The organism is Methanomicrobia archaeon (assembly GCA_016930255.1).
GTDB lineage: Archaea > Halobacteriota > Syntropharchaeia > Alkanophagales > Methanospirareceae > JACGMN01.
The window spans coordinates 1-42,510 of the sequence record JAFGHB010000083.1; the positions used below are offsets into that span (position 1 = coordinate 1).

Annotated in this window: 40 protein-coding genes; 20 read left to right on the forward strand and 20 right to left on the reverse strand. The window is 49.4% G+C overall.

The features are described 5' to 3' along the window. Positions 1–648 precede the first annotated feature (648 nt). From JW878_10790 to JW878_10805, 4 genes are all read left to right on the forward strand, one after another. Positions 649–1,980, forward strand: a complete 1,332-nt coding sequence (locus JW878_10790; GenBank protein MBN1763537.1) for a tetraacyldisaccharide 4'-kinase — start codon at positions 649–651, stop codon at positions 1,978–1,980. Then, entirely contained in the window at positions 1,981–2,910 is a 930-nt protein-coding gene (gene arcC, locus JW878_10795; GenBank protein ID MBN1763538.1) for a carbamate kinase, read from the forward strand. Between the two features lie 165 nt (positions 2,911–3,075). Next, positions 3,076–3,567 carry a hypothetical protein gene (locus JW878_10800; protein MBN1763539.1) on the forward strand — a complete coding sequence of 164 codons (492 nt, stop codon included), beginning with the start codon at positions 3,076–3,078 and terminating at the stop codon, positions 3,565–3,567. A 12-nt stretch (positions 3,568–3,579) separates the two neighbouring features. Further along, positions 3,580–4,407, forward strand: a complete 828-nt coding sequence (locus tag JW878_10805; protein ID MBN1763540.1) for a hypothetical protein — start codon at positions 3,580–3,582, stop codon at positions 4,405–4,407. 385 nt (positions 4,408–4,792) lie between these two features. Here JW878_10805 and JW878_10810 read toward each other — a convergent pair whose 3' ends face one another. The 3 genes from JW878_10810 to JW878_10820 form a co-directional block, all read right to left on the reverse strand. Next, positions 4,793–4,990 carry a hypothetical protein gene (locus JW878_10810; protein MBN1763541.1) on the reverse strand — a complete coding sequence of 66 codons (198 nt, stop codon included), beginning with the start codon at positions 4,988–4,990 and terminating at the stop codon, positions 4,793–4,795. Positions 4,991–5,192: 202 nt separating this feature from the next. Further along, positions 5,193–6,557, reverse strand: coding sequence for an aminotransferase class III-fold pyridoxal phosphate-dependent enzyme (locus tag JW878_10815; GenBank protein ID MBN1763542.1), 1,365 nt, complete (start codon positions 6,555–6,557; stop codon positions 5,193–5,195). 25 nt (positions 6,558–6,582) lie between these two features. Then, a complete protein-coding gene (locus tag JW878_10820) occupies positions 6,583–8,052 on the reverse strand; it encodes an aldehyde dehydrogenase family protein (protein ID MBN1763543.1) in 1,470 nt (489 codons plus the stop codon). A 445-nt stretch (positions 8,053–8,497) separates the two neighbouring features. On the opposite strand from JW878_10820, the gene JW878_10825 reads away from it, so the two are divergent. Further along, on the forward strand, positions 8,498–8,701 hold the full coding sequence (locus tag JW878_10825; GenBank protein ID MBN1763544.1) for a hypothetical protein: 204 nt from the start codon (positions 8,498–8,500) through the stop codon (positions 8,699–8,701). On the opposite strand, the gene JW878_10830 is transcribed toward JW878_10825, so the two are convergent. The 7 genes from JW878_10830 to JW878_10860 all read right to left on the reverse strand — a co-directional run bounded on the left by JW878_10830 (position 8,702) and on the right by JW878_10860 (position 17,302). Continuing rightward, positions 8,702–8,989: a type II toxin-antitoxin system RelE/ParE family toxin gene (locus tag JW878_10830; GenBank protein ID MBN1763545.1), complete on the reverse strand. Its 288-nt coding sequence runs from the start codon at positions 8,987–8,989 to the stop codon at positions 8,702–8,704. Between the two features lie 153 nt (positions 8,990–9,142). Next, complete coding sequence (locus JW878_10835) at positions 9,143–10,828, reverse strand: AMP-binding protein (protein ID MBN1763546.1); 1,686 nt, start codon at positions 10,826–10,828, stop codon at positions 9,143–9,145. 219 nt (positions 10,829–11,047) lie between these two features. After that, the gene (trmY, locus tag JW878_10840) at positions 11,048–11,641 is read right to left on the reverse strand and encodes a tRNA (pseudouridine(54)-N(1))-methyltransferase TrmY (protein ID MBN1763547.1); all 594 of its coding nucleotides are present in this window, start codon (positions 11,639–11,641) and stop codon (positions 11,048–11,050) included. A gap of 49 nt (positions 11,642–11,690) precedes the next feature. Then, positions 11,691–12,974, reverse strand: a complete 1,284-nt coding sequence (locus tag JW878_10845) for an amidohydrolase (GenBank protein ID MBN1763548.1) — start codon at positions 12,972–12,974, stop codon at positions 11,691–11,693. Between the two features lie 13 nt (positions 12,975–12,987). Continuing rightward, positions 12,988–13,755, reverse strand: a complete 768-nt coding sequence (locus JW878_10850) for a DUF92 domain-containing protein (protein ID MBN1763549.1) — start codon at positions 13,753–13,755, stop codon at positions 12,988–12,990. A 40-nt stretch (positions 13,756–13,795) separates the two neighbouring features. After that, entirely contained in the window at positions 13,796–15,739 is a 1,944-nt protein-coding gene (lonB, locus tag JW878_10855) for an ATP-dependent protease LonB (protein MBN1763550.1), read from the reverse strand. A gap of 135 nt (positions 15,740–15,874) precedes the next feature. Then, a complete protein-coding gene (locus JW878_10860; protein MBN1763551.1) occupies positions 15,875–17,302 on the reverse strand; it encodes an aspartate kinase in 1,428 nt (475 codons plus the stop codon). Positions 17,303–17,466: 164 nt separating this feature from the next. Here JW878_10860 and JW878_10865 point away from each other — a divergent pair, with 164 nt between their 5' ends. The 3 genes from JW878_10865 to JW878_10875 all read left to right on the forward strand — a co-directional run bounded on the left by JW878_10865 (position 17,467) and on the right by JW878_10875 (position 20,048). Continuing rightward, positions 17,467–19,119, forward strand: a complete 1,653-nt coding sequence (locus JW878_10865) for a TCP-1/cpn60 chaperonin family protein (protein MBN1763552.1) — start codon at positions 17,467–17,469, stop codon at positions 19,117–19,119. A 268-nt stretch (positions 19,120–19,387) separates the two neighbouring features. Continuing rightward, positions 19,388–19,546, forward strand: coding sequence for a chemotaxis protein CheC (locus JW878_10870; GenBank protein ID MBN1763553.1), 159 nt, complete (start codon positions 19,388–19,390; stop codon positions 19,544–19,546). A gap of 25 nt (positions 19,547–19,571) precedes the next feature. Beyond that, complete coding sequence (locus JW878_10875; GenBank protein ID MBN1763554.1) at positions 19,572–20,048, forward strand: chemotaxis protein CheC; 477 nt, start codon at positions 19,572–19,574, stop codon at positions 20,046–20,048. 207 nt (positions 20,049–20,255) lie between these two features. On the opposite strand, the gene JW878_10880 is transcribed toward JW878_10875, so the two are convergent. Then, positions 20,256–22,022, reverse strand: a complete 1,767-nt coding sequence (locus JW878_10880) for a TCP-1/cpn60 chaperonin family protein (GenBank protein MBN1763555.1) — start codon at positions 22,020–22,022, stop codon at positions 20,256–20,258. Positions 22,023–22,230: 208 nt separating this feature from the next. Continuing rightward, complete coding sequence (locus JW878_10885; protein MBN1763556.1) at positions 22,231–24,087, reverse strand: chloride channel protein; 1,857 nt, start codon at positions 24,085–24,087, stop codon at positions 22,231–22,233. 76 nt (positions 24,088–24,163) lie between these two features. Between JW878_10885 and JW878_10890 the strand changes: the two genes are divergently transcribed. The 3 genes from JW878_10890 to JW878_10900 all read left to right on the forward strand — a co-directional run bounded on the left by JW878_10890 (position 24,164) and on the right by JW878_10900 (position 26,181). Then, complete coding sequence (locus tag JW878_10890) at positions 24,164–25,069, forward strand: TIGR00269 family protein (protein ID MBN1763557.1); 906 nt, start codon at positions 24,164–24,166, stop codon at positions 25,067–25,069. Positions 25,070–25,130: 61 nt separating this feature from the next. Next, positions 25,131–25,508 carry a sporulation protein gene (locus JW878_10895; protein ID MBN1763558.1) on the forward strand — a complete coding sequence of 126 codons (378 nt, stop codon included), beginning with the start codon at positions 25,131–25,133 and terminating at the stop codon, positions 25,506–25,508. Between the two features lie 61 nt (positions 25,509–25,569). Further along, complete coding sequence (locus JW878_10900; protein ID MBN1763559.1) at positions 25,570–26,181, forward strand: hypothetical protein; 612 nt, start codon at positions 25,570–25,572, stop codon at positions 26,179–26,181. A gap of 17 nt (positions 26,182–26,198) precedes the next feature. Here JW878_10900 and JW878_10905 read toward each other — a convergent pair whose 3' ends face one another. Continuing rightward, positions 26,199–28,340, reverse strand: coding sequence for a hypothetical protein (locus JW878_10905; protein MBN1763560.1), 2,142 nt, complete (start codon positions 28,338–28,340; stop codon positions 26,199–26,201). Positions 28,341–28,555: 215 nt separating this feature from the next. Here JW878_10905 and JW878_10910 point away from each other — a divergent pair, with 215 nt between their 5' ends. Both JW878_10910 and JW878_10915 read left to right on the forward strand, forming a co-directional pair. Then, positions 28,556–29,671: a Coenzyme F420 hydrogenase/dehydrogenase, beta subunit C-terminal domain gene (locus tag JW878_10910; GenBank protein MBN1763561.1), complete on the forward strand. Its 1,116-nt coding sequence runs from the start codon at positions 28,556–28,558 to the stop codon at positions 29,669–29,671. A 29-nt stretch (positions 29,672–29,700) separates the two neighbouring features. Then, the gene (locus JW878_10915; protein MBN1763562.1) at positions 29,701–30,516 is read left to right on the forward strand and encodes an inositol-1-monophosphatase; all 816 of its coding nucleotides are present in this window, start codon (positions 29,701–29,703) and stop codon (positions 30,514–30,516) included. A gap of 9 nt (positions 30,517–30,525) precedes the next feature. Here JW878_10915 and JW878_10920 read toward each other — a convergent pair whose 3' ends face one another. Next, the gene (locus JW878_10920) at positions 30,526–30,759 is read right to left on the reverse strand and encodes a type II toxin-antitoxin system HicA family toxin (GenBank protein MBN1763563.1); all 234 of its coding nucleotides are present in this window, start codon (positions 30,757–30,759) and stop codon (positions 30,526–30,528) included. 80 nt (positions 30,760–30,839) lie between these two features. Further along, entirely contained in the window at positions 30,840–31,061 is a 222-nt protein-coding gene (locus tag JW878_10925) for a type II toxin-antitoxin system HicB family antitoxin (protein ID MBN1763564.1), read from the reverse strand. A 126-nt stretch (positions 31,062–31,187) separates the two neighbouring features. Here JW878_10925 and JW878_10930 point away from each other — a divergent pair, with 126 nt between their 5' ends. Then, positions 31,188–32,960, forward strand: a complete 1,773-nt coding sequence (locus JW878_10930) for a ribosome biogenesis/translation initiation ATPase RLI (protein ID MBN1763565.1) — start codon at positions 31,188–31,190, stop codon at positions 32,958–32,960. Positions 32,961–32,981: 21 nt separating this feature from the next. Here the strand turns inward: JW878_10930 and JW878_10935 are convergent, their stop codons facing one another. Together JW878_10935 and JW878_10940 are read right to left on the reverse strand one after the other, a co-directional pair. Further along, on the reverse strand, positions 32,982–33,167 hold the full coding sequence (locus tag JW878_10935; GenBank protein ID MBN1763566.1) for a hypothetical protein: 186 nt from the start codon (positions 33,165–33,167) through the stop codon (positions 32,982–32,984). A gap of 37 nt (positions 33,168–33,204) precedes the next feature. After that, on the reverse strand, positions 33,205–34,107 hold the full coding sequence (locus JW878_10940; GenBank protein ID MBN1763567.1) for a DNA-3-methyladenine glycosylase 2 family protein: 903 nt from the start codon (positions 34,105–34,107) through the stop codon (positions 33,205–33,207). Positions 34,108–34,262: 155 nt separating this feature from the next. Between JW878_10940 and JW878_10945 the strand changes: the two genes are divergently transcribed. From JW878_10945 to JW878_10955, 3 genes are read left to right on the forward strand one after another with little or no spacing between them, the layout of a single operon-like run. Then, positions 34,263–34,511: a hypothetical protein gene (locus JW878_10945; GenBank protein MBN1763568.1), complete on the forward strand. Its 249-nt coding sequence runs from the start codon at positions 34,263–34,265 to the stop codon at positions 34,509–34,511. Positions 34,512–34,565: 54 nt separating this feature from the next. Further along, positions 34,566–35,252, forward strand: coding sequence for a hypothetical protein (locus JW878_10950; protein ID MBN1763569.1), 687 nt, complete (start codon positions 34,566–34,568; stop codon positions 35,250–35,252). Positions 35,253–35,255: 3 nt separating this feature from the next. After that, on the forward strand, positions 35,256–35,510 hold the full coding sequence (locus JW878_10955; protein MBN1763570.1) for a hypothetical protein: 255 nt from the start codon (positions 35,256–35,258) through the stop codon (positions 35,508–35,510). Between the two features lie 1,612 nt (positions 35,511–37,122). Here JW878_10955 and JW878_10960 read toward each other — a convergent pair. Beyond that, a complete protein-coding gene (locus JW878_10960) occupies positions 37,123–37,590 on the reverse strand; it encodes a DEAD/DEAH box helicase (GenBank protein ID MBN1763571.1) in 468 nt (155 codons plus the stop codon). A gap of 262 nt (positions 37,591–37,852) precedes the next feature. On the opposite strand from JW878_10960, the gene JW878_10965 reads away from it, so the two are divergent. The 3 genes from JW878_10965 to JW878_10975 all read left to right on the forward strand — a co-directional run bounded on the left by JW878_10965 (position 37,853) and on the right by JW878_10975 (position 39,810). Then, the gene (locus JW878_10965) at positions 37,853–38,311 is read left to right on the forward strand and encodes an iron-sulfur cluster assembly scaffold protein (protein MBN1763572.1); all 459 of its coding nucleotides are present in this window, start codon (positions 37,853–37,855) and stop codon (positions 38,309–38,311) included. A 92-nt stretch (positions 38,312–38,403) separates the two neighbouring features. After that, positions 38,404–39,123, forward strand: coding sequence for a hypothetical protein (locus JW878_10970; GenBank protein MBN1763573.1), 720 nt, complete (start codon positions 38,404–38,406; stop codon positions 39,121–39,123). Positions 39,124–39,153: 30 nt separating this feature from the next. Next, a complete protein-coding gene (locus JW878_10975) occupies positions 39,154–39,810 on the forward strand; it encodes a hypothetical protein (GenBank protein ID MBN1763574.1) in 657 nt (218 codons plus the stop codon). A gap of 148 nt (positions 39,811–39,958) precedes the next feature. On the opposite strand, the gene JW878_10980 is transcribed toward JW878_10975, so the two are convergent. Both JW878_10980 and JW878_10985 read right to left on the reverse strand, forming a co-directional pair. Next, positions 39,959–41,296, reverse strand: a complete 1,338-nt coding sequence (locus JW878_10980; protein ID MBN1763575.1) for an MATE family efflux transporter — start codon at positions 41,294–41,296, stop codon at positions 39,959–39,961. 172 nt (positions 41,297–41,468) lie between these two features. After that, positions 41,469–42,197, reverse strand: a complete 729-nt coding sequence (locus JW878_10985) for a helix-turn-helix domain-containing protein (GenBank protein MBN1763576.1) — start codon at positions 42,195–42,197, stop codon at positions 41,469–41,471. Positions 42,198–42,510 lie beyond the last annotated feature (313 nt).

Here is a 42,510-nt window from a genome sequence, read left to right on the forward strand (position 1 = left end):
CCCGGCTTAGTTTCGCACATGGCTGGATCGAGCGGTTTCTAGGCGAGGGTGTTAAGTATGAATTGTTTGGTTTTTGACTATAATTGAACGAAGAAAACTGGCTATATACAATCCACGGTAATAACAAGTATAGGCTTGGTAAGCAAATTCTTCTATTAATTTTCTGATATTATACCAATCTTGTGGGTCCTCATACAAATCAGTTATTATTACATGGGGTTCAGCAAGTGGAACAAATGCAATATCGGGTTCGTAAATATCCTTAGGATAAAATCCGCCTCTGTCTCTTTCAATTTGAATTTTTTGGGAGAATCATATTCATAATGTTCAAAGAGCCTGTCAAGCCTATCTTTTTTTTCTGGGTCCATGTTTAATATTTTCTTTCTCAAATGTTTTATAACTTTCCCTTCCTTGATTCACAAGGAGATCAAGCAATCCTTGTAAGCAAGGAAAAAATCATTCTTGTTATTTTTGTGTCAGCACCTAGCTTAGATCCTAACGTGACATAATCACACCGGCGAAGCAACGACGAAAGGCCCACGCGAATTTCACTTACGATTTGTAATCTCACCGAGCCAGAACAAAATGCTTTATTCCTTTTGCCTGCATATATAACCACGGAGGTGTTAATTAGCTATGACTGAGACCATGAACGACCCTAAAAGAATTATCATTATGGGCGCAGCCGGCAGGGATTTTCACAACTTCAACGTTTATTTTAGGGATAATCCCGCGTATCGTGTCGTCGCATTCACCGCGACCCAGATACCGGATATAGAAGGCAGAACGTATCCTGCAGAACTGGCCGGCGGCTCATACCCGGACGGTATCCCCATTTTCGCTGAAGAAGACCTGATCAGCTTGATAACAGAGCATGCGATCGATCGTGTTGTATTCGCGTACAGCGACGTACCTTATGGATATGTGATGACAAAAGGCGCGGAAGTAAATGCCGCGGGTGCGGATTTTATCATGCTGGGCCCGCATGCGACCATGCTGCGAAGCGGTGTGCCCGTGATCTCCGTCTGTGCGGTGCGTACCGGCAGTGGCAAGACCTCGGTAAGTAAACGGCTCTGCCAGCTTCTGCTCGCGCGCGAAAAGACCGTGGTCGTCGTACGGCATCCCATGCCCTACGGCAATCTTGCACAGCAAGCGGTACAACGGTTCTCATCCTATGAGGACATCGAGCGTATGGGGTGCACGATAGAGGAGCGGGAAGAGTATGAGACGCATATCGATGTGGGCTGTATCGTCTATGCCGGTGTGGACTACGAGAAGATCCTGCGGCAGGCAGAGACCGAAGCGGATATTATCATCTGGGACGGCGGCAATAACGATTTCTCGTTCTTCAAGCCTGATCTGAACATCGTGGTGGCAGACCCGCACCGTGCCGGCGATGAATTGACGTACTACCCGGGTGAGATCAACGCACGCATGGCCGATGTGGTCGTGATCAATAAGCAGGATACCGCGGAACTGGAGAAGATCGAGCAGGTACGCCGGAATATAATGAAAGTAAACCCGGATGCGAAGATTATCGATTCAGCATCGCCGATCACCGTCGAGCACCCTGAGCTTATCAAGGGCAAGCGGGTACTGGTGGTCGAGGACGGGCCCACCTTAACACATGGCGGCATGAAGTACGGTGCCGGGCTCATTGCGGCTCGTAAAGCAGGTGCAAAAGAGATCGTTGACCCACGGCCGTTTATTACCGGCACGATCACGAAAACCTTCACCGAGTATCCTGAGATCGGGCCGCTGCTGCCTGCTATGGGCTACAGTGCGGAGCAGATCAACGACCTAGAGCAGACAATCAACGCAGCCGAGTGCGATGCGGTCGTCATCGGCACGCCGATCGACCTGACGCGTGTTATTACGATCAACAAGCCCGCAACACGGGTGCGGTACGGCATTAAGGAGATTGGGGATTCGAATCTGGAAGAGGTGGTTGATGCGTTCTTAGAGCAGGTGAACGTTTGAATGGCTCTGATAGTGGCCGCGCTTGGCGGCAATGCAATCATCAAAAAGGGCGAGCAGGGCACCTTCGAGCAGCAGTTCCGCAACACCTATGAGAGTATGGGCTATATCGCGCATCTGATTAGAGCAGGGCATCAGGTGGTGCTGACCCACGGGAACGGGCCCCAGGTGGGGTTTATCATGATCCAGGTAGAAGCAGCCGCAGGGAAGGTCCCGACTGCACCGTTACATGTGGATGTTGCCCAGTCACAGGGCAGTATGGGGTATATGATCGCCCAGAGCCTCATCAACCAGTTAAAGGAGCATAGCATTGATACCTGCGTGGCTGCTGTGATGACGCAGGTTCTTGTGAATACTGATGACCCGGCCATGACGCATCCGACCAAACCGGTCGGGGCTTTTTATACCAGAGAACGGGCCACTGAGCTGGAACGCCTCGGGCATACCGTCATCGAGGACAGTGGTCGCGGCTGGCGGCGTGTCGTGCCCTCACCACGACCGATCAGGATCATCGAGACCGATATCATTAAAGAGCTCGTACAGGCAGGTACAATTGTTGTCGCGTGTGGCGGCGGCGGCGTACCGGTCGCAGAAGAGAACGGTGCGCTGAAGGGTGTGGATGCGGTGATCGATAAAGACCTGGCGTCCAGCCTGCTGGCGGTCGAGATAAAGGCCGAGGTGCTCATGTTCCTGACGACTGTGAAGCGGGTCGCGCTGAACTATAATACGCCGCAGCAGGTCGACCTGGAACGGTTGAGCCTGGCTGAAGCCCAACAGTACTTGAACGAAGGGCAGTTTCCGCCCGGGAGCATGGGGCCCAAGATCGGGGCGGCGGTCGAGTTCGTGGAAAACGGCGGTAAGAGAGCTGTGGTATGCAGGCCCGAGTATGTCGTTGAGGCGCTTGCGGGGGAGGCAGGGACGGTGATCGAGTGAAAGTAAATTTTGCGGTAAAAAGAAAAGTGAAGAGAGAGGTTTCTAAAACCTCAAAAACGTCGGAAAACACTAAAAATATAAGAATCTATGAATCATAGTTCTAATATGCCAAAGTTATCTAAAATGGTGGTTCAATCATAATGGAGATAACCATGAGGAAAAACTATGTGTATCGTATGGACCATGATGCAGGGTTTGCCAAACACCAACTTTGGGATATGTTCGCTGACCGGCTGTAAGAATAGTAAAAGTGGAAAGAAAAGGAATGTTGAAGAATTAGCAGAACCGGGAAGTTGGGTAATCGGAATAGGTGGAAAAGGAACTAATCGGCCAGACAAGCTAATATACGCAATGGAAGTTGAAAGCAACCTGTCACTTGACCAGTTCCGAGAGAAATATCCTGGCAAGAGTGAATATCTCAAAAGTCACACGCCAGGCTCCAATGTTCTGGTTTCTCGCAAGTTTTACTATTTCGGAGAAAACGCTATAGACGTTCCTAATGAGCTAAACCACATAATCAAAAGGATAGAAGGATTTTGGTATATTTCAGATGAAGACATCAAGAGACTGAAAAATCATTTGTCGAAGGAATACAACTATGGCGTACATGGAAATACAAATAATCCAGAAGCAAAGGAAACCTGTGAGAAGTGCTAATTGAGGCTACAAATGAAGAAAGTCATACTCAGCAGAAAAGGATTTGATTCGAGTGCTGGAGGATATCCAAGTCCAATACTTCCAGATGGAAGATTGATATCACTGCCAATACCCGTCGTTAAAGGCTCACGGAAGTATGACCCGGATGCGCCCAAATATTCCAACTTAGTGTTCAATGGAAATATGACATATCTTGATCTACTTAGAAAATTGAGATTGACGAGATTAAAGGGAGCCAATGAATTAAACTGTAAATGCCACCCAGATCCTGACATTTATAAGAATTTGCGGGAGAGACCAAAGAATTTGAGGGGTGCATTTGGACAAATTGAGATTGCCCAAAAGCATTTAGAAAATCAAAATGTTGGTAAAGATGACATTTTCCTCTTTTTTGGACGGTTCAGAAAAATTGACGAGGATTTTGCTTATATTGGTGAAGATTTGCACGTAATCTTTGGTTACCTACAAATAGAGGAAAAAATACTAGTTCAAAAAGATACAAAAGTTCCAGACTGGCTTGAGAGTCACCCACATTGCACTACAAAAAGAAGAGGTTGTTACAACAACACAGTGTATATTTCCAAAGATAGACTGTCATTCAATAACTCTTTACCGGGGTATGGGGTCCTCAACTACAACGAAAATCTTGTATTAACAAAAAGAGGACACCGCAAATCACAATGGAATCTACCGCCATTTTTTAAAAACCTAATAAGTTACCACTCTGAAAAGAGCTGGAAGAATGGTTATTTCCAATCGGCTGGTAGAGGTCAGGAGTTTGTAATTCAGTGTAACAAGAAAATTGAAAACTGGGTTAAAGACATACTAAAGAAGGATTGATATGATTACACCGCCACATCAGATAACACATTATATATGTTTCGGGTTTGAACCAAACCCTTCTGGGCATTACCTTCGGCAACCTTGTTGTATATCCGTCAGCCGTTAACTTAAAAATCCCAAGTCAACGTGAGGATAACCAATAATCTAGGGTCTGGTCTCTTACTGGACTGGGGGGGGGTTATAAGGGGGTCTGGCCCCTTATTAAGAACGTTTGATGGGCCTAGCCGATTATTCTGATAATTCAACTCCTTCCTCAATCGCCTGCTTCACGATCCCGATCTGCCACTTCTTCTTCTCGAACTCCGCGGGAGTGTAGCAGAGCGGCTCCAACATTTGCTGCTTGTCCCGGTCACTAAAAGCGGCCCCTTTGCCAGATCACAAACTACATCCCCAAATATTTAAACAATCCATAGACCAAAAAGGCGGGCCAAACGAGCGCTTTCAAAAAGCCGAGCACGCCCATCCAGACTGTCGTTGCCTCGCCGATAAAATACACTGCCGCACCGATAAACCCCAAGCCGTAGATGGCGCCTGCCGGACTACCTTCGTGCATTTTACGCTCACACTTTTCGTCTTTCATGATAGATGGATCGAGTAACGACGAGCGAGTAAATAAGCTTTTCGGTCATTGACGGTGTTTGCGAGCGCTGTGCCTGAACACCATCACGGCCCAAGCTAAAGTAGTTGAGGTATTCTTCAGAGAAGAAAATATTACCTTCCCGCATTTCTTTATCCTTCCTTCTTCCGCCTTGACATGAAGCCGAAGATTATCAAAATTCTATCTAGAATACGTGAACTAACTCTGAATCCCCCTCACCACATCGGTTGTATGTATTATTAGAACCGCTAAGCACACAGGCAAAAACCTTTTTTAAAGCCGCTTCGAACCTCTCCAGACCCGTATCCGCTTCCTCCTTCGTGATGACGAGCGGTGGGCAGAACCGTATGACCGAGTCGCCGCAGGGCAATAGTACGACACCCGCCTTGAACCCTTCAACTACAATCCGGTCCCTCGTATCCGGGTCTATAGAGCCATCCGGCTTCACGATCTCGACCCCGATCATCAGTCCCAAACCCCGGACATCACCAATCGCAGCAGGATACCACGATTGCAGCTCTCGAAGTCGCGTCATAACATGATCGCCCAGCTGTTTCGCCCGCGTTCCAAGCTCTTCCTTCTCCATGAACTGCAAAGCAGCAAGCGCTGCCGCCGATGCGAGCAGGTTGCCACCGAAGGTGTTGGAATGGGTGCCCGGCGGCCAGTCCATGATCGAGCTGCTGGAAAGGGTTGCGCCCAGCGGAAGACCTGCTCCCAGAGCCTTCGCCATGCACACAATATCAGCACGCACGCCGAAGTGCTCCATGGCCATGAACGTACCAGTCCGATAGCAGCCTGACTGCACCTCATCAGCCACCATTAAAATGCCATTCTCGTCACAGATCCGCCTGATCTCACGGTGGAATTCCGGTGGCGGGACGATATAGCCGCCTTCGCCCTGGATTGGTTCCACAACGATCGCCGCCGTATCGTTCGGGCTCAATTCTTTCTTGAAAATCAGCGTCTCGATCTGTCGGGCACATGCAATACCACAGTCTGGATATTCCAGGTGGAGTGGACACCGGTAGCAATACCCGTAATGGGCGTGTACGACCCGAATAGTGGGATAGTGCACCTTATGCTTGATCTTCGAGCATGTCAGGGAGAGTGCCCCGAGTGTCCTGCCGTGAAAGGCACCGTAAAAGCCTATCAAACTCTGCCGGTCGAGTTTCCACATTGCCAGTTTGATCGCGGCCTCTACCGACTCGGTACCGCTATTACTGAAGAACACGCGGTCATAGCCAGTCAACTGCCCGAGTCTTTCAGCGAGTCTGACCGGCGGGTCAGCGAAGAAGGTTGAGAAATCACCGTGCGTTATCTTTTCCAGCTGCGCCGTGATGGCGGCCGAAACCTCCGGATTCGAATACCCGACGTTCATCACCGCGGTGCCCGCGCCTAAATCGATGTACGTCTTCCCGTCCACATCGGTAATGGTCGCTCCTCTGGCGCGCTCGATTACCAGCGGATACGGGCGTGATAAACACGGAGAAATGATGCTGCAGTCACGCTGAATAATCCCCTCTGCTCGGGGGCCGTGTGGTTCTATCATCTTCTTTTCTCTCTCACGCTCCTCTTCATTCTATCTGCGCTTTCTGGAGCTTACCGCTATAATCAACATATACGGCCTTTACTTCCGTGAACTCTTTGATGGCGTCAGTGCCCGCTTCTCTAAAACCGTTGCCCGTACCCTTCACGCCGCCAAACGAGAGATGCACCTCAGCTCCGATAGTGGAAGAATTGACATAGGTGATACCGGCTTCGATCTTCTTAATGGCCCTGAATGCACTGGTGATATCCCTGGTATAGATCGAAGACGAGAGGCCGTAGCTGGTACTGTTCGCCACGTCGATGGCGTCATCAAATCCCGGTACCTGGATCAGAGAAACCATCGGCCCGAAGATCTCTTCCTGGGCTATGCGCATGTCCGATCCAACGTCCGTGAAGATGGTGGGTTCGAAGAAAAAGCCGGGAAGATCTGGACTGGTCACGTTACCGCCGGTCAGCAGCGTTGCTCCTTCATCCTGGCCTATTCGGCTATAGTTCTCGATCTTATTAAGCTGGCTCTTGTTAATCACCGGACCGACATCCGTGTTCGGGTCCAGTCCGTCACCAAGCCGGAGGGCCTGTGTCCTGGCCAGAAGTTTCCTGGTGAACTCATCCTTCACCTTCTCATGCACGATGACCCTGCTGGCTGCAGTGCAGCGCTGTCCCGTAGTGCCGAAGGCGCCCCATATCACGCCGTCCACGGCGAGATCAAGATCAGCATCGTCCATGATAATAATGGGATTCTTGCCGCCCAATTCCAGTGACACTCGTTTCATGGCTTTTGCACATTCGCCCATGATCCATTTGCCGGTCTCCAGGCTGCCGGTAAATGATATCGCTCGGATATCCAGCTGATGGACAACTGCCGCTCCGACGGTCCCGCCGGGTCCGAACACTAAATTGATCACACCAGGGGGCAGGCCTGCTCCTATCAACACCTCCACCAGCTTGATGGTCAACAACGGCGTATCACTCGCCGGTTTCATGACAATGCCATTGCCGGCAACAAGCGCCGGCATGAGTTTCCAGGCCGGGATTGCCATGGGAAAGTTCCAGGGGGTGATCATACCGACCACACCGATGGGCTGTAGCACGGTCATACAGAACTTGTCCTTCAATTCCGAGGTGGTGGTCTCCCCCAACATCCGCCGTCCTTCTCCGGCAGCATACAACGTGATATCGATAGCTTCCTGGACGTCGCCTCTGGTCTCAGGAAGCACTTTACCCATCTCCTGCGTCATCAGAACCGCCAGCTCTTCTTTCCGCTCTTCTAATAGCCGAGCGGCCCGAAAGAGCACCATGGCGCGTTTGGGCGCCGGTGTCTCGCTCCAGACCTTGAAAGCGTCCCATGCAGCCTCCACCGCACGATCCACATCATCCTCACCTGCAACCTGGAATGATGCGAGCTTATCCAGTGTTGCCGGGTTGATATCATCAAAAGTTTCATCTGTGGATGAATCGGTCCACGCTCCACCGATAAGCAGGTTATATTCTTTCATTACTGATACATCAAGCATAAAAGCATATAAGAACTTTTCACTTTTTACATGAAAGAATAGGTGATCTGATAGTGCCATTTTGGGAACTATACAGTAAGCATAAAAATTTATTCTGCGGCAATGTTGACGGGGATTCTACTCCCCCGCTGCCACATCCCTTTCTCCTTAAGTGTTTCAATTACCTCGCTTTTTCGCTCAAACTCCCTGGTTCTGAGCTCTTTACGCTTGATTTTACCACTGATCGTTTTTGGGAGCTCGTTAACAAATTAGATCTTGCGTTTCCCGCACCGAAAAAGAAGAGAGCTTCGAGTGTAATTTTATCGTAAATCACATTGATCAATTCATCGGCAACAGTGGAATCACCTGTAATCACGATTTGGAGTGGAAAGACCTCACTCAGCCAAACATTTAAATAAGGTTCCGCGTAATAATTGTTAGTGGAAACATGGATGAGATAAAAGCATCCGGAGAGCATAAGGCGCATTGGATAACCATATCCTCAGATGAATACGAGTCCATGAAATCAACACTTGAAGTTCTTTCGGACCCCGAATTGATGGAACAGATAAAAGAGAGCAGAGATGATTTCAAAGCAGGGCGATTCAAAAAGCTCCAGGACTTATTTAAAGAAGGCGAAAGCAAGGATTAACTAACGAATTTCGTTTTTATGCTTAAATCCGACAACTACGATTATATGTTCGCTTTCATCTATCTCAAAAAGCACTCTCCATCTTTTCTCAAAATAGACTTCCCATATGCCCCCTAGAGGCTGCCGTAATGGCTTGGCATAAGAATGCGGCGTAGTTTCAAGTTTTACAAGCTTCTTATACAGTCTCCCCTTCAGGTGCTTGTCCAGCTTCTTATCTATGATGCGGTGGATTTTATCAGGGATGACAATTTCGTAGGTCATAGGTAGTTTTCTGTAATCTCCGATCATTCATAAAATGAACGTTTTCATTTTAACCCCCTATATTGGTTTTCCGAATATCATTTATGCCACACGAGGACAGAGATGCAGAAATCCGTACAACCTTGAATTATAATCTAAGCAAGGAATGACCCAGAAGTTCATTTAGAGAGGAGAGGTTGTCTACTCTCCCCGCTGCCACATCCCTCTCTCTTTAAGTTCTTCAATAACGTCTCTCTTTCGCTCGAACTCCCTGGTTCTGAGCTCTTTACGCCTGATTTTACCACTGATCGTTTTGGGTAGCTCTTTTACGAACTCAATCTCGCGCGGATACTTGTAGGGTGCCGTTATACGTTTGACATGCTGCTGAATATCCTTGGCAAGTTCCTCGGACGGCTCGTACCCCTCTCTCAGGACGACAAAAACCTTCACAATCTCGCCGCGTAACAGGTCAGGGCTTGGTATCATCGCGCACTCGAGCACTGCCGGATGCGAATCAACGGCGCTTTCTACCTCAAACGGGCCAATCCGGTAGCCGGAACTGATGCTAACGTCATCAGCCCGCGAGTTGAACCATATGTAGCCATCCTCGTCCATCAGTGCGAGATCACCGGTTAGATACCACTTGCCAACGAAGCATTCAGCCGTTTTTTCCGGCTTGTTATGATAGCCCTTGAAGAGCATCGGATGATCTCTCACAACTGCAATCATGCCCTTCTCACCCGCGGGCACTTCTCGTCCTGTATCGGAATCCACAATTGCGCCCTCCACACCTGGAGTGAACCTGCCCATCGATCCCGGCTTTATCGCCATTCCCGGTATAGTGCAGGCAACCACACACGTCTCCGTCTGGCCATACCCTTCTCGAACCGCTATGCCAAATTTATCGTCGAAGTAGCGAATAATACCCGGCGTGCAGGGCTCGCCAGCAGTTAAAATCACCTTCAAGTCCGTCAAATCGTATCGCTCGTTCGCGTCGTCAATCGCCGTCATAGTCCTGAGTTCCGTGGCGGTCATACAGGCCCGGTTTATCTGCCATTTCGCAAGTAGCGCAAAGAATTTCTCGGGCTCGAATCGGCCTGCGTAATGGAAGTTCGTAGCGCCCGCATTGACAACAGCCCCAAAGGGCGCCCAATACCATTTCGTCCAGCCCGGTTCGGTTGTTCCCCAGCAGAGCTCGCCCGATCGGGTATCCCACCAGTAATAGCGATTCAGCCGATCATAGCAGTACATCACCGAATGGGTGTGTACCACTCCTTTTGGTGCGCCCGTTGTCCCTGAGGTGTAGTTGATGGTTAACCAATCAGTTGCTTTGATTCTTTCAAGCGTCAGATCGCGTGATGCCGCATCGACCTCCTGCCGGAAGTCCCGCCAGCCCTCCCGCTGACCGACAAAGAAGAGGTTGTCAAGTGAAATTTTGCCTTTAACCGCATCGACCTCATCAGCAACGGTGGCGTCACTGGTGATCAACGCCTTGACCCTGGCATCTAAAACGCGATATTCGATATCTGCTCGCCTGAGCATGATGGTACAGGGAACGACAACGCCGCCGATTGCCCAAATGCCGATGTTTACCGTATAAACGTCCGTGCCCCGCGGCAGCAGTACCAAAACCCGGTCACCTTTTTGGATGCCCAAATCTCTCAAGACGTTGCCGAATCGCATGGCTCTGTCCCAGACCTCTCCGTAGCCTGCTTTCTCGACCGTCCCATCGGGGTGCTCAGTAATCGCCATCAATTTCGTTCTATCCTCGGCCCATCTTCTAATAACCTCAACAAAATTGTAGTCCTCAGGAATATTCCATCTGAACTTCGTTCTTTCCGCTTCGTAATCGAATGCGGTTATTTCTTTACCCATTTCTTCAATCATCACCTTCCTTATAGCAGCGTATCAGCGTCCACGCTTAGCCGAAGGCTGGTTTGATGCCTCAAAGCGCTCCCGCTGCGTGAGCGGTAGGTAAGTTGACACCAGAGTTAGCATGTATACATTGGCACCTACTAGTTAGAAAAGATGACGGGTCGACTCTGGTTACTTTGCATCCCTACGAAGCTCGACAGCATTTTCCTAGGCAGACAATTAGTTCATCCATTAAACCGTCAAAGGTGACACGGTCCCTTTCTTATCCAACTCGTAGTGCACCACGGTTATGCATTGCGATGCAAGATACGAAGTCGTTCCAAGCGATAGCTTCTTGTGCTCAAATCGCTCGACAAACTCCGCCTCGCTCTGTGGCAAACCTGAATGGTCGCCAAGAACAAATACCGAGTCCGCTTTGAGCTCTACAGTGTTTATTACTTTCCCTTCCTCATGTAATACGTAAAAGAATGCCCCTTCTGACGCCAACTCCTCTATCAACTGCTGAAAGCTGATTTTGCGTATACGTATCCCGGGATTCCGCCGCTTATTCGCCAGCGCTAGCTTTATCCACGACGCTATATTCCGCTCATCCGGCGAGACGCCCCGCAATAAGTCCCCGTAAAATGAGATAACAACCGGCGGAGGCTGACTACCGCATGCGACCACATGAATGCAGGAGTCCCGTCTCAACGCGTGACTTATCCAGAGCGCATTAGAAATGCAGCGTGCCACGAGGTCCATTCTGCCGCCGCTGCCCGGTAGGTCGTCCAGCCTAAAATCAGGACTGGTAACCGCCTTCCCAGCATAAAGGATGAATTGTCTCATCGTACGGTCTGTTCAACGTATACTTTTTGAGTGGTAAACGGAATCTATTTCAGTTTGCATCTCTGCTCACAAGGTTATAGGCAACCTCTTGCGCCTTCTCCATTATCTCCTCCTCGCCCTCTACTTTTCCCCCCTCCATCAAAATCTTGCCATCGCATATCACCGTATCAACGCAACTACCGTTGGCAGCATAAACGAGATTCGAAATCAAATTGTGGTTGGGCACAAGCGCCTCATTCTGTAAGTCCAGCAGCGCAATATCCGCCAGTTTCCCTTTCGCGATTACTCCGGCATTCAACCGGAACATCTTTGCGGCGTTCCGTGTTGCGAGCTCGAACGCTTCGTGCGCCGGCATACTCGTCGGATCGCCGGAGAACGCCTTATGAACCAACGATGCGATCTTTATCTCTTCGAACATGTCAAGGTTATTGTTCGACGCACATCCATCGGTTCCCAGTGCGATGGCGGAGTATAAGCCTGCATTCTTCAACGCATCGTATGGCAGCGTGCCTGAGGACAGCTTCATATTCGATACAGGGTTATGCACGATCTTCACATCATGCCGCTTCAGCAACACCATCTCTGCCCTGCTCAAATGGACGCAATGGCAAGCAATGACGCGCGGACTTAACAACCCGATTTCATCCAGGAATTCCACCGGACGCACCCCATACTTTTTTTTACACTCCTCTACCTCTTCCTCGGTCTCCGATACGTGGGTGTGAATCAGAACATCGTGCGTCTCTGAGAATTCCTTAACCCACTGGAGGCTCTCTCTCGATACGGTATAGATCGCATGCGGGCCGAGCGCAAATAGAACCCTATCGGACAGGTTTTGACTCGCCGTGTACAGCGCTTCGTTCCGCTTTATCTGCTCCTGCGCCTTCTCCTCGTCAAACCCGTCGATAAAGACCGCAGACAGCATCGCGCGTATGCCACTCTCCGCTACCGCCTTCGCACTGCCTTCCCAGTGCCAGTACATATCATTAAAGAAGGTCGTGCCCGATTTGATCATTTCCAGGCACGCGAGTTTCGTGCCCCAGTACACGTCTTCCTCCGTCATCTGCGCCTCTACCGGCCAGATCTTCGTTGAAAGCCATTCGTGCAGCGGCATGTCATCGGCATAGCCCCGGAGGAGCGTCATTGCCGCATGCGTATGCCCGTTGAAGAGACCAGGAATCGCAGCTTTTCGGCTGCCATCAATCACAAATTCCGCCTCGCTTACTTCGCTCTTACCACTGCCAGCGTCAGTAATCGCTGCTATCTCATTCCCCTCGATGTAAATGTTCTTCTCCTTTCCTTCCACCAACACGTTCTGTATTAGAATTGACATGGGTTTACATCATTCACGCTCCCAAGGAATAGCCTAATCCTGTTGCAAGGATCCCCCCTGACAGTGTGGCCACGATATTCACGTGATGCTTAGTTAACCTGAACGGTTTTCGGTCCTCCACCGTTGCGCCGAGAACGCTGTCAATAACGCAGCCTAAAAACCCTGCTACGAGGCAAATGAGAAAGAAGAATAGCTCCCTATGCATTAAAGCACCGGAAATAACGAATGTGAGACCAACAAGCGAAATCAAAGCAGATCCGAGCACTGCAGCGCCGAAACCGGGCAAACTCACGCCGCCATTGGTGCCCACGGGCACTTTTTCAAGCGTCGTGATTAATCTCGGATTCCCCTCTGCTTGTCCGATTTCCGTTGAGAACGTGTCTGCACAGGCTGTAGCGACTGCACCGGAGAACCCGAGCAAAAACAGCGTGTTCTGACTGGAAACGGCATAGAGCACGGCGAAGATGAGTGGTGATAAACCGTTGCCCAGTACGTTATTAATGTCTCGCATGCCCCTGTTACCTTCCGCAACACCGAGTGCCGCCTTCTTCTCGTACTTATAGCGCGTTACCAAGTTTCCGAACAGAAAGAACGTGAAAAGCGTAAGCAGCCCGGCATAACCAAATTCAGGTCCAAAAAGTAGTAGAATGAGCACGCCGAGTGTGAGCGTCCCTGCGACTGCAGAGCGGTTTATTTTACGCTTCGCGTACGCATAAAGCACGGCTGAAAAGGCTATTAATACCGTAATCGCGGTAATCACGAGGTGCTCACTGACTGTCATCAAATTAGAAGAGTGTTTCTTGCTGCTTATTAAACCTTCTCTATTGCGCTATCTGCTTATCCACAACGCTCTCGGGAATGATCTTACCCATCATAGTGAAGCTCTTTATCTTCTCTATGAACTTCGTCTTCATTTTACCCTCTAACGCATGCTCGAGCACATCCTCTATCGTTACCACTGGGGTGATCTTCACCTTATCCTTATATTTCTCCTCGATGAGCACGTCATTCAGGTTGGACTGAGGAATCAGAACCTCTTTGATGCCCGCCTGTACTGCTGCCTCTATCTTCGGCGTTATTCCGCCCACTGGCAGAACGTCACCTCGCACGGAGAGAGAACCCGTCATCGCTACACGCTGATTCACTGGAATGTTCTCCAATGACGATATAACCGCAGTAGCAACGGAAATGCTGGCTGAATCGCCCTCTACGCCTTCATACGTGCCCACAAACTGAATGTGAATGTCCTTTCGGGATATGTCCTTCCCCGTGAATTTCTTGAATACCGCAGAGACGTTCTGCACCGCTTCCTGTGCGATCTCCTGCAACCGACCGGTTGCTATTACCCGCCCTTCCTCGCGCGACTGTGCAGGCGTAACCTCGGCAATTATGGGCAGCATCACCCCGGAATCGCCCACTACCGCAAGTCCGTTCACCCGGCCGACCTCGAACCCTTCGGTTTTGAATAATTTATAGTCCTTCCTGTGCTCGAGATACTCATCAGCCAATTGCTGCTCCACCGACCGTGCCATCATCTTTGCATTAACCACGTGCTCGCCCGTTGTGTATTTCGCGCCCTCTGCACGGGCGATATCACCTGCTACACGTACCAATCCGCCGAGATCCCGTAAAATGAGCGTGAGATGCCCTTTTCTACCTGATCTTCGCATCGACTCCCTTATTATCTCTTCCACGCCACTTCTATCGAAGTGCGGGATCTTTTTATCCTTCCGTACCTCCTGAGAGACGAATCTGACTAGTTTCTTTCTGTTCTCTGGAGTGTCGTCCATCGAATCTTTCATATAGATCTCGTATCCATAGCCCTTTATTCGAGAACGGAGTGCAGGATGCATACCCGCGATGGCATCCAGATTGCCGGCCGCAACCATAATGAAATCACACGGAACCGGATCGGTCTTTACCATAGCGCCAGCGCTTCGCTCTGACTGCCCGGTTATTGCATATTCCTTCTCCTGTAGCGCCGTGAGCAGGTTCTGCTGCGCTTCTATCCGCAGCGTGTTTATCTCATCGATGAAGAGAATGCCTTTATGCGCCTTGTGAATCGCACCTGCTTCCACCCGGTCGTGTGCTGGCGTCTCCAATCCGCCGGACTGGTACGGATCGTGCCTTACATCGCCGAGTAACGCGCCAGAATGCGCACCCGTTGCATCCACGAATGGTGCAGTATCTCGTCCTGCATTAGAGACGAGCAGCTTCGGCATCATCGCTTCCTCCTTCGGCATCATCCAGCGAAACACTAAAAGCACAACCGCAGCAGCAATGATTGACCAAAAGATATACTCGAAGCGTCCGGTTTGGAGCGAGTAGATCAAACCCATAGCCATGATGAGGAAGAAGGTGAACATGAAGAACGCATTGCGCATCTGAATGCGCTTTCTCACTTCCAGCCGCTGTGCATCGACTATCTCCTTCCCTTTGCCGTGCGGCACAACCCGTATCTTCGGATTGTTTTTATCTTCTATATTAGGATACGCCAGAGTGTCCTGTAACTCCTCCTTGGGCAGTAATTCCGCCATGCTGCTCGCCAGCATCGACTTTCCGGTACCCGGCGTGCCGATAAGCATCACGTGTCTTCTCTGCTGCGCCGCTTTCTTCACCACTTCCACGCCATGCTCCTGGCCGATGACCTGATCAATCAGCAACTTCGGAACCTCTATATCCTCCGTTGTCTTCAGCTCAATACCTGCTAACAGATCACCATCGATCTGCATATCCTCGGCACGTGCCCCTTCCGATTCGCTCATTCGCTCTATTTTAATTCACCCTCTCGTTAGTTACATCCTTACGCTTTATAAGATAAATAAGTTTCATTCTTTGTTGTTCTTATACGTATGCACGGCATTACGCCCCTACCACGCAGTAGTTCGTCTTTTGGAGGATCACGACCCGCTCCCCATCTCGAACACATCGTGTATTGCTTGCGCTGCTCGGTACGCCTCGTCCTTCGTCACAACAATGGAGATATTGAACTCCGAACTGCCCTGAGAGATCATTATCACGCTTATGCCCTCTTTACCGAGTGCAGAGAAGATCTTCCCTGCAACTCCCGGCGTTCCTGCCATACCGGCACCGACAATGCCCATTGCGCACACGTTACTATCAGACGTGAAATCGCGTATCACCGTACCGCCGGTATTTATGCTCTGTATCGCCCCTGTTGCTCGACCTAATTGCGCGCTATCGATAACGAACGAGATCGTCATTTCAGACGAGCCCTGACTTATCATGATGATGTCCACATTCTGAGCGGCTAAGACCGAGAATAGACGCGCTGCAACGTCAGATATGCTCCGCACACCAGTACCCGTGATATTAATAATAGAGGTGTTTTCGATGATGGTAATGGCTTTAACGGCTTTTTCCGTCTTCTCCGCCTCTTTTCCTATCAGTGTGCCTTCGTCCTCCGGTTTGAACACATTCTTCACTCGTATCGGTATTTGTTTCGCCATTACGGGCTCTATCGCTCGCGGATGGAGTACCGAAGCACCGAAGTAGGATAACTCCATCGCTTCCCGGTATGAAATGTACGGTATCTTCCGCGCATCCGGTATTATTTTGGGATCCGCACTCATTATGCCCTCCGTCTCTTTCCAGAGCCAGATCTCGTCGGCATCGATCGCCGAGCCGATTATGGTGGCGGTGTAGTCCGAGCCGCCTCTGCCGAGCGTTGTGATTATCCCTTTCCGCGTCTCGCCGATGAAGCCCGTTACAACGGGTATCGTAGTGCCCAGTAACGGTGTAATTCGCGCCCGTATCTCCTGTTCCGCACGCCCGATCAATTGTGCGTTGCCGTATTCTTCATTTGTTAGTATCCCTACTTCACCACCGGTGCAGGATACCGCGTCCAGACCCAACGATTGGAGCGTGCCCGCCAGTATGGGCGCTGCCAGTCGTTCGCCGAACGAGCTAATATAATCCAATGATCGTGGCGTTAATTCGCCTAAGAGGCAGATACCGACCAACGCTTTCTCCAGTTCCGAGAAACGATCGTTTATCGTCCCTTTTACACTTTTCAACACTTTTCCGTCTGATATAGCCTCGGAAGCCGTTATTTCATGCTTCTTTCTGAGCGCCTCGGCGAATTCTTTCACCTTCTCCGTGTTCCCTTCCTGAGCTACCTTTTTAGCGTTATCCAAGAGCGCGTCGGTAACCGTAGAAAGTGCGGACGTTACTGTGACGATCTCAGCTCTTTCTGCCTCTTTGCGCTCTTCTTCCGCCGCCTTGAAGCGCTTGATCAGTTGTGCTACGGTCTTTATCCTCTCCCCGTCTGCAACCGCTCTACCTCCAAATTTCATTACCACTCGCATTCTCTTCTTACTGCCCCCTCTTCTCCCTCAAATTTCGCCTCGTGCTCTTCCGTATTCTACTTAGCTCCCGTTCCAAAAAGATTTATATGCGGTGATTTAAAAGTTACGTAAAGGTTGGTAGTAGCTTATAGTCCAACGAGTAAATAGCGAGGTACGTATAAAAAATGGCAGGACAATTGGGTGGAACCCCTATAATATTATTGCGAGAAGGGAGCGAAAGAGCAAGAGGAAGAGAGGCACAGAGTGCGAATATAAGCGCGGCGAAAGCAGTTGCTGCTGCCGTTCGTACGACGTTAGGACCGAAGGGAATGGATAAAATGCTTGTGGATTCCCTTGGTGACGTGGTTATCACAAATGATGGCGTGACGATCCTCAAGGAGATGGACATAGAGAGCCCAGCAGCGAAGATGATGGTCGAAGTGGCAAAGACCGTGGATTCCGAAGCGGGCGACGGCACGACCACATCCGTAGTTCTCGGTGGCGAACTGCTGAAGAAGGCAGAAGATCTTTTGGAGCAGGAATTACACCCCGCGGTCATCGCATTGGGCTACCGACTTGCTGCTGAGAAGGCGAGAGAGGTGCTGAATGAGATCGCAATTGATGTCGCGATAGACGATGACGAGGAACTGAAGAAAGTGGCGCAAACGGCAATAACAGGAAAATCAGCAGAAGCTTCCCGTGATTTCCTCGCTGACATTGCGATTAAAGCGGTTAAAGCGGTAACAGAAGAGACCACCACGGGCAAGAAAGTGGTTGACGTGGATAACATCAACGTCGAGAAGAAAGTGGGCGGCCGAATGGGTGAGACCGAGCTGGTGCAGGGTATGGCCTTGGATAAGGAAATCGTGCATCCAGGAATGCCGCGGAAGATAAAGAACGCGAAGATAGCACTGATTAATGCCTCTTTAGAGGTGAAGAAGACCGAAACGAGTGCAGAGGTGAAGATACGATCGGCAGATCAGCTCAAGAGCTTCCTCGCGGAAGAGGAGCAGATGATGCGGCGACTCGCGGAGCGCATAAAGGAAAGCGGCGCGAACGTTGTGATATGCCAGAAAGGAATAGACGATCTGGTGCAGCACTATCTGGCGAAGGACGGCATTATGGCGGTGCGACGGGCGAAGAAGAGCGATTTGGAGATGTTAGAGAAAGCAACGGGCGGTAACGTCGTGAGTACGGTGGAGGACCTGGCGAAGAGCGATTTAGGACACGCGGGACTGGTCGAGGAGCGCAAAATCTCAGGGGATAAGATGCTCTTCATCGAGCAGTGTAAGAATCCTCATGCCGTGTCTATCGTGATACGGGGCGGAACGGAGCATGTGGTGGATGAAGTTGATCGATCGCTGCACGATACGCTTCGGGTGCTCGGGAGCATAATCGAGGATGGCAAAGCGGTCGCCGGCGGTGGCTCGGTCGAGACAGAGTTAGCGTTAAAGCTACGGGATTACAGCGCGTCACTCAAAGGCCGGGAACAATTGGCCGTGGAGAAATTCGCAGAGGCGATGGAGATCATACCGCGAACTCTGGCAGAGAATTCTGGGCTCGATCCCATCGACAAGCTGGTCGCGTTGAAAGCCGCGCACGAGCGTGGCGAGAAGTACGCGGGCTTGGACGTTTATACCGGCAAGATCGTGGACATGCGTGCGAGTAACGTGATCGAGCCGTTGAGGACCAAGCGACAGGCAGTGCAATCGGCAGCCGAAGCAGCAATAATGATCCTCAAGATCGATGATGTCATCGCGTCGAAGAAGGGCATGCCAGCACCTCCAGGCGGCGCAGGCGGGATGCCTCCAGGTGGAATGCCCGAAGGAATGTACTGATCACTCTTACGATTGTACATTCGTTCATTCACACACAACACATAATCGCGCAGGAACACTCGGAGAGCAGCATTTCTGTTCTCTGAGGTGTATTTTTATTTCATGGCCGTCTTGAGTATTTTGGTTTGGTTCTAGTTATACACATAGACTTTCATACACTACCAAATTTTCGTTTTACCTATGATTTCTCATATTATATCACATCCACTCATAGATCTAGAGAAGATAATTCGTATATAGTGTTATAATTCATATTCTTTGAGGGCATATGGGTAAACCTGAGGAAAACGGTGGAAATGGCGCATTCGAACTAAATCATTTCCAGAAGGATGCACTAAATGAACTTTGTAACATCGCGTCATCTCATGCGGTAACGTCTCTGGCTGAGATGACCGGTAGAACGTTCGATATGAAGTACCGAGTTTGAACGTGGTACCGCTAAGAGATGTGAAATACCGTATAGGGCTGAAGAGATCGTTGCAGGAATTTTAATTGGGTTCGAAGGCAGTTTCTCAGGGTATATTTATATCCTCTTCCCAGAGCACAGTGCGTTCCAGCTTGCTGATCTTCTACGTTGTAGAATGATCGGGGAGACAAAAAGCATCGAAACCGAGATGGAAGAATCGGCATTGATGGAAACGGGTAACATACTCGCTTCGGCGTTCTGTGATGCCACTGCGGACTTCCTTCACTTTTCTCTGGTGCCCTCTCCGCCATCCTTTGCGTTTGATATGGTGGGTGCAATGATAGAATATGCACTTATAGAACCATTCCGACCACGAGAAACTGAGCACGTAATTCTCTTCGAATGCGCGTTCCAGGATTCAGAAGAGAGAGATTTTTTCGGCTATCTCCTGTTCTTTCCACATCCGAGCACTCTACAGTGGATTTTATCGCTGCTCGAGAAGAAACTTTCTGAAATACGATAGAATCGTTGATTGTATGAAGGACTGGCGAAAACAACGAGCTGAACAAAATGCAGTATCTTATTGAAAGTATCTTATGAATTCCGTGTGTGCCCGAACTCTCAACAAAAAGAAGCTAAACCGGGGACAGAGGGAGAAAGAAGCACTTGAAACGTAAGAGAAGTGATTCGCTCCCACAGGTACCGGTACGCCGACTTGTATACGGGCTGGCTATTCAGTTCCGGTGTATTTCAACCGACCACCCTTAAATTTAAAGTCCGGCGGCCTCTGCTCCGTTTCGATCAGTTCGCGTGTCCTGCCAGATATTCGTGATTCGATATCCTCTGCCTCTTCTTTTACTGCGCTCTTCGCTATGTGCAGATCATCAATCTTCAGCATCCCGGTAGCGGCATACGCGGCCGAGATAACCGCCTGTAACTTCACTGCTAACGGATCTACAATCCCTTCTTCCCGCATGTCTTTCAAGGTCTTATCCTTCCCTGAGATCCCGACGGTTTTATTGCCCGCATAATGCGCCGCTCTGAGCTGTGTGAGCGTATCGATCTGATCCATGCCGCTGTTCTTCGCTAATGCCTTGGGTATACATTCCAAAGCGTCGGCAAAGACGTTCACCGCCAATTGCTCCTTGCTCGGGATCGTTCTCGCGAAGTTCCTTAATTCCGCCGCGCATTCCGTCTCTACTGCACCGCCTCCTGGCACGATTCGAGCATCCTCGCATAAGCACGCAACCGCATGCAACGCACTCTTTATGTCGCCCACCATACCCTCTAAAATCCTGAGATGCGCGCCGCGAATAATGATCGTAGAAGCCTCCTTATGCGGGCAGTCCTCGAAGAATACGTGGTTCACTCCGCCTATCTCGTGTTGCACTACCCGGCCAGCGAAGCCAAATTTGTCCTCCGTAAGGTCACTGACGTCCTGCACTATCTTTCCCGCGGTGGTTTTCTCCAACCGCCTCAAATCCGTCATTTTCACGCGCTTCATCAGCATGATTCCGGCTCTTCGGAACTTGTCCAGCGCATCTTCATCCACGCCCCACCGACAACAGATCACGTTTGCACCCGAAGTTATGACCGCATCAATAAGTTCATTGAAGATCCGCGCTCTGACATCCCGGAACTCCCGGAAATGCGAGGCTTGTGAGAACTTGACATGGAAATCGAACGCTCCAAGGGTTTCACCCGCTTTGCTCCGCTCCCTTGCCGCTGTTCCGGTTTTCAATTCCTTTCTGCCTTTTATTTTTGGCTCTTTATGTTCCAGCGGGAAATCGAGCAGCGCTATCCTCGCGTTCTTCACGTCTGTTGGGAGATCATCCAGAACGTCCCGGTCAACGACGACGCCTTCGAAGAATCGGGTCTCACTTACCCGCCCTCCACTTTTCGCCTCTATTATCACTTCATCCACATCGATCGGCAACTCGCCGCTTTTGCTTATCCTTCTTATGCTCTGCACGATCGCATCGACCAATCGATCCTCCTCGCAATACTCGCCCCTCTTCAATGCGGTCTTCGCCACGTGCCTCAAATATTCATCGCTTTCTTCTATCTCAACCGGCGATGCTAACTCATCTAAAACCTCTTTTGCACGTTTCAGGGCCTTTTCATAACCGCTGACAATCACATTCTGATGGAGGCCCAACTTCTTCAGCTCAAATCCTCGCCCCACCAGCTCACCGGTGAGAATCATTACGGTAGCTATGCCATCTCCCACTCGTTCACCCTGTGTCAGGCCGGCATTTAGCAATATATCCGCAGCAGGATGCATATATGCCAATTCCCGCGCGATACTGTACCCGTTACTGGTGACGAGGTCCTCTGTTTCCAACTTCGTGGCACCACTGGTTATCATCTTCTTCGCGCCCAGAGGTCCGATGGTGGATTTGAAGATATTGGAAAAGGTAAGGGATATTTGAGCATTTGCCTCCTGGATCTCCTCGGGCGGCACTTCACCCGGCGGTAACTCATCCTTTATTGTCATCTTTTCTCGTTCTCCTCGCTATCCTCCCTATAACGAATATATCATCAGCTACAAATAACTTTTAGCTTTTAGATCTGCTAGGATAAACGACGGATTTTTGCAAACTCAAAGGAGAGCAAGACAACCATGAAGCAATTGAGCGTTTGCCATAGATGGTGGCAAAGGAATGAGTTAAAGCAGAAGAGTCACTTCTAAATCATAATGCAGCTTAACCCCCTTTGAGATAGGCCCATTTACGGAAGTGCTCCCGTATTATATCCGACCTGCCTACTATTCCAACCAGCTCTTTCTCCCCTTCTTCACTCCCGCCCTTCACCACGGGCAATCTCCCCACGTGATACTGGTCCATCTTAAGTAAAGCATCCTCTAAAGGCTCTTCTACATAGGTTGCTATTACCTCCTCCACGCACATCAGCTTCACCTTCTTGTACGCTGCTTCCTCTTCTCTTTCCCGCTCTAAATCCACTACGGTCGTTATTCCTATCATCTTCCCGTGGTCATCCACGACAGGGAAGGTGATATGTCCGGTTTTCTCGGCGAAATACAGCGCCTCTATCACCGTTGTGTCGCCATGAATGGTGAGCACATCCTTCGTATACGCATCTTTCACTTTCAAGCCCTCGAGGATATCCACCATGAACTCCCTCCGGTGTGCTGGGGAATCCTTCCTTATCTCGTACTGGCCCGGGTAAACCGTCCGTTTCCGTACGAGGGAATAAGCGGGCACGATCGCGAGTAACGCCGGAACGAAGAGCTCATAGGAGCCGGATATTTCAGAAACGATGAAGAGAGCGGTAAGCGGCGTGTTAGCAGCCGCTCCGAAGAACGCCGCAGCCCCTATGAGTGAAAAAACCCACGGGTTGCCGACCGTCCCAGGGAATAAATAGTTAAGACCCTGTCCAATAGCGCCACCTATCGCGCCTCCAATGGTCAAGGAGGGTATAAACGAGCCACCACTACCGCCTGAGCCCAATGTTAACGCCGTTCCTACTATTTTGGCAAGAGCAACAAAGGCCAACACACTCAAAGTAAGCTCGCCGTAAAAGGCCAGTTGCAAAAATCCATAACCGCCACCAAATAATCCACTCGCTATCCCTATTCCTCCATCGCTTTGCGGGTTAAGTGCTCGTATAAGGAAATAGCCGATGAGAAACAGCATACCGAGCAAAAATCCACCTATACCGGGTTTAAGATAGTCAGGAATGGTTAATTTTTCAAAGAAGAACGAGCGTGAGATTTCCAGCAGCTTAATAAATAAGAAAACAAACGGGACACAAACGAGTCCCAGAGCCAGAAAGAGAAGGAGAGAAAATGGTTTCAAAAGAGTTGCAAGGTCATATTTTCCTATCTCATACAGAGGCCCCACACCAAAGAAGGAACTGGAAACAATGTATGCGGTGATAGAACAGATAATTGCCGGAACCAACGCTTCTATTTCCATATCTCGCTTATATAACGTCTCAATGCCAAAGAAGGCGCCGCCAAGGGGGGATTTAAAAATCGCGGCGATTCCCGCTCCTGCAGTAGCCGCTACGATTTTCCTCCTTTCTCTTTCCCCTACTTTCAAAAATCTGCTGCATACCGAGCCTATCGTCGCACCCAGCATTGCACTAGGGCCTTCTCTCCCCGCACTCCCACCTGAGCCAATTGTCAGCACCGAACAGATTCCTCTCACCAGACCGTCCTTGCCCGGTATTATGCCACCCCTGTTGTGAAAGCCGTCTATGAAAACGTCGGTCTCGTGCAGTTCTGGGTTGTTAACGGGAACCAGTTTGTACTTGATTAGTCCGCATAGCAAACCGCCGACGGCGGGAATAAGAGCCAGGAGAACCAATAGATAGGGATTGGAAAAAGCATCGCCTAAGAGTGGGCTGAAAACGAAGAAATGCGGTTCATTCTTGGGTGACGGTGGATGATACCCCCCGAGATATTCCAGGAAGAACGGCTGGGCGAAATTTAACGCTACAAAGAACGCGGCGATGGCCAGACCAACTAAAACGCCTATGAGTGCATAATAGAACGTCTGTTTAGCCCACGTTTCGACATATCGCATTTCTAATGCCACTTTTTCTTCCCCTTCCCTTTAAAAATCCCGCTAGTACTTTATATCCTCACCCTCATCTAATAAAATGTTTGCACATATGAGATGCAGTAAAGGCAAATGCACTTACCCCGCAATCATCCATCAGAGATATTCAGGACTGCACCTCTGCGAAGCCCATTTCGTCGAGGACGTCGAACGGAAGGTAAAGAGGGAGATGCGGAAGCAGTTAATGGTGGAGCGCGGAGATAGAATCGCAGTGGCCGTGAGCGGCGGAAAGGACAGCTCTGCGCTGCTCTACATGTTCAAAAAGATTTTTCAAGATCGAAAAGATCTGGAATTCTTCGTGCTCTCCGTGGATGAGGGGATAAACGGCTATCGATCGATAACGCTCAGCAATGCGGAAAAGATGGCAGAGCGGTTTGGGGTGGATTTTTTCCGCGTTTCCTTTGAAGAGGAGTTTGGTTTTACGGTCGACGAAATCGCAGCGCGAGGTTTCGAGCAGGCGCCGTGCACGTTTTGTGGCGTTCTGCGTCGGAAGTTGATGGATAAGAAAGCGAAGGAGTTGGGTGCAACGAAGGTTGCCACTGCGCATAACCTGGACGACGAAGTGCAAACGATCATGATCAATTATATACGGGGCGATATCGAGCGATTAAGACGGCTGCGAGGCCGGCGTGAAGAGTTCGTTCCACGGATAAAGCCGTTAAAAGACGTTCCGGAGAAGGAGGTTGCACTGTATGCGATTTTAGCGGATATCCCGATAATCACCGCTAATTGCCCTTACGCTGCGCGTTCTTTCCGGTTCACGGTGAAAAAGATGCTGAACGAGCTTGAACGGAAGCATTCGGGGACGAAATATTCGTTGATGCGCGGCTACGAGCGGCTTTCCGGATTGTTGCCAAAAGCGCCACTGGGAATGAAGCTTTTGCCGTGTGAGCGCTGCGGCGACGCGTCAGCATCACGTATCTGCAAGGCGTGCGAGATATTGGAACGGATGAAGTGAACGCATGCGGAAGATTTAAGACAACAGAAAACCCTTTTAGTTAGAGGAGTGGTGAGAGAAAATGAGTGAGGAATTAAATGCAATTTTAAAGGACTTTTGGGAAGAATTTCGGAAGACGGTTAAGGTCGAAACGGCAATTGGTGAACCCATAGAGATGGGTGATAAGACCCTGATCCCCATCTTCGCGATTGGCTTCGGCATCGGCAGTGGCGGCGGCAGGGGAAAAGAGAAGGAAGGGCAAGGATACGGCGTGGGAGGCGGCGGTGGAATAAGTCCCGTGGCTCTTGTAACGGTGTTCAAGGATATACCAGGGCCTGAAGGGCTGAAAGTGCTCTCGCTGAAGCCGTCAGGGACACTTGAGAAGATCGTCGGAGAGGCATTGCCCATGGTGATGGAGAAGGTACAAGAGACGAAAGAGGGCAAGAAAGGGGAAGAATAGACGTTAATCTTGTAGGTTCCTACGGAGAGGGGGCTCTTAGAGGAGCTCTCCCTTTTTTAGTATGATACCAATCATCCTGGCCGTTTTAGTGGTTTTTGCCGTGTTGATAGCTGCTGCGCTTATCATTCCCGTTGAGATCGCCATAAAACTCATTAAAGAGAGATCGATTGCAGAAGGGCGAGTGTCGTTTGGTTTTCTAAAGGGCACTGCTTCCGGGCACGTTGACTTCAGTCCCGAGAAACAGGAATTCCGGTTACAAGCCTTAGGCTTCACCCTTCTCAGGAGACCGCTTGAGAAGCGGGCTGAGGAGAAGAAAGCAAAGGCTGAGAAGCCACCTACCGATTGGAAGAAGGTTGCGGGGCATGCGGATGAGCTCTATGCTGCCGGGAAGGAATTAGCAAGAGCACTCGTCAAGAACACGTCCCTCAAAAGTGTTGAGGGCACGGTGAAAATAGGACTACCCTATCCGGCTCAGACGGGCATGCTGATTGGGTGTCTTTATGCAGGTAGCGGCATAGCGAAGGCGTTTCTACCTGAAATCCACCTCGAAATCGAACCTTTTTTTGCAGAGGAAAAATTGGATGCTGATGTAGAACTGGAACTTAGCCTGCCGCTCTTTAAAATGATCATACCCCTAATCCGATTCTTCCGCAGCACGAGGAAGATTTTCTGACGTTGTGTTCCAAGTTTTTATCGTGCAAACGTCCTGCGGAACTTAAACGGCGAGAACTCAACGCCGCCGCCCTCGTAAAACTTCGTGAACCACTCGTAGTAATGCAGCCTGACCGCGTGGATTCCGGACATTATCGCCTCTAATACTACGACGACCGCGGTTCCGAGTATGAACACCACCACAGCCAAGCCGATATTTACCTGCGAACTCATGAACGTCAACAGAATGAAGACTTCGATCAACGCTGCGTGCGCCAACGCCAGCGCGAGAATACGGCCGTACGAGATGGTATTCGCGAGGAATCGGAAGAAGTTCTCCAGTACCGCTTCGATCACACCCGTAATGGCAATGATGAAGAGGTCGATGATGGACGGCTTCCCGTGCGCGCTTTCGTGCTTCAACTCATGAATGAAGCTGAGCAAAAAGAGCAAGAGTATGGGGAGCGCGACGAGTACCGCAAAGCCCTGCATGACGTTGATACTCTCGATTACACTCACAACAGCGACAACAAGGCCAATCTCCGCATCTGCTACAGAAGAGCTGAGGAGCACGAGTAAGAAATAGAGCGCACCCACTAATGTCCAAACCTTGACGATCCCCATTACGGTCCCTAACGTGTCTTTATCGGACAGCTTATTCGTCACACCCAGTACCACGCCGAGGCCCATGTGCAGTGCACCGATTAACAGTGTAATGACAAACATCCCAGTTACGTTCGGAATCGGCTCGAACCATAACGGCTCATGGATAAATAGCGCATGAAGCACATGCGGGACCTCCATCTCCATCGACGAATGAACTAAGTGTGCAGCATATTCACTGAATCCGAAGAATTCGCCAAACAGGAGGCCGCCAAGTATAGAACAACCGCCGCATAACGAGATGATCATGCCCATGTCTTTCATACCTTTCAAGCCCTTAATTCCGAAAAACATTGCCAATCCGAGCAGAAGCAGTAAGAGCCCATGTCCGATATCGGGGAACATAAGACCGAACAGAACAGGGAACATGACCGCGGTGATCAGTGTTGGATCTATATCATGATAAGAAGGAAGGCTGTACATTCTGATGATCGATTCAAAAGGCTTGACGATCTTGGGATTCTTCAGTAACGAGGGCACGCGCACGTCCGTTCTTTTCGGCTCCCGCACCTCGATCACGCACAGGCCGCCTACCTCGCCGTTTATACCTTCGATGACGGTATTCACCTCTTCCTGAGGCGTCCAGCCTTCGATCACCCGCACCCGCTCACTCGCGCCGAAGAGGATCTTCACCCGTGCCTTGCTCTCCTCTATCTGCACGAGATCTTGCATCGTCAGCAGGTCTTGAAGCCGCGTTTGCCTGAGTTCGTCAATTTCGCGTTCCTTATCCGTGATCTCTACCTCAAGCTCGCGTATCCGCGCCTCGACATCCCCGATCGCGTCCTTTACCGTCGCGGGCAGCTCACGTAGTGGCAGCTGGTACGGCTCGAAGTCGACCATCCGCAGCGCACGCTCCACTTCCGTCTTGTCCTTCTTTAAGGCAACCACAACGGCGAACGCATGCGAGGAATCAGTCGCTTCTTCTGCCTCCGTTATACCCTTTGAGACAATAACGTGGTTTCCGCCGACTGCTTCATCCAGCGTTGTCCCTAACTCGTCCAGATTCTTGCTTGGCACTTTACCCACGTACACCGAGGTAAAGTCCTTCTCACCGACGAAATCCAGATCAATGCCAAAATCATCTAACGCCTTTAATATCCGCAGCAGCGCCTTGGGACGTGATAGTTCTCCTCGCAACCGTTCATTAGCGGTAGTTAACGCCGTTACGGTCTCCTCCAAGCTGCGGAACTCGCTCTCTATCTCCTCTAAGTCTATCTCTTCTACCGTGATCTTCGCCGCTTTTACCGCTGCTGGCTGTTCAGCACTGCCCTCCTCGTCACCTTCAGCCGCAGGGGTTAGCAGAGCCCTCAGGTTCTCTATTCGAGTCAAGAGTTCAGAAGCTTTCATTATCGTCTCTTCTGCCTTAGATGGCTCTATCAGCCCGCCCCATTCATCCAGGAATTCCTTTATATCCGTGATATGAACATTACCCAAAACGTCGAGTCGCTTGATTATGCCGTCGATATCCTTTTCCAACGCGACAACACGCAGTTCCCTCATCTCCGCAGGTCTCAGCATCGTATGTATGTATCCTATCTTGTTTGTCCTTACCCTATCCGCACCCTTACACTTTGGGTTTCTGTACTTATATACCAAACGAAATATTATGCCTTTTAAAACTTTTGCTTTTACGCGCGGGCGGGGGAATGAAACTTTTTATATGCCGAGCGGCATGGTTATGGTAGGTAGTAACCAAACGAAAGAATAGAGAGAGAATAGGGAAGGAGAGAAAAATGGAAGAGAGGAAGAAATTCAGCGATTTGAAGCGAGAAGTGATAGATGCAGGTAAATGTACACTGTGCGGTGAGTGCGTTGCTACGTGCAGGTTGCTCGATCTCGATTATCTACGTATGGACTTTTCGGAGGGTCGACCAGTGCTCGGAGAAGGGCAGCAGCACCCGCCAACGTGCGGATCGTGCTACGCACCCCACGGGAGACCGGTGAAGAGCGGCGACCAGCAATGCCCGATCGATTGCGGCTACTGCTACTATCAATGTCCGCGGGTAGAGGAACCCGAGTTGAGAGAGGGTTTGGAGGAGTTTTACGAAGTTGTGAGTAAGGATGATGCGATACGAGGCGTGTGCCATAATGGTGGCGCGCTTATTTCGCTGCTCGCCTCGGCGCTTGAAGATGCGATGGTTGAAGGCTGCATAACCGTTGCGAATCGTGGTGATGCAACGCCGGAAGTACGTGTGGCGATGAATAAGGCCATGTTGATGGAGAATGCAGGTGGCAGTTATGGCTATTCCGCGGCACTGACCGGCATAGCGGATGCGATTTTGAACTACGGCCTCTGGAGCGTGGCTCTGGTAGGAACGCCGTGCCAGATGGCTGCGTATGAGAAGATGCTCGCTGTTGGACGCGGCACACACAATGCCCATGATTTCTCGTCCAATGTGCGGTTACGAATCAGCCTGCTTTGCCAGGGTGCGTATTCGTATGACGCTTTATTGAAGGACTTTATCGAAGGCAAGCGAGGTATACCGGCTGATACGATAACGAATTTTGAAATTCAGGACGATGGTCTGCACGTGTATGCGGGCGATAAGGAGCTGTTGCATGCAGGGCTCGACGAGATCGCGAATTACAAGCGCGAGGGCTGTAAGATCTGCGAGGATTTCATCGGGCAGTTTGCGGACATCAGCGTCGGGCATATCGGCTCGCCTGCGGGTAAGTCAACCGTGATCGTGCACACTGAGATTGGTAAGGACGCATTTGAAAACGCACGGCAGTGGGACTTTATAGAAGCGACGCCGATGGATGAACGGGGCGTGAAGCTGATACAGCTGCTCCAAGAAGATAAGAAGAAGGCCGGAATGGCCGAGAAGGCGCGAAGGCAAGCGCAATAGCCTCGATAGATTTATAGGCTGGTACCACAATGGAAATCGAAGACCTGTTAGATATTTCAGCGGAGATACGAGAATCTCTACGAACCTACCTTGCGGAGACTGCAGACCATGGCGAGGTGGTCAAGAGGCGGGCGCAGGACGTAACGAGAAGAGTAGACCTTTTCGCGGAAGAAGCGTTAGAAAATGCGTTACAGAACCGTGACCTCTGTGCACGGATAATTTCAGAGGAATTGGGCGATCATGTATACCCAGAAGGCGGTGAGCCGGAATTCACGCTCAGCTTTGACCCTATAGACGGATCTACCAACGCTACCCTGGGAATTCCGTTCTTCTGCTCTTCGATCGCGTACTCGCCGAACGTGGCGCACATTGCGTTTGAGGATATTCAGGCGAGTGTGGTTGCGACTATCTATGGCAAGACCTACTACGCGGTGAAGGGCGACCACGCATGGGTGGATGGTACGCAGCTTCCTCGTGAGATAATGGGTAAGACGAAACGCGCGTTCTCCATCTACACCTACGGTGCAAGTTCGATACCTGAGCCGCTGCTGCAGTTCTTTACAGGCAATAGGACGAAGGTCATTCGCGTCCTGGGCAGTATCGCGCTGGAGATCTGCCTGGTTGCCGAGGGTGCTCTGGACGCGGTAATCGACGTCCGCGACCTGGTAAATGGCTATGACATTGCCGGTGCCGCCTTGATTTTAAAAGAGGCTGGAGGAGTGATAACGGATTTAGAGGGCGACGAGCTAAGGACCGAAGTAGGAGAAACGCACAATCTTTCTCTTATTGCTGCTTTGAAGTCTGAGGTTCATGCGGAGATGCGTGAGATGGTGTTGTCAAAATAAATCGAAAACCTAAAGGCTTTCAAGTAGTTCAAGCCATTCTTCTCTTGTTAGCTTAGCGTCGTGTATTATCTTTCGAATCATCCCTTTTCCAATATCTTCGCCGGTATGAACGGTAATGAGCGTGGTTCTCCCGTCGGGATGGCGCATGAATAGATGACTGCCTTTTTGTCTAAGTTGTTTGAATCCTCTCTTTTCAAGTGCCTTTATTACAGTTTTAGCGGGAAGTGGTTTGATCTTTTGCATCTCTTTTGACGTTCTGATCGAACGCGCTTATATTACTTTATTCGAAGCTCCTTACAAAATGATGATATAAAGCTCAAGAATTAAACAGTAACTTCAACCTTCTGAATGCCCACAAATGCTAAAGGAACCTCCTCTGCGATTCCCGATTCAACCTCTAAGTAGAGCTGTATAGCTTCTTTTATCCGCTTTTGCAACTCATCTAAGGTTTTAGCTTGTGTATGGCAGCCTTCCAGTTCAGGTACCGATGCGACGTATATCCCATCTTCATCCTGCTCGATAACGATGGTGAATTCCTTCTTCATCCTAGTTTTCCCTTATCTTTGAAGATTTAAAAGGTTTTTCATAAAGGTCGCTTATATTCTTTTTTAGCAGCCGTGTGCTGAACCAGCCGGGAACCACAACCACAGGAAAGTGAAGACAAAAGTAAAATGCGGATAGCGATAGTGAAGAAGGACAAGTGCCAGCCGAAGAAGTGCACGTACGAATGCATCAAGTACTGCCCGATGGTTCGTACCGGGGAGGAGACGGTCGTCCAGGGAGAAGATAGCAAGCCGATCATATCAGAGGAGTTGTGTGAAGGCTGCGGGATCTGCATAAAGAAATGCCCGTTCTCTGCTATTTCTATCATAGGCTTGCCCGAAGAGCTGGAGGGTGAAGAGGCGCATCGTTACGGCGAAAACGGGTTTGTCCTGTACGGTATGCCGATCCCGAAAGCGGGGAAGATAACCGGGCTGTTAGGCCAGAACGGGATCGGGAAGAGCACGGCGATTAACATATTGTCAGGACTGCAAGTGCCGAACCTCGGCAACGTCGATGCTGAGGTTCAATGGAGCGAGATAATCAAGCGCTATGCGGGCTCAGAACTACAGAATTACTTTGATAAACTCTCTAAAGGCAAAATTAATGTTTCTTACAAGCCGCAATATGTGGATGCAATACCGAAATACTTCGATGGCACGGTATCCGAGCTGCTAGCAAGCACGGACGAGACCGGTGAGTCGGAAGGGCTGATAAAGGCGTTTGAACTCGCATCGGCACTGAATACTGATATAAAGGCACTCAGTGGCGGCGAACTGCAACGAGTTGCGGTAATCGGCTGTCTGATACGTGATGCGGATTTCTACTTCCTGGATGAGATAACGCCGTATCTGGACATTTATCAGCGTGTGCAGGTGGCGAAGGGGATACGAACCGTTTTGGAGGCGAAGCCGGTGGTTGTGGTGGAGCACGACCTCGCGATCCTGGATATGGTCGCGGATTACGTGCATCTTCTGTATGGCGCGCCGGGCGAGTACGGCGTGGTGACCCTGCCGAAGAGCACGAGCAGAGGAATAAACGAATATCTGAGCGGTTTCTTACAGGCGGAGAACGTGCGGATACGGGATAAGCCGATCGAGTTCACTGCGCATCCGCCGCGTGAGAAGCTAGAAGTACGTAACGTTTCCATCGAATACGACGACTTTGAGAAGAGCTATGGTGAGGACGGCTTCGTCTTGGAGGCGCAGCCGGGTACTATCGAGGAAGGCGAGGTGCTGGGCGGCGTTGGGCGCAATGCAATTGGTAAAAGTACGTTCGTGAAGGTTCTGGTAGGCGATATCAAGCCAACAGTAGGGCGCGTAGCGTCTAACATTACCGTTTCGTACAAGCCGCAGTACATAAAGGGCACGTTGGATATGAAGGTCAAGGATTTCATCTATTCACTCAAAGAGGGCGGATTAACCGATTCCGATGAGATTGATGTGATACGCCCGCTAGGGATACCGGAGATCGAGGAGAAGTGCATAAGCGATCTCAGCGGCGGCGAATTGCAGAGCGTGGCGATCGCTGCGTGTCTTTGCCGGGATACTTCGTTCTACGTGCTGGACGAGCCGTCGGCGCATCTTGATGTGGAGCAGAAGGTGCGGTTGATCAAGACCTTACGGCGGTATGCGGAACGAAGGGCGGTAGCAATGCTGATCGTTGACCACGACATCTATGTGATCGATCTGTTGAGCGATCGGCTGATGGTCTTCGAGGGCGTGCCGGGCGTCCGCGGCGAGATAAAAGGCTGCTTTGAGATGCGAGAGGGCATGAACCTGTTCTTGAAAGAGTTAGGTGTGACCTTCAGGCGCGACGAGAGCACGCTCCGGCCACGGATAAATAAAATTGGGTCGGCGAAGGACCGAGAACAGAAGGCGAAGGGGAAGTATTATTATTTGTGAGGGTTGTTTTACGAAATACAGTCATTCAGTTAATAGCTCAGCAAGTAAGTCATCAACAGACGTAACTTCCTTAACTTTTCCTGCTTTTATATCCTGGTCACTTTTACGGAGTGCTTCCATCGTTTTTTGATTGTTTAGAATCTCTACTGAATCAACGAGTGCGTCGAGATCTTTTCGAGTGATAATCATCATATCTCCGCTCTCCACCTTTTATCCTATCTGTTGATTAGTTGATCTTTAAACCTTATATCTCCAAACTCAATCGACTCGCGAGTATCAAGTAATAACCAGCCAGGCCTTTCCAGCGTCCCCACTTCTCGGCGATTTCACGTGCCTCGGCGCCGGAGATTTTGCGATCGTTACAGTAATAGTGCGCGATATGGCGTCGCAGCCCGAGGTCATCCGCCGGTATGGCTTCTAATTTGTGCATGCCGCGCAGCATCGTCAGCTCTGCGGTCCACACGCCAATGCCTCTTATCTTAACCAGTTCCTTGATAATTTTCTCTGCATTCTCGTAGGTTTGGAAGTGCTCTAAATCCAGCTCGCCTTTAACAATAGCAGTAACGATGCCGTGAATATACTCCGCTTTGCGCATACTCAAGCCGCAGTTGCGGAGCTGTTCCATCGTTCCAGCAGCTATGTTTTCTGGCGTCGGATATGCGTAATAAACTTTCTCATTTAGCGTTAATTGGTCGCCAAACGTTTTGATCACGTTGCGTTCTAACACATGCGCCACGTTGAGTGAGATCTGCTGCTCTATGATCGAGTCAACCAGCGCTTCAAAGACGGTAGGCGTGGTCGGGCTTTTTAAGCCTCTTAATCTTTGGGTCAACGTTGCCATAGTCGTATCGGTTTTAACCGCGTCATAAAACGCAGTGAGGTTAAGTGGCAAATTGAAAAGTGAGGTGACCAAATCTTCGATTTGCTTCTTGTCGTTCGTGGAGATTCCTTCGGTTAGTTCGATAGCTAACTCAGGAGTATCCACCGTTCCCGACGAGGTTATCGTAGCAAGCATGAGCTTCTTGGTTCTGAGAACCTGCCAGTACTTACCGTTCTCGTAGGTGCGGATTTGAGGATCGCCGCCCGCAAAAATGGTTGCGCTGAGATGGAAATCGAAGGGTGGTACGGGTTTTAGCGTGAGGTTCATATCTCATTTCAGTACAAACGGTGAAGCGTTATAAATGTTTTTTTGATGAGACCGATAGCGGAAGAAAAAAGAAAGTTTTATTAGTTATGAGTGTATCTTTATCCCTATTTCAGCGCTCTAAAGTGTTGAGAGTATTGAAGTAGCTTGTTGGACTAATGGTAAAAGAGGCGCTTATAGAGGTTGATGCGAACGAAGTAGCGGAACACATTAAAGCCGCTGCAGAAGATGCCGATAACGAGCAAGAACTATTGATGAATGCGGCACCCACATTGACCTCAGTTCTTGGCAAGCTCGGCATAGCGAACTACGATGTCCACTATGAATTCAGGACTGGGCGGGGCACGCTGGTAGGAGGGGGCGAAGGGATAATTGATGCGCTTTATGGCCGTGTGGTCGTGGAGTAAGAGCGCCCCGGTGCGCTTAAATCCCCTGCGGGGTTTAATCACGCAAAAGAGCAGGTGATAGGCTATATTCAGCAACTGGCACCCGCAGCTGAAGATTGGCAGAGATATTTTGGGGTGGTGTTAGACGGTCATCAGGTAGGTTTTGTTCGGTTCCGGGAGCGTTGGTTGTCTGATGGTCCGTATCCCGTCAATGGACACACGATACTCACGTTTCTGGAAGCGCTCAGAGGGTTGAGAAGGTGGCCGCTTAGGGTAGAATTGTTGAACAAATACCTCGGTGCGGGGAGCCCCGTAGCTGAGACGCTTATACGGGTGCTTTACGAGACGTTAGCCACTAATAGAGTGCATAAACGGGTGAAGGTGCTGTTTAACGATTGGAAGCGAGTATTCGGGCAGGTTTGCGGCTATTCGCCGGAGAAGATCAAAGGATTAGAGAAAGCTTACGGCATTGGTAAGGATGAAATCGATTATGAAGGGCTGCTTTTCGCTGTTCACACGTACTACGCTCTTTTAATGAAATTGCTGGCGGCGGAAGTCGCCGTTTCTCTGGGCGACGGTTACCTTCAGTCTTATTTGAAGAAGTTTGAGGAGGCTTATTATCAGGGCCATGACGAGCTGAAGGATATGCTGCGGGACGTGGAGGAGGGCGCCATCTTTGCAAGTGCGATAGGAATAAAGAACTTCTTAGAGGGCGATTATTTCGGCTGGTATCTTGATGTATGGGATGAGCAATTAGGATAAGCGGTGAGCAAACTTGCCAGCGCACTTTCGAACTTTGAACCGGCAACACTGGAGCACGAGCCGGATGAGGCAAAAGATCTGCTCAAGCGGTTGTATCAATATCTCGTTCCGAAGAAGATACGGCACGATTTAGGCGAGTATTACACCCCGATTGGCTTGCTGAACTCGTCATTTCGGAAGTCGGGTACGATGGCAACGTGGATAAACGGTTCCTTGATCCTGCGTGTGGCAGTGGCACTTTTTTGGTACTTGCAATAAAGAGAGCACGGCGATATGCACTTGACCATTTTAGGGACGAAACAGAAACGTTGGAAGGGATATTGAAGAACGTCGTGGGTTTCGACTTGAATCCCTTAGCGGTGCTGGCCGCGAGAACGAATTACCTCATTGCGTTGGGCAAGCTGATAAAATACAAGCGAGGCGAAATTGAAATCCCGGTTTATTTTGCGGATTCCATTCTCGTGGACCGAAAGCCAACGGTCTATGGAGTTACGCAACGGCTCATAACAGAAGCAGGAGAGTTCCAGATACCGACAAGCGTCGTGAGAAAAGGGCTCTTACCGAAAATACTCGCAGTGGTAGAGGATTGTGTGAAGACGCCGGAGTGCACAGAGGAGATCTTTGAGGAACGGGTGAAGCGCGAGGCATCGAGGGCTGGAGCAACACTGAACAAGAACGAGCTCTATGTTTTGGACGGACTTTTCCACCAAATCGCAGATCTGGAGAAAGATGGAAAGAACAGAATATGGACTAGAATCTTGAAGAATTCTTTTGCTCCCTTGCTCCAAGATAAGTTCGATTTTGTTGTTGGGAATCCCCCGTGGGTGAACTGGGAGAGTTTGCCTAAAAATTACAGAAATGGAACAAAAGACCTGTGGGAAGATTATAAGCTCTTCACGTTGAGTGGCATGGAGGCACGACTTGGCGGCGGTAAGAAAGATATTGCTATACTCTTTACATATCGATGTCTGGACCGTTATTTGAAAGAGCGGGGCAATTTTGCCTTTTTAATAACACAGACAGTATTCAAGACGAAAGGCGCGGAGGAAGGATTTAGAAGGTTCAAAATAAAAAATGAGCCGATTAATGTGGTAAAAGTCCACGATCTGGTGGAACTCAATCCATTTGAAGGTGCGAGCAACAGAACAGCGGCAATTTTCATCAAGAAGAAAGGAGAGACTACCTATCCCGTAAAGTATGAATTATGGAAGCGCAAGAAGAAAGCGAGAATAGACCTGAAGGATAGCCTGGAGGGGGCGTCTGAGAAGAGTTATAGGATAGAACTTTGTGCTTATCCGTCGGATGAAGAGAATATACTTTCTCCGTGGTTAACGCTGCCGGAAGATACTTTTGATGCCGTAAATAAAATGAAAGGCTCGTGCCCCTATCGGGCATATGAAGGAATTAACACCGGAGGTGCAAATGCGGTTTATCGGCTGAATATTTTAGGTGTTGCGTCTCAGAGGAAAGATGAAATAGAGATTCCTGCTTATTTAAGGAATATTCTAGGATTTAAAGGAGAGGATGTTGAGATAAAAGATATTGTAATTGAAAATCTAATCACAAACAAATTAAAGAAAGAGGTGGAATCGGTTAAAACCGCTATAGAGGACTTCTTCATTTATCCACTGATATCAAAACAACATCTCAGAAAATGGAAAATACAGGGTTATATTTATACTTTGCAGATGCAAGATCCAAAGAAGAGAGTCGGTTATGACGTAAGCTGGGTAAAGGTCAATTTTCCAAAGACGTACCGGTATCTCAAGGGGTTTGAGAAAATACTCAAAGAGCGTGCTGCTTACATGAAATATCTAGAAAAAGCACCAGTTTATAGCATGTTTAACCTTGGCGAATACACATTTAGCCCCTACAAAGTCGTATGGAATCGGATAGGAAACAAATTGGAAGCTTGTGTGATAAGCTCAATGAATGACGAAATTTTGGGTGAAAAATTGGTATTACCAGAAGAACATCTAATATTTATTCCTACAGAAAAGGAAGTAGAAGCACATTTCCTTTGCGCGCTCATGAATTGCACGATTTTCTTCTTTTGTTGCTCGCTATTAACACACTCGGCAGAAATACCCAAAGATTTGAGCTGCTGGATTTGGTCACGCATTAAGGCAATAAGGGGAGAAAATACCACGGTTAAACCGTCGAATACGATTGCGGGAAATTGATAACAAAGCGACTTCCCAAAACCGGTTCGGTGTATTAGCAGTATCCGTTGCCCGTTAAGTAGACTCGCAACTGTTTCCCATTGTTCATCATAAAACCGATTTAACCTGAAACGTATTCGCAATAAATCCTCAGCCTGATTTCGCGTTAGAGCCATTGGATACTCCTTGCCAGTTCAGTGCAGCATTTTACCTAATTATTGGTTCTATTCTTATAAATAGGTGTTACATATGGATGTATTTAACAAGATAACAAAAGTGGCGCATATCTCGAAAAAATAAGATTATAATTCATAACCGAACTTTTGGGCAAACATCTCTACGATTTACCGTCTATCCGCCATTGGTAGGATGATCTGGTCTTGGGGGTGAGAGATAAGTATTAAAACTTAGGTGCCAAACTATACTAAAACAGTATAAATGAGCAAAAGACGGAAACCGAAGACGTTCGAAGAGATGGTAACGGAGCTGGAGGAGAAGATACGAGAGGAAGAGCGAGGGTATTACGGCGAACGGATGGTTGAAGAAGCGTTAAAGCCGAAGAACGTTGGCGAGCTGGAGCAGCCCGACGGCGCTGCCAGCATAACGGACTCCGAGGGGGATACCATGCAGATACACCTGCGCATTGACGGAAATATGATCACGGATAGCAAATTCATCACCGAAGCTCACGGTCCCGTCATTGCGTTTGGCAGCGTGGTCACGGAACTGGTAAAGGGCAAGACTGTTGACGAGGCTGCTGAACTAGGAGAGGATGCAGTTGTGGCGGTTCTCGGCGGTTTACCGGAGGATGACCCGCATACACCGGAGCTTGCCGTTCGTACGCTCAGAGCAGCGCTGGACGATTACAAGAAGAAGCAAGAGGGGCATCAGAAATAGAATTAACAGACGAGGTCTTTGAAATTAGCAATCGAGGATACAGAAAGCTCTAACGAAGTTTTTAAATACCGATAAAAACAAAAGGATGATTTATGCCCTTATCTAAAAAGACATTCATTCTAGGCTTGACACTCGTTTTAGTGGTTGCTAGCGCAGCTGCGTACACACAAACACCCGACGACAACACCACAAAACAGAAAGTAAAAGCGGGGGCCTCATCAATCTTATCTGGAATACCTGGTATTGGCAAGTATTTTGGAGACACCGACGGCGACGGAATCGTTGATGCCAAAGACCCACACCCGTACGACCACGAGTTCCCAGCCACAGCCTACGCCGAAGAAAAGGGTCTTCCCCAAGATATAGTTGACCAGTTATCCCCCCTAAACAGCGGTCCCGATGGAGTGTCCCTGTTAGACACCAACGAGAAGTCCTTCATAAATTGCCTTTCGGGATTGGATTATACCCAGCAAATAGAACTTGTCAAATTGGCAAGTGATGGGAAAATAACAAATAATGACCTTGTTCTCCCAGATTATATTAAATCCTTAGATCCGGTTTTAGCCAATAAAATTCTGTCAGCATTTTCGACATATATATCGACAGGAGATATCCCCGGAGAAGCCGCAGACCAAATACAGTTCTTAAAGGGCCTCCCCGCAGAGAAACAATTGGAATTAATTGAAATTGGATTGGCAACAAACTATGATTTAGACGGTGACGGGATGAATAATTATTTTGAGGCAAATTACGGTTTTTATAATCCTCTCGTTTATAACGGCAGATATGTTATTTTATTACATGAATGGTAAGAAGATATCAATACAAAAATACATGCGGACATGTACAACTTTTTTGCTGTAAAACAAAAAATTCCACCTGAAAATGTGATAGAATTGTATGATGAGGAAGCTACTTCACAGAATTTACAAAACGCAGTTCAGAAAATCGCCGGAAAGGCTGACGATAATTCTCTGGTTTATGTTTATCTTGATGGTCATAGTGGAACAGGATATATAAAACTGGCTGACAGAAGAACACCTTATGAAGAAATTGACGGAGGGCTGGATGAAATTAATGCGGGTCTGGTAATTGTGAATCCGGATGGTTGTAAAAGTGGTAGTGCAATTGAACCAATGAAAGAAGGACCCTGCCCGAGAATTGTTATAACTATGACAGATGCAGAAACAAACACTGGGGGTTGTGTTACCAGCAATATTGCTCATTTAGTGGGTTGTGATATTGAAGAGAGAAGACAGCATTTTTATAATTTCCCTAAGGGACCGGACTATCATCTTAAACAGGAGCTGAGATTCATTAAAGATTATGATACTAATCACGACGGCTATTTTTCTTTAGGAGAAGCCAGAGGTTTTGTATTATACCAAAATCCTGATTCCCAGCTAAGCGACCCCCTAAATTTAGCTCCAGAGGTATATATCGGTGACTGGAGAGTTTATAGGCCAGAAACAATTGAAAACTTATTATATACAGAATAAATATTTATGGACACCATTGAGAAATGGATTAGAAAACAGTTGGAAGAAGGCTACGCTCCTGAACAAATCAAAATCTCGCTTCAGAAATCCGGTTACGACCCTGCAATCGTTGATAAAATTTTAAATATAGCCACTCGCAGAATGAAGGTTAGACTTTCACCCGCATCCAGTGACCTTTAAGGAACACGACGTAGATGACGATCGCCCTCAAGAATGTCTCAACGGCCATGCCCAGCCAGATGCCGAAGAGGCCCATACCCAACCAAAACCCGAACGCATAGGCGAGCGATAGTCGAATGACGATGAGGCTGATGAAATTGACGTACATTGGCACTTTGGTGTAGCCCGCGCCGCGCATACCGCCGGCGAGCGTGAAGAATGCACCTAACGCGGGCTCGGAGAAGCCGATAATGAAGAGGTAGAGCGCTGCCAGGCTCATAACCTCCTTATTACCCGTAAATACCAGTGCGATATAGTCAGGCAGGAGTATGAAGAGTAAACCCGCAAGGGTCATGAAGATCAGACAAAGGTAGGTAGAAGCGAGCACGACCTTCTTCGCCTGCGCCTCGTCCTTTGCGCCCAGGCACTGACCGGCAAGCGTGGTAGCCGCGATGCCAAAGGCAAACGCAGGCATATATGCAACACTCTCCGCACGCAGCCCGATCTGGAATGCGGAGTAGCCAACCGTCCCAAAGGAGAGTATCATCACGGTGAAGATGATGGACGCAACGCTCCACATCGCCATGTCAATACCCGCAGGGATGCCGATCTTGAACATCTTCTTTACGGTATCGAGCCGGTAAGTGATGTCCCTGCGGTAAACCGGATGCGTTATCAGCTTGTGGCTGGCTTGGAGCACCAGATAGACCGCAAAGGCGACGACGTATGACGTGCCAGTGGCGATGCCCGCGCCGAGCACGCCGAGTTCCGGGAAGCCGAACTTGCCGAAGATGAGCACGTAATTCATCACGACATTGTAGACGTTTGCAACGATATCAACGTACATCGGCGTTTTCGTATCGCCCGCAGCCCGTAAGATACCGTGATACACGATAATGAGCGCGACGAAGGGGTAAAAGGCGAAGATAGCCCGTATGTATCGCGTGCCTTCGGTTATGACGGCGCCGCGAGCACCGAGATAGTAGATCGCGGAGGGACCGGCGAAGATGCCGAATAGCGTTATCGGTATCGAGATCAAAATGAGCGTGATCACCGAATCGGTTGCCACACGCTGGGCTTCTGCATAATCCGACTCGCCCCAGCGTCGTGCTATTATTGCGATCGTGCCGGTAACGAGCCCCATGGTAAGCGGGAAGAACATGTGATACAGCGTGAAACCGAGCCCAACCGCACTCAAACTGATATCCGCCGGCGGATACCGGCCAAGCATAATGGTATCCGCAATGATCTGAAAGGTCATGAGGATATTGGATACGAGCGCAGGCAGTGCAAGGGTCATCACCCGCTTGTAGATCGCCCTGTCCATGTCTTTCCTATACTATACGGGTTTATCTTCGTTTTTCGTAGGAGTAGGTAGGGTAGGTTGTGTACGATATTCAAAAAGCAGGATAATTCAGAAAGTCCGCTATTTCGGGTGGTTTGGATTTGGTTTTTACAAAGAAACTCCGATGGCTTGGTTTTGTTCGGCTCAAACCGTTTTAAAAGTTGTGTTTGATATGCGGCCGTCTGACAAAGAACGACGCGATCGCCTTGTTGTCCGTGTAGACGGCAAGCGGGATTCTCTTCGCGGCTTGGACAAGCTCAAAGTCTTCGATCTGACCTGTTAGAAACGGTGAGACAATAATCTCAAAATATTCCGCTAAATCCTTGATGAAGAACTCTTCGAAGCCCAACTCGCGCGCTAAGGTGAATAAAATGGAAGTTACCGTCTTGTACGTATCGCCGGTGCAGGTATCGTCATCGACGAGGAGCAGTTTGCGGCCTTTTAATTTCTCTTTCGCCGCTCTGATCGTTGCCTCAATCTCTGCAGTATCTCCGGTTGGTAATCTGAGCACGGCAGGGTTCCGACCCTTAACGACCGCTAAATAGCGCGCCAGATGTTCCGCATACAAGCAGCCACCAGGCTCCAATCCGATAACGCATAACGGTTGGTTTTCTAACAGACCGTCTAACTGCTCTCCGATTCGGTCAACAAATGCGCCCTGCGGGGTGGCCCAGTACGCGCGATAATCACGCTGTTTCACCTCGTCGAGCTCTTGCCTCATCAAGCGGAACGCGTCGAGATCTTTGCGTTTAATGAAGTAGAGAATGCCTTGCTTTTCGGCGTGCAACTCACCGTAGCGAATCCAGCGCTTCACGCTCTCGGGATGCACACCCACGATCCTGGCGGCTTCCAAGACGGTTACCTCTGGTTCCATGGTGCTCATCTAATTGTAAATAAGCAACAACAGTTAAGTTGTTTTGATAAAAAAAGAAGCTAAACTAGCCGTTGTTCGGAAACCTACGTATCTCTAGCTTTGAAAGTTCATGCTCCTATTCAACCACCATCTCAGGAATTCATCAGCAGGAGGGGATAGTTTAATATTTCTCAATCCTATATGAAGTGTTATGAGGTACTGTATCCCGCGATAGAACCTTAAGTAAGCACAGCAAGTCACTTCCCACCACTAAAAAATGATAGCGGGGCTTTAACCAAAGCTCCCAGGGAAAAATCGTAGAGGGTTGTGAAATCCAACAAAA

Coding starts and splice junctions, on each gene's coding strand:
- JW878_10790 (MBN1763537.1), top strand. CDS start 649: ATGAACGACCCTAAAAGAATTATCATTATGGGCGCAGCCGGCAGGGAT.
- arcC (MBN1763538.1), top strand. CDS start 1,981: ATGGCTCTGATAGTGGCCGCGCTTGGCGGCAATGCAATCATCAAAAAG.
- JW878_10800 (MBN1763539.1), top strand. CDS start 3,076: ATGTGTATCGTATGGACCATGATGCAGGGTTTGCCAAACACCAACTTT.
- JW878_10805 (MBN1763540.1), top strand. CDS start 3,580: ATGAAGAAAGTCATACTCAGCAGAAAAGGATTTGATTCGAGTGCTGGA.
- JW878_10810 (MBN1763541.1), bottom strand. CDS start 4,990: ATGAAAGACGAAAAGTGTGAGCGTAAAATGCACGAAGGTAGTCCGGCA.
- JW878_10815 (MBN1763542.1), bottom strand. CDS start 6,557: ATGATAGAACCACACGGCCCCCGAGCAGAGGGGATTATTCAGCGTGAC.
- JW878_10820 (MBN1763543.1), bottom strand. CDS start 8,052: ATGAAAGAATATAACCTGCTTATCGGTGGAGCGTGGACCGATTCATCC.
- JW878_10825 (MBN1763544.1), top strand. CDS start 8,498: ATGGATGAGATAAAAGCATCCGGAGAGCATAAGGCGCATTGGATAACC.
- JW878_10830 (MBN1763545.1), bottom strand. CDS start 8,989: ATGATCGGAGATTACAGAAAACTACCTATGACCTACGAAATTGTCATC.
- JW878_10835 (MBN1763546.1), bottom strand. CDS start 10,828: ATGATTGAAGAAATGGGTAAAGAAATAACCGCATTCGATTACGAAGCG.
- trmY (MBN1763547.1), bottom strand. CDS start 11,641: ATGAGACAATTCATCCTTTATGCTGGGAAGGCGGTTACCAGTCCTGAT.
- JW878_10845 (MBN1763548.1), bottom strand. CDS start 12,974: ATGTCAATTCTAATACAGAACGTGTTGGTGGAAGGAAAGGAGAAGAAC.
- JW878_10850 (MBN1763549.1), bottom strand. CDS start 13,755: ATGACAGTCAGTGAGCACCTCGTGATTACCGCGATTACGGTATTAATA.
- lonB (MBN1763550.1), bottom strand. CDS start 15,739: ATGAGCGAATCGGAAGGGGCACGTGCCGAGGATATGCAGATCGATGGT.
- JW878_10860 (MBN1763551.1), bottom strand. CDS start 17,302: ATGCGAGTGGTAATGAAATTTGGAGGTAGAGCGGTTGCAGACGGGGAG.
- JW878_10865 (MBN1763552.1), top strand. CDS start 17,467: ATGGCAGGACAATTGGGTGGAACCCCTATAATATTATTGCGAGAAGGG.
- JW878_10870 (MBN1763553.1), top strand. CDS start 19,388: ATGGGTAAACCTGAGGAAAACGGTGGAAATGGCGCATTCGAACTAAAT.
- JW878_10880 (MBN1763555.1), bottom strand. CDS start 22,022: ATGACAATAAAGGATGAGTTACCGCCGGGTGAAGTGCCGCCCGAGGAG.
- JW878_10890 (MBN1763557.1), top strand. CDS start 24,164: ATGAGATGCAGTAAAGGCAAATGCACTTACCCCGCAATCATCCATCAG.
- JW878_10895 (MBN1763558.1), top strand. CDS start 25,131: ATGAGTGAGGAATTAAATGCAATTTTAAAGGACTTTTGGGAAGAATTT.
- JW878_10900 (MBN1763559.1), top strand. CDS start 25,570: ATGATACCAATCATCCTGGCCGTTTTAGTGGTTTTTGCCGTGTTGATA.
- JW878_10905 (MBN1763560.1), bottom strand. CDS start 28,340: ATGCTGAGACCTGCGGAGATGAGGGAACTGCGTGTTGTCGCGTTGGAA.
- JW878_10910 (MBN1763561.1), top strand. CDS start 28,556: ATGGAAGAGAGGAAGAAATTCAGCGATTTGAAGCGAGAAGTGATAGAT.
- JW878_10915 (MBN1763562.1), top strand. CDS start 29,701: ATGGAAATCGAAGACCTGTTAGATATTTCAGCGGAGATACGAGAATCT.
- JW878_10920 (MBN1763563.1), bottom strand. CDS start 30,759: ATGCAAAAGATCAAACCACTTCCCGCTAAAACTGTAATAAAGGCACTT.
- JW878_10925 (MBN1763564.1), bottom strand. CDS start 31,061: ATGAAGAAGGAATTCACCATCGTTATCGAGCAGGATGAAGATGGGATA.
- JW878_10930 (MBN1763565.1), top strand. CDS start 31,188: ATGCGGATAGCGATAGTGAAGAAGGACAAGTGCCAGCCGAAGAAGTGC.
- JW878_10940 (MBN1763567.1), bottom strand. CDS start 34,107: ATGAACCTCACGCTAAAACCCGTACCACCCTTCGATTTCCATCTCAGC.
- JW878_10945 (MBN1763568.1), top strand. CDS start 34,263: ATGGTAAAAGAGGCGCTTATAGAGGTTGATGCGAACGAAGTAGCGGAA.
- JW878_10960 (MBN1763571.1), bottom strand. CDS start 37,590: ATGGCTCTAACGCGAAATCAGGCTGAGGATTTATTGCGAATACGTTTC.
- JW878_10965 (MBN1763572.1), top strand. CDS start 37,853: ATGAGCAAAAGACGGAAACCGAAGACGTTCGAAGAGATGGTAACGGAG.
- JW878_10970 (MBN1763573.1), top strand. CDS start 38,404: ATGCCCTTATCTAAAAAGACATTCATTCTAGGCTTGACACTCGTTTTA.
- JW878_10975 (MBN1763574.1), top strand. CDS start 39,154: ATGTACAACTTTTTTGCTGTAAAACAAAAAATTCCACCTGAAAATGTG.
- JW878_10980 (MBN1763575.1), bottom strand. CDS start 41,296: ATGGACAGGGCGATCTACAAGCGGGTGATGACCCTTGCACTGCCTGCG.
- JW878_10985 (MBN1763576.1), bottom strand. CDS start 42,197: ATGAGCACCATGGAACCAGAGGTAACCGTCTTGGAAGCCGCCAGGATC.